This window comes from Hahella sp. CR1, from assembly GCF_029813005.1.
Taxonomy (GTDB): Bacteria; Pseudomonadota; Gammaproteobacteria; order Pseudomonadales; family Oleiphilaceae; genus Hahella.
This window is the reverse complement of the sequence record NZ_JAPELK010000003.1, coordinates 461,373-518,112: the sequence shown is the minus strand read 5'-3', so window position 1 is coordinate 518,112 and position 56,740 is coordinate 461,373. Positions and strand designations below refer to the sequence as shown.

The following is a 56,740-nucleotide window of genomic DNA, read 5'->3' as shown; positions in this document are numbered from 1 at the left end:
CACTCACGTTGAAGTGGCTGACGCCATCCGCCAGATGGTGGTGCGCGGCGCGCCGGCGATCGGAATCGCAGCGGCCTATGGCGTGGCGTTGGCGGCGGCGGAGTTCAGTTCCGACCGGGATCGCATGCATCGCGCCCTGGAAACGCTGGCGGATTCACGACCGACGGCGGTAAATTTGTTCTGGGCCCTGCGTCGCATGCGGGATCTGATCGACGCCTCTTCCGCCACGGATCTGTTCCCGCTGCTGGTGGAAGAAGCGACGCGCATCCACGAAGAAGACCTGCAAGCCAACCTGACCATGGGTGAGCTGGGCGCTGATCTGATCGCAGAAAGCGGTCGCGGCGCGTTGTTGACCCATTGCAACACTGGCAGTCTGGCCACCGGCGGCTATGGCACAGCACTGGGCGTGATTCGATCAGCCTACCGTCGCGATCTGGTGACGGAAGTGTTTGCGGATGAAACCCGCCCCTGGCTGCAAGGCGCAAGATTGACCGCCTGGGAGTTATGCCAGGATGATATCCCCGTCAAACTGATCGCGGATTCCGCTGCGGCGCATGTCATGAAAACCTGCGCGGTGAAATGGGTGATTGTCGGCGCCGACCGCATTACCGCTCACGGCGACGTCGCCAATAAGATTGGCACATACGGTCTGGCGGTGCTGGCGCGTCATCATGGCGTCAAATTCATGGTGGCGGCGCCGTCCAGCACCATTGACTTCGAACTGTTCAGCGGCGCGGATATTCCTATTGAAGAACGCACTTCCGATGAACTGAAGTTCGTGCAGGGGACCCCGTTGGCCCCGGAAAAAGCCAACGCCTTCAACCCTGTCTTCGACGTAACGCCGGCGGAGCTGATCGACGCCATCGTCACCGAGCGCGGCGTGGTATTACGTCCGAATGCGGAGAAAATGCGTAAATTGCAATAATTGTCGTCCGTGCGAGGGATTTTCTGAGCGCAGGCGAATACGGGAAGGATGATATTCCTTCCCGGGCTGCTATCTTTATCAGGGGAGGGCGGTTTTCAGCGGGACGCGGAACCGCGAGAGCAGAACTTATCTTCGCCAATGGCGCGTATAATTTATGCAGGAACCCATCATCCCGGAGAATGAATCGCAGCGGCTTGTCTGTCTGCACTCGCTGTGCATTCTGGACACAGAGCCGGAACAGCGTTTTGACCGCATCACCAAGCTGGCGGCCTCGCTGTTTAATGTGCCCATTGCGCTGGTGTCTCTGGTCGACGCCGAACGCCAGTGGTTCAAATCGAAGGTGGGGCTCAACGCGTCGGAAACCGGTCGCAATATCTCATTTTGCGGGCACGCTATTTTGCAGCGGGAAGTGCTCTATGTGCCCAATGCCCTGAAAGACCCCCGATTTTCCGATAACCCCCTGGTTACTGGTCCTCCTCACATTCGTTTTTACGCCGGCGCTCCGCTGAGTCTGGATGAGACCCACCGTATTGGCACGCTCTGTCTGATTGACGTTCGCCCCCGTCGTTTTAACCAGGAACAACTGCAGCGCTTGCGGGACTTGGCTGGTTGGGTCGAAAGAGAGCTGCATATGCTGCGTCTGGCGGATCTTTCGCACATGAACGCCCATCAGGAAGCCTATCTCACTTCCATACTGCAAGCGGTTGTCGAAGGGATTGTGACGGTAAATGCCGACGGCGTGATTGAAGCCGCCAATCAGGCGATGAAGGAGATGTTGCGGGTCTCCGGCGAGCAGCTGAATGGCGCTCATTTTTCTCAATGGCTGAAAAACGATGCGCCTCTGCTGGAGTTATTGCAGCGTGGGCAAGAAGGCGACGCCGACGTCCGGGACGGCATTCATCGCCTGGAGGTGGAATTGATCCGCAGCAGCGGTGAGACATTTCCTGCGCAGCTCAGCTTCCGCCAGATGGAAATGGGCGATGCAATGAGATGGGTTGGCAGTGTGGCGGATATTTCCGATCGCAAACGCGCCGAGGCCATGAAGAAAGAGTTCGTGTCGGTGGTCAGCCACGAATTGCGCACTCCGTTGACCTCCATAAAAGGCGCCTTGGGACTGCTTTCGGCGACCTTGGGTCCGGAGCTGAACGAACAGTCAGCGAAGTTGCTGTCGATTGCCTCAAACAACAGCGAACGTTTGCTGGCGCTGGTGAACGATATACTCGATATCGAGAAGCTGGAAGCGGGCCACGTGGACATGGCGTTGGAGGAAGCCGAACTGCTGGCCGAGCTGGAGCAGGCGCTGAGCATGAATGGACCCTACGCCAAGGCCCGTAATGTGACGATGCAGCTTGAGCATGGCGCCGGGGATGTTATTGTTGGAGTGGATAAACGCCGCTTCCAGCAGGTGATGAGCAATCTGATTTCCAATGCGGTCAAATTCTCTCCTGCGCAGGGAAGGGTGACGATTCGCAGTCGATTGTCCGGCGGCGGCGAGGTGTTTATTGACGTCGTGGATGAAGGCGTGGGGATCAGTGAAATAGATCAGGCGCGCATTTTCGATAAGTTTTTCCAGGCGCCGCCTTCCGGTCGTCAGGCCGTGGCGGGAACGGGACTGGGGCTCAGTATTGTGCGGGCGTTGATCGAGCAGATGGGCGGCGGGGTCAGCGTCAAGTCACAGCTGCACAAAGGCAGCTGTTTTACACTGCGTTTACCCGCCCGTTGCCGGGAAATCCGCGCTTGATCTAAAAGCTCAGGAGCGAGGCAGCCCAATAGCGAAGCGCACGCCGCGCGCGGTGTTCTCCACTTTGATCCGCGCCTGATGGAATTCGGCGATCAGTTTGACGATAACCAAGCCCAGGCCCAGGTGTAATTCCTGTCCGCCGTCCTGGCGCACGCTCATAAACGGCGTAAACAGCTTCTCCTTAATGTCTTCCGGAATGGGGGCGCCTTCGTTTTCAACGTAGATCCAGCGCTCCTGTTTAGTTTCTTCGACGCCGATGTAAATGGCCCCGTCCGGTGCGGTAAAGTCCCTGGCGTTCTCCAGTAATTTGTCCACCGCCTGGGCTATCAGCTCGGCGGAGATGTCCGCCACAATTGGCGCTTCCGGCAATTCAAGCTCCAGTCGGCGCGGCTCCACGAGGGGGCGATAAGACTGCTGCAACTCGCTGATCAGCTCGCTCAAATCAAAGGTTTCAAGGCTTTGCGACTGAATCGTGGCTTCCAGACGCGACGCCTGCCGCATGGCGGTAAGCAGGGCGCTGATGCGTTCGGCCCCGGCGCGGGCCCGACCCAGATACTCCTGCTTTTCCTGTTCATTGTCGGCGCTTTCCAGTAACTGCAGGGAGGAACTGACGATAGCCAGCGGCGTGCGACATTCGTGGGTCAGCTTGCTGGCGAAGGACTCCATATACTCTGAATAACTGCGTAATTGGGTCAGCATTTCGCTAAAGCTGCGCGACAGGTCGCCCAGCTCGTCCGGCATCCGCGAGGCCTGAAAGCGGCCGCTGAACTTGGTCTCCGTATCCAGTGCGGAAACGATACCTTTGCTCAAATGCGTGATGCGCCAGGAGAGCCAGGAGGCGTAGCCGAACAAGATAAGCATGATGACGATCAACAGCGCCACAGAGCCGCCGACGGCTGCGAACAGGGCGTCATTGGCTACGGCGGCGATTTGCGGCGTACGCTGCTCCAACTGCACCCAGCCCAGTAATTTCCCGGTTTCGCTCTTAACGGGATAGCGGGTGATCAGGTTGGCGAGTTCCGAGGTGGCGCTGGCGTCCCAGGTGGAGCGCGGCGCGTCGGCGGCGTGGGGCTGCGACTCCGACGCCTGTGAAACGCCGTCCACCGCCCAGCGCAGCAGGCGGCGCATGGCCATGCGCCAGACGTCATCCTGCATGCCAATGTAGCGCATCAGGTCGTTATCGTATTCCAGCAGGGTTGCGCCCTGAGCGTCGGTCAGGCGTAAACGGGTGTATTCAGGGGTTAATTCCTGAGCCTTATGGATCAGAGCTGGCGGCGCGAAGTTCAGCAACATGGGCTCAGCGTCGCTGCCCAGAACATCCAGCGTATTACGGTTGAACACCCAGGCGGCGGACTTGTCTATATCGATCCAGCGCAGGCTGAAGCCGTCCTGCAAGGAGGCGAGGGGGATGCGTAATTCCAGGATGAAGCCCGGGCCGTCTTCTTGCCACATGCCATGCACGCTGCTCCATGATCCCGCCAAACGGGCTTTGATTTGGCCGGGCCCCTCCGTTTCCAGCATCGTCACCGCCTTGCCGCCGGCGAGATAGCCGGTGATCAGTTCGAAATGGTCCGCTGGCTGGCTGCGGGCGCTGGGCTGTCGGTATTGAATGGATGCGTCATTGGCGGCGACCAACAGATACAGGTCCTGCCCGTCGGTGGCCGCCTTGACTGCACGGATGGAATCCGGTTTCGGGCCTGATAAGGCGGGAATTTCCGCCCAGTCGTCCTGATAACCGTCCAGATAGATAGGCGTATCATACTGGCGCACGTTGAGAATGCGGCCGCCTATCGAAGCCGGCGTTGGCCATTCCGGGCGCAGCAGGGAGGCGATAAAACCCGCCAGCTGGATATGATTCTGCTGTTGGGATTCCCGCAGGCTCTGTTCGATCTGTTTGGCGAACTGAATGACCGCCCACGGCAGCAACAGCATGACGCAGGCGATCAGGATAAGCTGGCGACGTAGTTTCATGCGTCAGCCTAAGGTTGTGTCGAATCCCAGCGATATCCCATGCCGTAGGCGGTGTTAATCGCCCGGAAGTCCGGGTCCACCGCCTGGAATTTTTTGCGGATGCGTTTGATATGCGAGGTGATGGTGCTGTCGTCGAGAACGGCGTTGGCGGCGTCCATCAATTGGGTGCGGTTTTTGACGTGCCCGGGGTGTCGCGACAGTGCGTGCACGATCCAGAACTCAGTGACCGTCAGCATGATGGGCTCATCGTTCCAGAACGCCTGCATACGGTCGATGTTGAGTTTAAGTTGCCCACGGGTGATCAGTTCGTCCTGCTTCTGATTGGCGGCCTGCAAGGCGTCGAGACGACGGAACAGGGCGACGATGCGGGTGAGCAGGTAGGGAATGCTGATGTCTTTGGTCAGATAATCATCGGCGCCCAGGCGCAGTCCGGATATCTGATCGAACTCGCTGTCCCGGGCAGTCAGAAAAATAATGGGGACCTGGGAGGACAGCCCGCGCACTTCGCGGCACAGCTCAAAACCGCCTTCCACATCGGAACCCAGACCCACATCAATGATCACCAGGTCCGGCAGTTGCACGCGAAAGCGTTCCATGGCGGAGGGACGGGAATCATAGGTTTCCACCTGATAGCCGTGTTTCTTCAACGCTTCACTGTAATTGGCGCGGATCAGAGGCTCGTCTTCAACTAAGGCAATTCTGCGGGTCATTTCACACCTATCGACAAAGAATGGCGCTATTAGAGCACGCCTGAATTTCTCTGCTCAAGAGAAGCGGGGCGCATTGCCACAATTCGTCATTTTTTGATCGACGCTTTGACGGTTTTTTAGCAGATAAACCGCTTAATTCTTGAGTGAAATGTAAAACGACTGCAACAAAACGGTTACTAAACTGACAGAAACAGTCTGAGTGTCCCGCAGTCGCTTAACCGGAACATCACTGCTGTACCCAAGAGGAGATACGCTATGAGCGAGAAACTTCAAAACGCCTCTAACGCGCCATCACAATCGAAAGCCATGCGTTATGGCTTGGCGCTGCTGACCTTCGCCGCGATTATCTGCGCACAAAACCTTTGTTTCATGATCGACAACCAAATTATCTGATTATCATTGCGACAAGATGCACGAACGCTTTCCTGGAACTCAACCGCGCCCAGGTCAATGCGGTTGAGTTACCTCCTTCCCTGATTCATACTCTCCAAGGCCGCAAGAGCCGCGCCTATTCACTCGGCGACAAAATCATAAAATGAGCAAATCAAACCCCGGTTGTTGAATCTATTCATCAGATAAAGGGGATCATCATGCGCGCGCTGCTGTGCAAAGAGCATGGACCGGCGGATACGCTGGTCATTGAAGACACTGCCGAGCCCAAAGTAAGTGGGGCTAACGTTCTGGTGGACGTTAGAGCCGCCGGCCTTAATTTTCCCGATACCCTGATCATTCAGGGGAAATACCAGTTTCAGCCTCCCATGCCCTTTAGTCCTGGCGGAGAAGTGGTCGGCGTAGTGAGTGCAGTGGGAGATAAAGTGAAGCGGCTAAAACCCGGCGACCGCGTCATGGGGCTGACCGGCTGGGGCGGCTTTGCGGAAAAAGTAGCGGTTCCCGAGTCCAACCTGATTCCAGTTCCTGCGGGCGTAGACGATATCGTCGCCGCCGGGTTTGTCATGACTTACGGCACCTCCATGCATGCATTGACTCAGCGCGGCCGACTACAGGCCGGTGAGACGCTGTTGGTGCTGGGCGCGGGCGGCGGCGTTGGGCTGGCTGCGGTGGAAATCGGCAAGGCCATGGGCGCTAAGGTGATTGCTGCGGCCAGCTCAGCGGAAAAGCTGGCGGCGGCTCAGGAGGCAGGGGCGGACGCGACTATTAATTACGCCGAAACGGATTTGAAGGAAGCCATAAAAGCGATGACGGAGGGGCGCGGCGTGGATGTGGTCTATGACCCGGTCGGCGGCGCTCTGACGGATAAGGCGCTGCGCTCCATGGCCTGGGGCGGACGACATCTGGTGGTTGGTTTCGCCAGTGGTGAGATTCCCAAGCTGCCGGCGAACCTGACCCTGCTGAAAGGATGCGAGGTTGTGGGTGTCTTCTGGGGCGCTTTCACACAACGTCAGCCGCAGGACAATCTGCAGAATTTCCAACGCATGTTCCAGTGGATGCAAGAGGGTCGCTTGCAGCCGCGGGTCAGCAAAGTGTATCCGTTCGAGCAGGCGGCGCAGGCCATCTCTGATATGGCGGAGCGCAGGCTGGTGGGTAAAGCGGTGGTGCGAATCGCGGAATAGGCGACGTTACAGCCACTCATAGTCCGCTTCGTTCACCTTGCGGGTGCGGCGACGATATTCCACCGTAAAGCCGGGCCAGAGTGTGGTGATTTTACCGCTTTTGGTTTGATACCAGCTCTGGCAGCCGGATTTCCACACGGAACGCTGCAGGCGTTGTTGCAACGATTCGTTGAACAGTCTTTGCGCGCGGGAGCGCAAGTGAATCTGTTTAACTCCCAGTTCACGGGCTTTGTTCATAGCGTCGAGAATGTAATTAACCTGCGACTCGATCATAAAGATCATGGAGCTGTGACCGAGGCCGGAATTGGGGCCGACCACCATAAAGAAGTTGGGGAACCCGCTGATGGTGACGCCCAACATCGCTTCCGCGCCGTCTTCCCAGGCTTGATTTAGGCTGACGCCGCCGAGCCCGATGAGATCAAAAGGAATGACGGCCTCCGCCGCCTGGAAACCAGTGGCGAGGATAATGGCGTCGAAATCATGATTAACCCCGTCTTGGGTTCTGACGCCAGTCGCGGTGATGGCGTCGATGGGCGTGGTCTCCAGCGTGACGTCCTGTCGCCCCAGCGCCTGATAATAGTCATTGGAGATCAACACCCGCTTACAGCCCAGGGTGTATTGCGGCGTTAATTTGGCCCGCAACGCCAGGTCTGGCGTTTGGCGCGCCAAGTGCGACAGGGCCTTTTTCTCCACCAGTTTCATGATGCCGGGATGCAGCACAAACCCCATGACGCGCCATTCCAACACCCAGTAAATCACCTGACGACTGAACCACAGTAAGAAGGGATAGCGGCGGTATAACGACCGTTCCATTGGACTGATCATGCGATCCGGCTTGGGCAGTATCCAGGGCGGCGTGCGTTGAAAAACGGTGGTATGGGCGGCCTGCGGCGCAATATTCGGCAGCAGCTGAATGGTGCTGGCGCCTGTGCCGATGACGCCGACCTTTTTAGCCGTCAGGTCGTAGCTGTGGTTCCAGCGGGCGGAATGAAAAAGCTTGCCAGTAAAGGATGATAGCCCTGGTATCTCCGGTTGCGCCGGGCGACTGAGCGCGCCGACGCCTGAGACCAGGAAGCGCGCTTGCAACCAGCCTTCGCCGTTTACTTGTACGCGCCATTGATCCTCGGTCTCATCAAACTCCGCGCGGGTGACTTGTTGATTCAGGCGAATAAAGGGCCGCAGGCCAAATTTGTCTGCGCACAGTTGCATGTAGGCCCAGATTTCCGGTTGCGAGGCGAACATGCGGCTCCAGTCCGGATTGGGCGCGAAGGAAAAGGAATACAGATGGGAGGGAACATCGCAGCCGGCGCCGGGGTAGGTATTGTCGCGCCAGGTCCCGCCAATGTCGTCGGCTTGTTCCAGAATCACAAAGTCTTCAATGCCGGCCTGCCTTAGCCGTATTCCCATGCAGAGTCCCGCAAAGCCAGATCCGATGATGATGACTTGGTGACGCGCCGCTTCGCTCATGAGCTACCCCCTGCGAAATATCTTTGTTATTTTGTTTGCGCTGGGCTCCGTTGAGGTTTCGCTGTGAATGACGAAACCTCAACAGACCTTGGTAAACTCAAGGATAGGTAAGTCTCCCGCTAATTGGCAGCCCCTTTGGGGTGATCGGCGCGGCGGCGATTTGAAAGAGATCACACAATATGTCAAAACAAACTCTAAATATGAACGACAGCCTCTATCAGTACCTGCAAGTCACCGGCGTCAGGGAAAGCAAAGTGCTGCATGCATTGCGGGACGAAACCAACAGACATGAAATGGCGCGTATGCAGATTGCGCCAGAGCAGGGGCAGTTCCTGACCTTGCTGACGAAGCTGACGGGCGCCCGCAAAGCCATCGAAGTAGGCACCTTTACCGGATACAGCTCCATCTGCATCGCTGAAGGCTTGCCCAAAGACGGCAAACTCATCTGCTGCGACGTCAGTGAAGAATGGACCAGTATCGCCAGACGCTATTGGTGTCTGGCGGGGCTGACTGACCGCATTGACCTGCGTCTGGCTCCTGCGATGGAAACCCTCAACAAGCTGTTGGGTGAGGGCCATGCGCGCACTTTCGACTTCGCTTTTATCGATGCGGATAAAACCAATTACGACAACTATTACGAAGCCTGCCTGCGCTTGTTGCGCCCGGGAGGGTTGATCGCCGTCGACAATGTGCTGTGGGATGGCAAAGTCGCCGACCCCAGAGAGCGGGATGACGATACCTGTGCGATTCGCGCTTTGAATGAGAAGCTGATGCGCGACAAGCGTATTGATTACTCCATGGTGCCCATCGCGGACGGCGTCAGTCTGGCGCGGAAAAAATAATCTCGAATTGAGATGTCCAAGCGGGGCTCGATCCGCAGCCGTATTGGCGGATCGAGCCCCGCGTTCGTTAAAACAGCTTAGGGTGCGAGCGCGGGATTATTCCTGCCTGGCCTGCGTCAGCACGACAGCCACTTCTTTGCCTTGAACCCGATCATCGTAACGGGCCACCAGCTGTACGTCCGAATAAGGATCGAAGGCGTGCAACATCACATGATAAACCCCGGTCTGCGGCGTGTTGTAGGAACAGGTTTCTTCCTGTGTGGTTTTGAAAGGGCGGCAGTCATATTCGTTTAACGTCGGAGGCGTTCTGAAGCGAACATGCATGTCCGCATCGCCCTGACCGCCAGACATTTCAATACGCAAGTTGCGGGCGCTTTCCGGGATGTCGACGTAGAAATAGTCCATCTCATCCTTACTGCCGGAAAGTTTCGTCACCGCCTCGCCATTCATCAGTTCTTGGCTGCTGTCGGAGTTAGCTTTATAGCCAGCTTCGAAAGTGATGCCGGAATAGCTGGAGAATGCATGCAGCATGACGTAGTAATTGCCCGCCTGGGGCGAATTGAAGGTGCAGATTTCTTCCTGGGTGGTTTTGTAAGGTCGACAGTCATAGGAAGCGAGGGTGGGACGCTCGCCAAACTTGACGAACATATCCATATCGCCGCTGCCGCCAGAGATGCGGAACACTAGATCACTCGCGCCAGGCTCGACTTTCAGAACGTAGTAGTCTTTATCCTCTTTGTCCGCGCTCAGATTACTGAGAACCTGACCGTTTTCCAGTTCCTTATCCGGCGTATCAGGATCGGTAGGCCCGGATGTGCCAGGGTTATAGAGTTTATTGTTGGTGCAGTACTTCGAGCCGTTTTTACTCATCCAGAAATAATTGCAGTCGCCGTCATAACTGTAACGGCCGGTTTTCACCTTGTAGCCGGATAGGTAAACGCCGTCCAGGTGATAGAAGCCGCCGTCATATTTCAGGCTGAAGTGCTGATGGGGGCCGGTGGAGCTGCCGCCGTTGCATAGCGCCTGAGAGCGGTTGTTGGCGTAGTTCGCCAGTTTCTGGTTTTGCGATACGGTGGTGCGGTCCTGGAACTGCACATTGTCCAAGTGGTAGTAAGTGGTTGACCAGCCGCCGTCGTGCAGCACTTCCACGAAGCAGGATGAATGTCGCACTGCTGTGCCCGCTGCGGACGCCACCGCCCATTTAGTGGATGTATCCGATCCCCAGCCACCGCCATTGTTCATGTCCAGGGAAGACAACGGATAGTTGCCGCTGCCGGTGTTGGTATGCGCGCCGCCGAACCACCAGCTTTGATCAATCGGGAAGGGGAGCTGCAGCAAGTTTTCCGGAGGGACCAGCTTTTTGGAGTAAGCGGAGAAGCGGCTGACGCCGGGAGGTTCCGCGCTTTCCTGCTCTTGCGGAAACAAGCGCTGGTAGACCGTTGCGAACTCATCAGCGTCGCCTGCGGCGTTGTTCATCAAGGCGCGGGAGAGCGCGCGTGTGGCGATGTCTTCGCCGCTGACAGACAGGCTTTTCTGCTCTTGATTTACCGTGCTGTAATAAGCTTTGGCCAGTCGCATGGCGATATCTTCAACTTGAGCGCTGAAGCCATCCCGTTCGGACAAATCTCCGAGGGGGCGTTGCAGGGATGCGGTGCGTGCGCCGCTTACCAGGCCAGTCTGCATTTCTATCAGGGTTAACAACACTTTAGGGCTCACGGTGCTATAACCGGCCCAGTGCGTAATGACTTCGGTCTGATCCAGTAAATGAGGAGCATTCCGTTTCAGGTAGGCGGCGACATCGAAGGTCAGCATCTCTTGGTAAGAATAGATAAACTGCTCGTCCGAAATGATATCTCTGCTATCGTCGGAATGCGCCAGGAGGGGGAGTGCTGAAAGCGCGCAGACGAAGATAGTTCCGATACTCTTTTTCATATAAATTCCCTTTAAAGTTAATGAGTTGAACGCGGCTCGGAATGGCTGGCCGGTTTAAATGCTGCGCGGTAGGAAGCGCAGTCGAGCGGTCTGTTTCTCAAATGAGAACAACTCTCAGACAGTTATAAATGAAGACTAAAAAATGATCAGTTGCAAGTGTGGGACGCGGGTTGGGAATGGTTTCAAACTCTTAGCCGTTCATTTTATCGTTAGGCTGAAGCGTCCTTTTTTGCACTGGAGTAAAGACTAGGATTTATAAAAAAATCCGGCAATCCGGTTGAAATACCTGAACAAAAAATACGGGGCGCATTATTGCGTTAAGCGGCGTAATGTCAGATAAAAAAGTCGGATAAAGAAATATGAGCGGCGAAGCTGAACAGATGAAATTTTTATGTCTGAAGCATACGGATGCGGATATCGCCAAGGAGTTGTTTGATCTGTTTCAATCCGCTTACCGGGTGGAAGCGGACTTAATTGGCGTGGAGCTGTTTTCGCCATTGTTTAGAACACCCGATGATTTGATGGCGAGTTCCACCCAGTTCCTGGGATATCGACGGGAGGCCAGGCTGGTAGCGGCGATGGAGTTGGACCGCCAGGGCGAGTGGCTGAGTATCGACAGTCTGGTAGTCGCCCCCGGTATGTTTCGGCGGGGATACGCCAGCGGTTTGCTGGAGCATGTTTTTACTCATCGCGATCAGTTTGGACGTCCCAAAGGAGCGCGAGTGTCCACCGCCGCAGTAAACGCGCCCGCCATCGCCCTGTATGAACGGTTCGGGTTTCAGAAGGTGGCGAGTCGCCGCACGGAGGAGGGGATATCTGTGGTATCCTTTGACCTCCTGTTTTGAGGCCGGCTCCAAACATATCTCATCAATTAATCATCGCGCGATGGATGCGCACTTGAAATCAATCCGTCCGCTATCTGTACCATCGGGTTTTCTGTAGGCAGTTTTATCTCATGAAGTATCGGTTCCACACGCCGCTGGATGCGCTCAAGGCGTTTCCTGGAAAGTATGAAATCCATATTACCGTCGTCACTCGCGATCAAGTCGCGCTGCAGCGCTTTGTCGACTTTTGCGCGGTGAAAGAGGCGAAAGCTATCGTTATTCAGTTGTCCTCCGGTGAGCATTGTACGCAACCCATGTTGTGCAAGCGTTTGAGCGGCGCGCCGGAGAAGGTTTGGGAGCAAATTCAGGAGCTGTGCGACGGGATGGCGAGTGAGGGATTTTCCGTCGAACGCTTGAAAATCGAGGCGGCGATAAGCAACGCCAACATCCCCCAGCATGACGAAGCGGCGACGCAACTGCCCGAATATTGTTACTTCGAACATCATCTGAAGCTCAGGTTGCCGGCGGATTATGACTTAACCGTCTTGCGTGCAAAGGTGCGCGAGTATCGCGGGCGTCTTTCCTCCAATGCATTTTGGCGCGATGAGGAGCATCGGGAGCAGTTCGTCACTCAACGCATTCGCGGAGGGTTGGGGAAGGCGGGCAAGTTGCTGGAGGTTTTGCGTACATTTTTAGCGGACAATGGCGTAGAGATTGTGAAGGACATTCGCGAGTTCAATATCTATGACAGCAACATTGGGCTTGACGCCGGTTGGGATGGGGTCGACACAGGAACGCGCCCATGACGGAGACGCCGAAGGTTTTGACGGAAGAAACGCGAACGCTGATCGCTATTGAAACGTTGTTGGCGCGTTTACACAGTCTGGCGCAGGCTGATCGCTTCGTCGTGCGAGGCAGCTATGTCTCGCGCTGTTGGAGCGGGCCGCAGCCGCGAGCCTGTAAGGACCTGGATTTATTGTATCTGGGTGATTACGCCCCGGACTATTTCACTGCTTTGATGCGTCAGCTCATGACGCAGACGGACGCCTCTCCTTGCCGCTTTAACTCGGATGCTATGCAGGTCAACCCAATCTGGCAGGACAGTATTTCTCCCGGTATTCGCTTCACCTGTGGCTATGTGGTTTTCGATGTCGAAGGGACGCTGCAGGTGGATATCGCTGTCGGCGATCCGTTGACGATTCCACCCCGAATGGTTGAGCTACCCTCCGTGCTGGAGGACGGCGCAATGATCGCCGTACCCGCTGTCGCTGTTGAGATTGCCGCCGCCTGGAAGTTGCATGGGCTGTTTGAGCATATGAACGGCGGTTGGATGTCGAAGACGTTGTGGGATCTGTATCTGTTCTGCAAACACAATGCGCTGGACCCCATGCGGCTGCGAGAAGCGATTCTGGTCGCCTTTGAAAGCCGCATGGACCCGCTGGCGATCCTTCGTCGTCTGCTATACGGCGATTTCGGGCGCAGCAAAAAATCCCGCAGAAACTGGCGCAACTTGATGTCGGAGTATCCGCATCAGCAAATTGAACCTATGGAGTCGGTGTTGGACTGGCTGCGAGCATATCTCAACCCCATATTGCCGTTGCAGAATGATGGAACCCTGCTGACCCAGTCTGAGGTGATCACCTATCGCGTGAAGCTGTTGAAGGAAGACGGTTCGGAAGCCGCGCGCCAAAAGCTGCGCACCCTGCAGCAGAAACGCAAGCTGTTGCCGTACAAGGCCTATACCTCCATTCCCCATCTGCCGGGGTCGCGCACTGGCCCTGCGGACAAACACATAGACGCCAATAAGGCGGACATGTTGACCTCTCGACAACGCTATCCTGACGATGTGGTTATCGTGCAAGAAAAGCTGGATGGCTCCTGCGTGGCGGCATTGCGAACGGATGACCGGGTTCTGGCGCTGGGTCGCGATGGCGATCTGGCGGATGAGTCTCCCAATCCGGCGCGAAGACTGTGGGCGGAATGGGTGGAAGAGCATCAGTCTCGTTTTCTTGATGTGCTGGAGCCTGGTGAGAGGTTGGTCGGCGAATGGTTGGCCCTCGTGCATGGAACCCATTACCGGCTGGCGCATGAACCCTTTGCGCCCTTTGATATTTTTACCGCGGACAATCGACGTTTGCCCTATGCGGTTTTCAGGCGACGAGTGACGCAGGCTGGGTTTACTCCCGCCAAGGTCCTCCATATCGGCGAACCCTGTTCCATTGATGAGACCCTGCGTTTATTGGGGCATGGCGCGCACGGAAGCGTGGAAGCACCGGAAGGCGCTGTGTGGCGTCTGGAGCGGGGAGAGCAGGTGCTGTTTTTGGGTAAATTCGTGCGTCATGGTAAAACCGATGGGGCCTATCTTCCAGAAAACAGCGGACGTCCTGCGCTATGGAATTGGCATCCTTATCTGCCGGTGTTTTTCGAAGAAACAATGGAGAAAGGGCGGGAGAATGAAGAGAGCGCTCAGGAGACGAGTAAAACTGAAAATGGCGAGACGGATTAACCGCAGTTTGGAAACGGCGTAATGAAATCATTGGATCAATTGGTGAAAGGCAATCGTCGTATTCGCGTCGCCGGATTTGACGATGCGCCTTTTGCGCGGCGGAGAGGATCGCCCGTCAACGTGGCGGGAATCATCTGCGCAGATGGTGAATTTGAAGGCATGCTCTGGGGAACGGCGACCAAAGACGGCGATGACGCGACGGACTGCCTGATCGCTATGCTGATGAATAGCAAGTTTTATGATCAGGTCGGCGTCGTGCTGACGGATGGCGTGGCCATCGGCGGATTTAATGTCATTGATCTGCCGAGGTTATGCGAAAGTGTGCAGCGTCCCTGCATCGCAGTCATGCGCAAGCACCCAGATCTACCGGCTATAGACAAGGCGCTGCGCAACTTTGACGACTATGAACGGCGACGCGACCTGATTCGTGCAGCGGGAACCATTTTTAGTAACGACTTCTGTCACTATCAGGTGGCGGGTTGCGACCCAGAAACCGCTAGCCAAGCCCTGGCGCGACTGACCACCAAAGGCCGAGTGCCGGAGGCTTTGAGGTTGGCGCATATTATCGTCTCGGCGGTCATGACTGGCGAAAGCGGTAGGAGGGCTTGAAGCCAATGGGAAATGCTGTGACACAATGGTTCGGTGACGCATTCTCGCTCCTACACCCACTGCTGCAACAACTGCACCGCGAGGGAGGAACGCTGACAGGACGAGTGCAGGTTGAATACGGGCCGGGGATAGCGGGTTGGATTGGACGTCGTATCGCGGCGAAGACCGGCGCCCCGCAGACGACAGGAATGGTCGGTTTTTGTGTTGAAATTCGTCATACGGGCGATGCGTTAGTGTGGAGTCGCACCTTTGAATCCGGCGCACAGATGCGCTCGCTGTTTCGCCCCCATGGCGCGTTTCCTGACGGTTACTGGAGTGAATCCACCGGCGGCGTAGAGCTGCATTTGGGCGTGGATATTCGCGAAGGCGGCTGGCGCTGGGTCCCACAACGCTGCAAAGTGCGTGGAATCCCTTTGCCTTTATGGCTGGTTCCACGGACGGACGCCTATAAAACCGTAGTGGGCGACCAGTACCGGTTTGCCGTGACCCTGAGCCTTCCCGTGTTGGGAAAACTAATGAGCTATTCTGGAGACCTGCGTCTGGGCGGGATGTAAACGACCCGCATAAGCCTCTGTCTCACGCGGCGCTGGTGCGTCACTATCTGCTGTCTTAATACGCTCTTAATCCCGCCTTTTTTAAGCTCTCCCGCAATGAGGTTGGTCGCAGCATGGGTTGTGGCGGTGAATATCGTTGTGGGAGGCGAGAATGGAGAATTTGCAGGCGCGTTTCGATGCGGTGGGTGTCTGGCTGGAATTGATTGACTTGAGTTTGCTTGCCGCGCTGTGCGTCGTGGCGGCGGGCGTGTGCTGGGATATGGCGCGAAAGCGATGGGGGCCTTTACGTGAGAAGCTCGCCAATATCGCTGTCGCCATCGGTAATACTCTGTTGGAGAGAACGTTGTATGGCGCGGTCTTTCTGATTGCGCTTTGGCTGGTGGAGCCTCTGGCTTTGTGGCGTATTCCGATAAATGGCTGGACCTGGGCGCTGGCGCTTCTGGCGGCGGACTTGAGCTATTATTGGATGCACCGAATCGAACATAAGGTCAGGATTTTCTGGACCATCCATAGCGTGCATCATTCTTCGGAGCGTTTTGACTTCAGTACGTCCTTGCGGCTTTCCTGGCTGGAGGGCCCGGTAGAGTGGATCTTTCTGGTTCCCATGATGTTGCTCGGGTTTGACTTGGCGCAGACGATGGTGGCGTTTTTGGTTGTTGTTGCTTACCAATCCTGGATTCATACGGAAAAAGTGGAGACGCTGGGTTGGCTGGATCGCGTTTTCAATACGCCGTCTGCGCACCGGGTCCATCATGGTTCTCATCATCCCTATCTGGATAAAAACTTCGGCGGCGTGCTGATGCTTTGGGATCGCCTGTTTGGGACTTATCAGGCTGAGATCTCGCCGGTGCGTTATGGTTTGACTGAGCCATTGGCGTCCCGCAACCCCTTTGTAGTGGTGTTTCATGAGGCGGCGGCGTTATATTCGGATTGCCGAGCCGCGCTGTCATGGCGGGATCGGCTACAGTTTTTGATCAACCCCCCTGGCTGGAAACCGGACTCCCATGCGCATACTGATCATTGAAGACGACCGTCACCTGGCGGCGGCCATCGCCGACTATCTTGAGCTGCAGCAGGCGGAGTGCGACTTCGCCTTCAATGGGGCTGTCGGTTTGCAGCGCGCGGCGCAGGACCGGTTCGACGCCATCATTCTGGATTTGATGCTGCCGAAAATGAACGGCTTTGATCTGTGCCTGGAACTGCGGCGTCAGGGGATATATACGCCAGTGTTGATGCTGACCGCTTGCGATACGGATGAAGAACAACTGCAGGGGTTTCGCAGTGGCGTTGACGACTATGTCGCCAAGCCCTGTGCGATGCCGTTGCTGTGGGCGCGTTTGCAGGCGCTGGCGAGACGCGCGTCGAAGCAGGGTGAGGCATTGCGAGTGGGGCCGCTAAAGTTGCGTCTGGGGGAACATCGCGCCACCCGAGAAGGGCGGGAGCTAAAACTGACGCCAACCGGCTGGAGGCTGTTGGTGACGCTGATGCGACGCAGTCCTGACGTCGTTTCCCGAGAGCAGCTGGAAGCCGCCGCCTGGCCCGGTGAAGACGTCGATCCGGGCAATTTCAACGTCCAGCTTCATCAGCTACGTAAAGCCGTGGATAAGCCCTTTGCGCAGGCGTTGATACATACCGTTGTCGGCGTCGGCGTATGCATTCGGGAAGACGGCGCCTGAGCATCCCTGCTCGGCGCATCATAGTCGGGAACTGATCAAGGGTTGTTGCGGGCGTCCCAACTGCCGCTTGGTCCGATCATTCTTGAACGGCAGAATACGCAGTGAATCTTGTTGTAGCGATAACCGTTGCTGGCGAGCATGTCGAGAGCGTGCTTGAGATTGACGCCGCCCATCAGTTTCCGATTGCGTACGGTCAGTACGTCAAACTTGGGGAACGGGTTGGGACAGAGGCGCTGCACTTCCGCCATCATTCGCGCGTCGCCGCTGTTCAGGGCGTCCTGGCGCAAAGTGATGAATGTGCGGTTGCTGTCTATATCCCGACTGATGCTGTCGTAGGTCTCTCCGGTATCATCCCCCTGGTATTTGCTCAGGCTGTAATTTCTGACTTTTGTATTGGGGTGCAGATGTTGCAAAAACTTGGTTTTACCGCTGATAACGGAACTCAGGCCCGGGTCCAGCAATGCTTGAGTGTGTGGGCCGTAGAAATAAAGCTGGGTCCATTCCGGCACGCCGATCCAGCCGCCCAGACCGGGAATGTTGCGCGCCCAGCCAGTCTGCTTGCCGAAATCCGGGCGTGAAATATAGCCCCCATGAGAGGTGATAAGCAGGTTTTCCGCTATCATGCCGGTGGCGTCAGTGAATAAATACAGTTTGTCGCCTAATGGGATTTTCTTCGCCATATATAGTCCTGAAGTGTCGTTGAGAAAGCATTATAAAGATGAATGTTAAAAACCGTCTGTTGTTGGCATGTAACAATAAAATCTGCAGTGTCCTTGGCATAATTAGTATGCTTAATGGATTTGATAATCAGATCCTAAAAAAGTTCCATAAAGGGGATTTCCTTTGAACGACGCTTTAAACAAAAAAAGCCGGCGGCGACCATGCTCATATTGGAGGTTCAGTGCAGGATTTGAGTGAACTTATTGTCGGTATCGGGGCTGCGGAAATAATATGCCTTCCTTGGGCGTTACTGACCAGGTTTTAGCCAGTCATAAAGTTGCGCCGACGCCAATAAGAATAGATATGAATGCACAAATGGATTGCTGTAATGTCTATTATTCTTTAGTAGATGAATCTTATTATTTTGTGCTTGCCTTGAAGCAGGAGGCTGAGCAATGGCGAGTTAATTGGACATATATTGAGCCTCATGTCAGGGTAAGATTAGTCATTCAATCCTCCTTGATAACACCTGACAAAATATCCTCTTTTATTGGGCTAAACCCAACGCAAAGTTATTTGCAAGGGGAGAAACGAAATAAATCTGTAAATTCCGTCTATCGTCAACATGGATGGGCGTTTGAATTGGATAAAGACACTCCGGCTTCCCTGGAGCAAAAGCTGGATAAATTAATATCCGTCATCGATGAAAAAAGAGAAAGTCTACGCACTCTCGGAGAGTCAGCGAATATTAGGGTCATGGTGTGGTATGACGGCTACAAAGACTGGATGGGAGGGGTGGCGTTGTCAGCGGAGCAGATGGCTTTGCTGGGGGAAATAGGAGCCGGTCTGGAGATTGATATACATGCGTCGGGCCCGGATTGGCCGGACCCTTAGCGTCTAGGCGTCAGCCGTCTTTCTGCAAGGTTCGGGGCTGACGCGTTGGGGCTGATGCGGTGATAGGAGCGAAACCTATCGATGAGGGCGGGGAGCTACTTCTAAATGATTGTAATAGAAAACATTAGGTTCATTTTTCCAAGTGGCTTCCTCCGTACCTCTCAATACTGCGCCGGATGTATAAACTTTACAAAGTTTATTTAGTCCATCAAACTTCTTTGTATTAAGCCTGTCCACATAGCCGCCTACGGCATTTACTTTTACACATTGATTTGTTTGCGTTCCGATAATAACGGCCCCAGTAATATTCTGTCTTTTGATTTCAGCTGCGATATCCAGATTTGTTTCGGGGTTGAACATACTAATGTGCGGCTTCTTAACCACTGTGGCGCCGCGCACGCAATAGTCTCTCCATGTTCTTACTCCCACCGGCGGAGCTCCGCCAATGACGATAGGTTGCGCTCCTTGTCCGAGCGCCGCGTGATCAATTTCTATTAAGTAAATGGGCATGCGCAAAGTTTGCGCTTTAGTTATAGTCGCCAATAGTGAAGCATGATTCCTGGGCGCCTGCCCTCCTTGTTCATCTATGACAAATAATGCGAGTTTCTTTCTGCCTTTTTTAACTTCATTGTTCATGGCTTCATGTAAAGAAATGGTGTTGATAATGGTCATTATAGTATCCTTGTTCCTTTGTGGATTATGATTCTGATTGGTCGAAACGGGATGATGTTCAGTTTAAATAATTATTAGAGTTGTCGGTGTTCAGTTGGGTTTGACGTCGACTTATTTGCAAAGGCGTCAAATAATTGGATAACACCTCAAAAAATAGGTATAAATACCTGATCTCTTTGGCTTATTAATAATGAGAATGATTAACAGGTATTGTTTGAAGCAATATAGTCTCCAGAGAATGACATGATGTTTAACTCAAACAGGGAAAGACCTCGCGCTCGCGCCAGGACATTGGCTCGAAGTCTCAGGGATCAATTGCGTTGGATGGGAGCGGGATTGCTATTAGGGTGCCTCACTCTGGCTTTTATCTCATCCTGGAACAATATGGACTGGGCAGGCGATACGCTGATGAAACTGGAGGCGCAGGCTCTGTTGCGGCAGTCCCTGCGAGAGGGAGGCGCTCAGCAAACGAGTGATGGGTATTTGAGTCTCTATCAAAGCTGGGCGGCGGTGCCAGAACAAGTGCGGTCGCAATTTGGTTCTGAACCGGCCCGCGATGGCGAAGTACTGGAAGCGGTGGTTAGAAACGCAGGAGAAGAGGCGTTTTTATATTTGCTGCCCTTTCAGACTGAAACAGGAGAGCGCCGGTATTTATTAAGTCGCCATAACCGCGCGGATATTGAAACGCTGGGAGAGGAGTTTTTCAGCGCTGCATTGATGCATTCATTGCTCACCACCCTGGCGGTGTTCGGTTTACTGTTTGCACTGTTTTTCTGGTTGATTCGGCGGGCTACGCAGCCTATCGCCCAGCTTAGCGCCTGGGCGCAAACCCTGGGAACCCGGGCGCGGGTGGATGCGCCGCATTTTGAAATCGAAGAACTTAATCAACTGGCGCAGCGTATGCAGGAAGGCGTTTCCCGCATAGAGGCGTTTAATGAGCGCGAAAAACAGTTTCTGAAGCACGCCAGCCACGAGATGAGAACCCCTCTGGCGATTATCCAGGCCAGCCTGGACACCCTGGAATTGCAAACCGGCGAGGCGGGTAAGGCGTCGCTGCGGCGAGCGCAATTGGCGGGGGCGAACATGGCGCTGCTGTCCAGCGCGCTGCTATGGCTGGCGCGGGAGTCCCCGCAAGCGTTAAAGAGAGAGCGGGTGACTCTGGATACGTTTTTCCAGGCGATCATTGAAGATCACCGATATTTGCTGACGGGCAGGGATGTTGCGGTGCGACTGGAGCTGAGCTCAGACATCATCAAAATTAAAAAAAGCCTGTTGCACATCGTTTCGGCGAATCTTGTTCGCAATGCCTTCCAGCATTCCTCCGAGGGTGAGATTGTCGTGATCACAGACTCTGAGGGGCTGCGTTTGACGAACCCGATTAATCCTGAAGACGCTGACGCCAATGTAGAAGGGTTTGGTCTGGGGCTGGAGCTGGTGCGGCGCATCTGCGACAAGCTGCAATGGCGTTTTTCTGTCGACCTGACAGGGGATGGGGCGCAAGTAAACGTGATTTGGTCGCCGACATCGCACTCTTAAGACGATCTTAAGGTCGCGCCGGATTTAATGTAGCGGACTTCACAATAGGTTAGGGAGAGAAGATGAAAGTTGTGGCGGGTCTGCTGGTTGCGTTTGTTTTGGTCGTTGTGGCGGTATTGGGGATATTGGACCAACATAGCCTGAAATATGCGCAAAGAAGCGATTTTACTTTTTCCTATGGCGGCGAGCAGCTGGGCGCGACCCTGCTGACGCCGGAAGGCGACGGCCCCTTTCCTGTGCTCGCGTTTGTGCATGGCGATGGCCCGGTGGACCGTTTCGCTAATGGCGGCTACGTGGCTATCATGAACCGCCTGCTGGAGCGCGGCGTGGCTTGTCTGAGTTGGGATAAACAGGGCGTTGGCGAGTCCAGCGGCGATTGGCTGTCGCAAAGCATGCCGGAGCGAGCGGATGAGGTGAAAGCGGGCATAGCTGCACTGCGAGGGCAGGCAGGTGTTGATATCAGCGCGGTCGGCGTCATTGCGTTCTCGCAAGGGGGTTGGGTGCTGTCGGAATTAGCGACAGGCGCAGAAGGCGTGGACGTCGATTTTATGGTGGCGGTTGGCGTCGCCGTCAATTGGCGCAGCCAGTCGCTTTACTTGCAGCGCCAACGCATGCTTGGCGAGGGATATAGCGAAGAACAAATCGCGATGGCGCTGGCGTTCAGCGAAAAATCGGACCGCTATCTCTCGCAGAATCATCTCACCTATGACCAGTATCTGACGTGGCTGCGCAATAGCGCCCCGCCAGCCGGCGTATTAACTGAGCCCATGTCCCCTGAACGCTACCGCTTTGTCATGCGTAACATGCAGGCTGACATGAGTGCGGGGCTGGTCCGCGTCAAGGTTCCTTTTCTGGGGCTATTCGGCGAGAAAGATCGTAATGTGGATGTTCAGGAGAGCATCCAGACAATAGACAGCGCTTTTCAATCCTCAAACTGGCGGGATTACCAATTGAAGCTGTTTCCTGGCGCGACGCATAGTCTGTTAAAGGCGAAATACTTTGACTTCCAAACGCCTGCGGAGTGGACGTTATCTGCTGAAGCGATGTTTCTAATACTGGGGCCAGACGCCTTTGTAGAAGGCTTTCTTGACGCATTGGGCGATTGGGTGATCGCCTTGTCGAAGGACGTGGAGAAAAAAACGGTTCCTTAGAAATTCGGGGAGACTGGATATGGCTGACATTAAGGGCTCTTGTTTATGCGGAGCGGTGAAATTCCAGATCGAAGGTGAAATCAAGGCGCTGACCTACTGCCATAGCAGCCTGTGTCGCAAGGCGCATGGTTCGGCCTTTGGCGCCTATATTGTGACCGGCAAGGACAGTTTTGTAGTGTTGGAAGGCGTTGAGAGCCTGCGTAGTTATCGCTCCTCCTCCCATGTCAGCCGGACCTTCTGTGGCGACTGTGGATCGAATATTCAATTTATCCGCGATGGGTGGGATGACATTGGCGTCGCCGCCGGCGTTTTGGACGACGATCCCGGCGTAAAGCCTTCCAGGCAGATCTATTGTGATTCGAAAGCGCCCTGGCATCCGTTGCAGGAAGAGATCCCGCATTTCGCGCAAAGTTCCTGAAACGCGAAATTGACGCCAAAGGGTTAACACGAGGCTGACCCGAACGCGGATATGGGGTAGGGTATCGGGCTTGGTCGGCGTGTCCCGTTTGCAATGAACGACGCGCTGAAGTCCGCTTTGCAATTCAGTCAGGTATCCAATGAGCCATTCGAGCAGTTCTATAGACGTCCATTCCATTGTTTATTTCTATCAAGGTGCGCCTGTCGATGCCGACGATATCCCGGCCGGGGCCGAATACACCTGCTTTCTGCTCAATGACGAAGAAGTTACTGAGTACATGATGTTCTGTGAGCACAACACAGTATTTCGTATTCTCGGACCTGCTGATGATGGTGATTACGCCGCCAGAGCGGTGGCGATATGGGAGCATGCGTCCACGCTGGAGAACGGGCCGGAAATTAGCCCTGACGTAGTCGTCACAGTAGAAATTCCCGATGAAACCTTCCCACACAATATCCCCATCGGCGAATTGGAAGCGTATAAGGTTCATGCGGAATACCGTGTCGACGTGAATCTGGAAACTGGCGAAGCGGCGCTCAAACCGAACCCTGATAATGCTTTCCGTATGGAGGTCACTGATCGTGGCCCCCATCCTATCCCGGTGAAACATGTTTTCTTCAATCAAGATAAGGACATACTGGGTATAGAGTATCCCTTGTTGGGATTTGATGAGAAATATGGCTTTAGCGGCCCGTTTTCCTTTGTGGAGCTTTCCGAGCAAGGTATTCAGGCCATGCGCTCACTTGAAGATGAGGACGATGATTGGGATGAGGAAGGACAGGTCATTTTCCCGGTGGACTGTCAGGCGCAACTGGAGGAAGTCCTGCGTTTCGTCACCCCGGAGCTGGTGGCCTTTGTTGATCTCGAAGGCGTTCCCATTGAGCATGATCAAATCATGGAGCATTCCGACTATCGACGTCACTGGTTCCATAACGATCAAACTTTGTCGATGAGCGAGCTGATCGCGGCGCGGGGCATCGCCCACACAGAAATCATCAATGTGCCGCAGAAACTGCATCAACAAACGTTGCATGCTTATCTGCGCCGGATTCACGCCAGTAAGGAAGCCATTTCTCTGGATGGCCTGAGAGCGACCCATTACGTCGTGCTTTACGAGCCGTTGTCACAGGAATCAACTGCTGCGGTCCCACTGGAGGCCGGGCAGTCCAAGTTGCACAGCTCTGTCTATACGTTGAAAGGCGTGCAGGTGGTGTCTGAATGTATGGTGTTTGACGCCGAAGGACGCCCTATCAAAAAGATGAGTTTTGGCCGACCTGGCGAGAAGACGCTGATGTATGAAGAAATCTTCAAATTCGATGAAAACGGCCAGCCGGTGGATTCGGAAGTCATTCACCACGATTTCAGTTAAGGCGAGGCGGTTTTTTCGATTTCTTCCTCAGTAACGGCTTGCGGCAGTCGATAGGCGCCGCGCCGTGAGTCTTCCAGATAGCGGTCGAGCAGACCGCTTTCTTTCAGTTGTCGCAGACCTTCATTGAATTGTTTGACGCGCTCCTTGTTCACCGGCAGGGCGCGGGTCAGTATCAGATGATAGGTGGTGCTGTTGTAAACATGGGGAGAAATAGTCAGCTGCGCTACGTCTTCCGGCGAGAACAGCTCATATAGCAAGGCATAGCCTGCGTCTTTGTCGGACGGAAAGACGTCAATTCTTTTACGCAGTAGTTTGGTGAAATTAATCTCATCGCTGGACACTCGTTCAATTTGCACCCCTTCCGTGCCTTCAAACTGGTAGGAGTAACCCAGGGTGCCGCCAACCCGGTAGTGCTTCAGGTCGGCGAAACTGCTCCAGGTGAAATCCGAATCCACGCGGTGAAAAAACACCGACTCGCCCATAACCACCGGCTGGCTGAAGTAAAACTGCGCTTCCCGGTCGACGGAGGGACTCCAAAGCAGGCTGCCGTCCAGATTTCCCGACAACGCTTCCGCATAGGCGCGTTTCCAGGAGTCAAAGAAGACGTATTGCACGTTCACGCCTACGATGCCGAAAGCTTCCGTAACAATATGGCTGGCCACGCCATAATGCTTGAGCGTTTTCGATTGATAGGGAGGCCACTCGCCATTGGCCAGACGCACGGTGACGCCGGCGGCGAAGGTGAGGGTGGCGGACGACGATAGCGTGAGCGCGATGACGCTAACGGCGGCCCAGTGGCGACAACATCGACCCGCTTTTTTCCATTTTTCGCTCCAGCATCCGACGAGGAGGCGTATCGCCATGTCAGGGGTCGCTCCTGACCTGCTCGGTCGGGCTGATATAGCTGTCCAGAATCTCTTGTAAGCGTCCATCTTTCTGCATTTTGGTGATGCCTGAGTCCATCAGCGCCTTGAGATATTCTCCCTCTGGAGTGCGGGGAAACATCATGTGATAGCCCTGCGGAGGAGAGTTGGGTATGGGGGTGTACTGCATCCCCGGCGTGGCGATCAAATCCAGCCCTTTATGGGCGAAGCCCTGCATGATTTCGTAGTCGGCGGTAATCAGGTCCACTTTACCGCTACGCAACTTCAGGAACAGGTGGTCATAGGTTACGGAGTCAGTATCCATCGAGTCGCCAGGGTGTTCCAGATAGGTGTAATTGTAGCCGGAGAGTCCGCCGATGACGTAAGTGTCCAGCAGGCTTTTTTCCATTTCGCCCAAGCCCTCGGGAAACCGCTGTTGCAGGTAAAAGAAGTAAAGGTGCGTCCAATAATAGGGAAGGGAGTACAGGTACTGTTTGCTGCGCTCCTCGGTATAGGACGCATTGAGCAGCATGTCGAATTGCCGCGCTTTTCTGACTTCCAGCAAACAGCGCTTCCAGGAAGGAAGTTCAATGGAATACTTGATATGGTTGCTTTCCAAAATCTCCCGCGCCACATCCACTGCGTAACCGGCAATCTCCTTTTTACCGTTCTCCACTCGATAAAATGTATAGGGCGGCCATTCTCCTGCGTCGTCGCAAATCCTCACGAAGGACAGCTCCGTCTCCGCCGCATAGACGTCCTGAACGATAAGCAGCCATAACAGCGCAAGTACAAACCGGGTAAATCGGCGCCGCATGTATAGTTGAAGTCTCTATCGATGAGAGTAACTGTATTAAAGATAGTGCATGCGGAAACAGTCTACAAAGTGGCGGGACGACAGGCATAGCGATGTCAGGGAGAATTATTGATTGACAAATAGTGGCTCAGAGCCTTTAATTGTTTTGGTGGCTTTGAGCCACTATTTAACATTAAGGAAGAGGTCACAGATGTTCAGATATATAAAAACCGAACCCACCACCTACATCATGCAATTCAACAAAGGGAAGCTTAAGCGGGAGGGCGCGGGGCTGGGCTTCTTTTACTTTGCGCCGACGACGTCATTGGTTTCGATTCCCATTGGCTCGGCGGACTTGCCTTTCATATTCAAAGAAAGCACCAGCGACTTCCAGGAAGTCACGGTGCAGGGGCAGGTGGTTTACCGTGTAAAGAGCCCCAAAATTCTGGCGGCGACCATGAACTTCACCCTGGCTGATAACGGCAAATCCTATGTTTCGGACGCGCCGAAGAAGCTGCCGGCGCGCGTTCTCAATTTGCTGCAATCCATTACTCGCAACAGTATCCAGAATCTGTCCTTGAAAGACAGCCTGCTGGCTTCGGAAACACTGGCCGCGACCCTCGCCAGCGCGCTTGATTCCGCCCCTGTGCTGGAGAAACTGGGGGTGGAAATCCTGGATGTCTCCATTCTGGCGATCAAGCCTAATCCAGAAACCGCCCGCGCGCTTGAAGCCACGGTGCGTGAGCAGATGATGAAGGATGCGGACGAGGCGGCCTATACGCGCCGTAACGCAGCCATTGAGCAGGAGCGTAAGATCAAGGAAAACGAGCTGGAGACGGAAATCTCCGTCGAACAGAAGAAGCAGCAGGTCAAGGAAGCGGAAATGGACGCCCGCATGGCGGTGCAACGCAAAACTCAAGAACTGCAGCGGGAAGTGCTGGAGAACGAAATAGAGCAGGAGAACAAACGTCAGGAACTGGTGGCGGTCAGCGCGGAGAACAGCCGTAAGGAAGCGGATGTGAAAGCCTATGCAATAGCCGCCAGCATGAAAGCCATGGCGGAAGTGGATAACCGTATTCTGGAGGCGATCACCAACAGCTCGATGAATCCTGAGCAGCTAATCGCCCAAGCCTTCCGCCAGTTGGCGACTGGCGCTGATAAAATTGGTCAGTTGAACATCAGTCCGGATCTGATGCGTGAGCTGCTGGGTAAAAAACGATGAGTGATCGCGCTACGGAAACCAAACTGATTCTGGTGAAACGCCGAACGCGGCTGGAGGAGCTGGCCTGGCGGCATAACACCGAAGAACAGGCGCGCTTTTACATTGAGAGCCGGGGCGAGGACTTTGACGTCTATATTCACGAGGACCAAAGCTATCGCGCATCATTGGCCGCTGTAGAAACAACGCTGTCACGTATAGGACGCGTACAGACCCTTGATCGCGATTTCCTTAGCAATTTTATCTTCGGCGCCCAGGATGTGGTGGTCGTGCTCGGACAAGACGGACTGGTGGCGAATACACTGAAGTATTTGCATGGTCAACCCGTTGTGGCGGTCAACCCCGATCCCGCCCGCATCGACGGCGTATTGCTGCCATTCCAGGTGGCGGACCTGGATGCGGTGCTTAGGGAGCTGCTAAAAGCGAAGCGGCCGATCAAACGGGTGTCCATGGCGGAAGCCAGCCTCAACGATGGCCAGACCATGGTGGCGGTGAACGATTTCTTTATCGGGCCGAAAAACCATACTTCTTTACGTTATGAAATCGATTTTCGCGAAGCTTCGGAAATGCACAGCTCAAGCGGCGTGATCGTCTCTACGGGACTGGGTTCCACCGGATGGATGCGCAGCGTCATCGCCGGCTCCCTGGGTTTGGCGCGAGCCCGCGGCGCGCAAGGCGACAGCGCGGACGCCTATCAACCACTCTCATGGGATGCGCAAAAGCTGCTGTTCTCCGTTCGTGAACCTTTCCCCAGCAATACGACCCAAACCGAACTGGTGTTTGGAGAAATCACTGGCGGGGAAGCGCTGACTATCAAATCCCGCGTTCCGGAAAACGGCGTTATTTTCAGTGACGGCATGATCAGCGACGCCATCGAGTTCAACAGCGGCGCAGTAGTTAACATTAGTTTGTCGCAACGATATGGTTCAATTGTTCATTGATAAAATGGTTTGAGCCGTAACGGATACCTGTAAATACAAGGAAAAGAGCTATGGAGCCCTATGAAAGCTGGCCGAAAGAACAATACAGTCGCAAAGTTTCGGCGTCTCACGCCTTTGGCGAGCACCTGTTCAACAAAGTTCGAAAAGAAGCGTTGTATAGCATGCGATCGTATGAGAGCGACAGAGACCGCGAGTTAGTGGAGGAGACGGTGGATGCGACGCTTTACGCCATGATGCAGTTGCTGGACGGGATTTTCCTTAACGCAATTGATGAGAAACATCAGGCTGAATATGCGCTGATTCAGCGTGTGCGTGACAATGAGGGCGTGTTGCTGGAAGAAAGTGAACTGGCGCCAGACGGCGAGGGGCTTTGTATGGGATTCCAGGGTTGGCGTGAAGGGGATTTTGGTTGAATGAAAAATTCCTGAGCCGGACTGCCTGCGGAAGCCTGAATCTTGACTACACTTTTAAAGTCTAAGCCCCGTTGAATTGATTTGCGACGCAAGCATCCGCGAAAAGGGAGTATTTCATGAGGGAAGCGCATCCTGCCACCGCTATTGACCGTTTCTTCGCCCAGTTGACTCTGAGACAAAAATTCCTGGGACTCAGTGTGGTCATCATGATCATGTTTATCGCGTCCAGTTGGTATAACGCCAGCCTGACCCGTGAATCGCAACGTGACGCTCTGCGCGAGAGCGCAATGAATATGGTGGAGGCGGCCCTTCATAACCTGAAGCAGTATAAAGCGCAGCACCCGGACGAATTGAATCAGTATATTGGCGAGATGCTTGGCGGCCTGCGCTGGGGAGAGTCCCTGGACGGCTATGTTTACGCCTTCTCCGTCGACCAGAAGTTTGTCGCGTTCCCCCCTAAACCGGAATGGGTGGGGGAGCCAGTTCCTAACATTGACCTTAATGAAGGCGGGCGCTTTGGCGATGTGGCGTCGCAATGGTTTCGCGCTGGCAAGTCCGGATTTGTAACCTACCAATGGCGTAAACCGGGAAAAGACGAGCTGGTCGATAAGACCACTTACATCGAACCCTGGCCCGAGCAGGGCTGGATTATCGCTTCGGGGATATACCTTGACGATGCGGATGAGCTGTATCAGGAGACATTGACCCGCCTGGTTTGGGTCAGCATTGGCGTGCTGGTCGTCATGTTCGCCGCGTCGCATTTTGTTGTTAACGCGATGCAGCGCAGTTTTTCAAGAGTGGTGGCGGCGATGGAGAATCTGGCGCGGGGCAACCTGACTTTTCATCTGGACTGTATCGGGCGCGATGAGGTGTCCCACATCAGTCGCGCCATTGAATCCACCCGGCGCTCCTTGGCGGATCTGATTGGCAAACAGATGGAGATCAGTCGCTCTCTATCGGATGAGTCAAAAGAGCTTTCCTCCCGTATGGCGACGGCTAAACGGGCGATAGACGATGAATCTTCTCAGCTTGAGCAATTGTCGTCCGCCATGGAAGAGATGGCGGCGACGGTGAGGGAAGTAGCGGAGCACGCCAGCACGACCTCGGCCGCAACCCAGGCCACCAATGAACGCGCGGCTACCGGTAATGAGTTGGTGGGGGATGCGGTTAACGTCATCAATAATCTGTCACGCAACCTTGATAATTGTTCTAAAGCGGTGACGGACATCGCCAATCAGGTGGATACGATTTCTTCCGTCACCGATAGCATTGAGAGTATTGCGGAACAAACCAATCTGCTGGCGCTTAACGCCGCGATTGAGGCGGCGAGAGCGGGAGAAAGCGGGCGCGGCTTTGCGGTTGTGGCGGATGAAGTGCGGCAACTGGCGATGCGCTCCCGGGACGCCACGGGTGAAATAAACGGCACTATTGAGGCGTTGAAGAAGCAGGTGCGGGATGCAGTTGAACTGATGAGCGCCAGCGTTGAAGTGGCGGAAACCGGCTCTTCCAAAGTGGGCGAGTCAGGAGAAATGTTTGACGGCATCGTGACGGAAATGGGAGAAATCACCAACCGTAGCCTGCAAATCGCCACTGCGGCGGAACAACAGGGCAGCGTGGCCGGTGAGATGACCGCTAACCTCGCTCATGTGCGGGACGCGGTCAGAGATACCGAGCAGGTAGTGAGCAAATTGTTTGATTCTTCCAAAAATCTCAGCAACCGGGCGGCGCAATTGAAAGAGATGGTTTCTAATTTTAAGGTGGCTTGAGAAACAATTTTAAACAATCGGCGGATAACCTCTTGTTGCTATTCGTGATATACAATCCTGTAAAGGTCCCGGCAAGCATACAGGGAGTAACGACCGATGAGAGGCCGTCATAGTTTGTCGGATCAATAATTAGAATAAAGAAAAGTTGGGTTAAGCTCACATGGAGGGCAGTGCATGGGCTTACACTTGCACAGTTTAAAATATGCGGCTGGCGTCTCCCATTCATCCTTATTATTGTCGCCACTGGCATTGGCGTTAAGCGTTGGGTTGGGAAACGGCCTGTTCTGTTTTTTGATCGATGACGTGATCGGACGGGACTTCACTTACTATCACCTGTTTCGCCTGGGGCCCAGCCTGATGCTGAGTCTGGCGATCATCGCCTGGATCGCGCGTTTTGATACGGTGAGCGGTAAGGGCGCGCTGGAAATCAGCGGCAAAATATTTCTTGGATGGGCCACCGCTTTGTTCATGGGCGAAACGTCCATGGAAGTCTCTGCCACGCTGAAGTGGGCCGGCATCGCGGTTGGCGCGCTGATTGGCGGTGGATGCGTCTATTGGGCGTTTCATCCTTATCTGAAGAATACGCCTCCCTTGCACGATGCGCTGGTCAAACTGACCTCCATCACCCTACTGGGCGTCGCCTGCGTCATGCTGCTGTTTGAAGTCATGGAAAATGACGCGATCCAAAACTGGCCCCCTCTGCTGAGACGCCTGCTCGGCAACACTATCCTGTTCACCCCCTGGACTTATATCGTGCTGATATGCGCTGGCAGTTGGCTGGTCAAGGAGGGTGGGAATAGTCAAAGGGGTTGAGGGGGTAGTCTCTTTGGTATATTCATAGGGGGGAGGGTATGGCATATAGTTGGTGCCTGTATATCTAACTCACCTCTGTTTTAAGGAAGAATTATGCCTGCTTCTACCACTTTACCTGAACATATACAATCTTATATTAGGCGAAGCTTGATTGATCGTGAATATATTGTGGGGGGCGGGGCAGATAAAAATGATGCACTTAGCCATGTTGTAGGTTCTACAAACTTGGTTAAAGTTGATATTATAGACAGGTTTAACTTGTATAATTCTAGTGATAGGGAAGTATATTATCGAGGGCATGAAGAAGAAAAGGAGTTGTTGGAGGAAATAGTTAGGGACTGGAAGTCATATAAGTTTAATAATCTTCGCCTAACGGGACATAGCTGGGGTGGCCAGGCTGTAATGAATATTACCCAAAAATTGTTTGTCAAAGGAGTACCTGTAAAGGAGCTAATTACACTTGACCCTGTTTCAATGCTCCCATTAGCAAGGCCACAGGCTGAGAAATGGGTTAATGTCTACATTCGTCAATCTATTTTGGATAATACTATAGGGAAGCTTCCTTTGGTAAATCAAGTTGTCAGCAGTGTTGCTTCGCTTCCCACTTTATTAACAGCAAATGGGCGAGCAGGTGGCTATATAGCCAACATAGGTAGTCAGTTGGGGCATGAAAATGGCGCGTATAATTATGAAATGGATGTCTCACATGCAAATGCAGGAGAAATGTATAAAAAAGCATTATCTTTGTTGGAGAAAGCACCAACAAGTCCCAAAGCTATGGGGGTTCGATAGTGAAGAAAATAGTGTTTCTTGTTGTATGCTTTTCATTATTTGGTTGTGCTGGGTCAGTCAATATCAGTCAGCAGGAAATTCGGCATGTAAACATTTCTACCAGTGATGGAATGGATCTTCCTCATAGCTTGGTGGTGCTGTTTGAGTCTGACCAGAAGCAGGTTCTTGAAAGCGCCCCTGTTTTAAGGTCGGATTTTACCCTGTATAGCGCTCAAAACGAGAAAGTTCTCAGTGGTACGAGCTTGGTGAGCTATTACTTAGGTCACGTAAAGGCTATCGTAAACACCCAACCGGGCAGTGAGTACAAGTATGCTACGGTTCTGGTAAAAAATTACAGGGTAAGAGGGCGTTTGTCTGGTAGTCATGAGGAACAGTCTGTAGACATTCGCAAACAGCCTTTTTCCTATATGACATTGTCCATTGCTGCACCGAGTGTCGGACTGCCCAAATCCTTGGTGTCCAACACTATACGGCTATCAAAAGAGGAAATTCTCGCCGCACTTGAACACGATGGAGAGAAACTTTCTTATACGCCATAGAGGCCTCAAAACAGCGAGAGCTGCTCCCCAATATTGTTATTTTTAGGATCTTTCAGTCTGACTCCCATGCCCAACAGGCGCACGGGCTTTTTCTGGCGCGCCCAGGCTGCGCTCATGAGGCGCAGGTAGTCGGGAAGGCTTCGCCATTGGCCGCTGTAACCCGGTAGAAGTTCTTCAAGGGTGGTCTGAGTGAAGTCAGCGAATTTGACTTTGACGAAGCGCTTACTGACCAGGTAGGCGTCACTGATGCGATTGAAGCGCTCCAGTAGCTCTTCGAACAAAGGCTCGCAATGATCGAGAATAGCGTCGAGATTCTGCAGATCGCGATTATAGGTATGCTCGACGGACAGGGATTTACGCACCCATTCTGTCTGCACGGGACGATTGTCTACGCCGCGTGACAGGTTGTAGAGGCGTTCGCCGGAGCTGCCGAAGTGACGCTGCAGATCTTCCTTGGATAGTTGCTGCAAATCGCTGCAAGTGGTGATGCCCAAGGCCTCCATTTTCGCTGCAGTCACTTTGCCGACGCCATTTATTTTGCGAACAGGAAGCTGGGGGATAAAGTCTTTAACGTCTTGTGGCCGAATGACGAAGATGCCGTCGGGCTTATTCCAGTCACTAGCTATTTTGGCCAGAAACTTGTTCGGGGCGACTCCCGCCGATACGGTCAATTGCAAGTCTTGCTTCACGCGTGCGCGAATTTCTTCGGCTATAAGCGTGGCGCTGCCTTTACAGGCTTTGCATTCGGATACATCCAGATAGGCTTCATCCAGTGACAGTGGTTCGATCAGGTCGGTGTAGTCGCGAAAAATCTTGTGAATGTCTTTGGATACGCTGCGGTAGACCTCGAAGCGGGGACGAATGAACACTAAATCCGGACAGAGCAGGACGGCTTTCGCTGAGGACATGGCCGAACGCACGCCAAATGCGCGGGCGTTGTAGTTGCAGGTGGCGATGACGCCGCGCTTGTCAGGGCTTCCGCCCACCGCCACTGGCAGATGCTGCAGTGACGGATTATCGCGGATTTCTACGGAAGCGTAGAATGAGTCGGCGTCAATGTGGATGATTTTTCGCATAAAGCCTGTCTGCAGGCGGCCTCAACGGCGTTAACATGGCCCAAGGATAACGCCTCAGGACTGCGTGAACCAGCCTGTGTGCGCTATGAAACCGAGCTGTAAATCTACTTGCTCAAAGGTGTCAATGCAGGAAGCAGCCTGATTGTTTCCAGCCGCTCCATATCTTCCTGCAGACCTGCAATCAGCCAGCGCTTGAATGTAAGAATGCTGGGGTCGGAGGCGCGCAGTTTCTGATGCACAAAATAATAGCCCCAGCCGCTGTCGTGACTGTGATTGCGAGGCGTGGTCAAAATTCCATTTTTCAGCTCATCCATAATAAACAGCGGGTCCGCCAAGGCGACGCCATGCCCCTGGATGGCGACGGTCACTGGCATATCCAAGGTATCGAATATCAGCCCAGAAGACGGGTCTACACCAGGAACAGGGTTTTTCGCCAACCAATTGCGCCAATCTTCATGAGTGACGGAAGGGTGTAATAGCGGCAAGTTGCGAATAAGGCGGCTCCAGTCATTCCCGTGCTGCTTCAGCAAAGAGGGATGGCATACCGGTACAAGCTGCTCTTCCCGCAGCAGGTTGGCTGAGCCGTTATCCCGGCGGCGTCCGCAATGCAGGACGATGTCGTAGTGATCCAGATCCAGGTCCGCTTCTTTCTCCGCAGACAGCCACATTGTCGTAATTTTCAGCTGGACATCTTTGAGTTCTCGTTGCAGCTGAGGCAGGCGAGGGAACAACCAACGGACGGCGAGGGACGGCGTTACTTGTAAGCGCAAAATGTTTTTCTGATGGGAAGACGCGGCGTCACAGGCTTTGACCAACTGATCAAAAATATCTCCCAGGCTGTGAAAGAGTTTTTCTCCCGCTTCCGTTAATTTGATATGACGCGCCCGTCGCAGAAAAAGAGGCTGCTCAAAATATTCCTCAAGTAATTTTACCTGTTTGCTGACCGCGCCTTGGGTCACATTCAGTTCGTGCGCGGCGATGGAGAAGCTGAGTAGTCTGGCGCTGGCCTCAAAGGCTCTTAGCGCATTTAGCGGCGGTAACTTTCTAGGACGAATTGGCATGAAAAAAACTCATGTATAAAGGCGAATGTTTCGCTTGTGAATATTGCCGCTCCAACCTAATTTAGGCAACAGCTTTGTTAAGGCTCCACTATCGGCAGCCTTTAACTGGCTTCGTTTGGAATGAACATGGACCTGCGGGAAACAGATTCCAGACGACAGCTTTAATTTATTAAGTGAAACTAACTAACAGGTGTGTGGCGAAGGCTCGTCGTGAGACGTTGCCGAAGAGTGAGCAAGGAAAAATGAGCAGGTTAAGAGAAGTTCTGAAATTATCCCTTCCGTTATCAGCGGCCCAGGTTGCGCAGTCAGCTATGATTTTCTGCGACTCCGTTATGTTTGGGATTTTGGGAGTGGAAGAGTTGGCGGGCGCCGGGTTGGGCGCGGCTATCTTCAACTTCATATTGGTGGTGATCAGCGGTTTGCTCGCAGCGGTCGCTAATGAGGTCGCGTTTCATACCGGCCGCGGCGCGCGGCAGGATATCATTCGTATCGTCAAAGCGGGCCTGATCCTCGTTGTGGTTATCGCCGCCACGGTGGCGCTGGCGATGAAAGTGACGCCTGCGCTTTTGTTAAGCATGGGACAGGAACCACAGGCGGTGGCGTATGCCTCACAATATCTGGGACAGGCCGCCTGGATCAGTTTGCCGGCGTTTACCTTCATGGTGCTGCGGGGACTGGCCGCTGGCATGTCGCGCACGACCTCCATCATGCGCATCAGTCTGGCGGCGGTCGCGCTTAACGTCCCGCTAAGTTATGCGCTGATGACCGGCTGGCGCTTTTTCCCTGAACTGGGCATCGCCGGCGTAGCGATTGGCACGGCGTTGGTGTGCGTCTTCATGTGCGTCATGCTTGTATTGGACTTGAACCGTTATGCGGAAGTCCGCGAAGTGCTGGGCGGCCTGACTAAAATCAAAACCCGTTTGGTGGACTTCAAACCTTTCTATACTTTGGGGCTGCCAATCATGCTGGCCTGGACCATGGAGGCGGGATTGTTCACCGCGGCGACTTTATTGGCGGGCGCTATGGGCGCGGTAGCGCTGGCGGCGCACCAGATTGCCCTACAAGCGGCTTCCATGTCCTTCAATATCTATATCGGATTCGCGCAGGGGGCATCGATCCGGGTAGGGCAGTGTTACGGTGAAGGCCGTATGGGAGAGTTGAAGAGCTACGCCTGGACCGGTCTCTCATTGGGCGGGATATTTTGTCTGGTGTCCGCATTGGTATTTTTATTACTTCCTGAGCAGATCGTGGGTCTTTTTACCCTGGGCGGTGAAGGGGCGTTGGATCAGGATGTCATGACGCTAGGCGTCAGTCTGCTTGCGGTGGCTGCTATTTTCCAGGTGGTGGATGGCGCTCAGGTCATCATGATGACCGCCTTGAGAGCCTTGCGCATGGGAGCGGCTCCGACCTTGATTACAGTGGTTGGATATTGGTTGGTAGGCTTCCCTGTGGCGTGGCTGCTGAAAGGCCAGTGGGGAATAGTCGGCGTCTGGATGGGATTGGGCGTTGGACTTGGATTTACAGCAATATGTCTTACCACACTGTTCAACTGGCGGGTGAACCGAGCGTTAAAAGGAGAATTACGGAAAGAAAACAGTACTTTTGTAACGGCGCCAACTGAGTCCCAATTAACTCACAACTAAGCCAAATGGCCGGCGCGTCAATCGTTCTTTTCCATTAAACTGCCTATAAATTCAATAGGTTGTCGCACCTCTTTAAGCATGAGTCGATATTAGACAGTGCATGACATGCTTGAGGTGCAGCGACCTGTTGTGATTAGAGGCGGTCTTCCTTCTCATTCTTACAAAAACTATATAGTAGTCCGCCCCGAATCCGTTTATATATTGAGGATTAACTTGGTTGTGTTCGTTTTTTGATCGCAACTAGCCGCAGTTTCTCTCGGGGGTATAGTGCAGTTACGCAAGTCCATAAAGTCAGCGCAGCAGTTTGCTTTGATTGGAGGAATCGTTTTGATGTCCCAGACCGCAAGTGCTGAGACGTCATTCTGGTCGCCGATTGTGGAGACGCAGAAAACGCAAGAATTTCCGTATTTCGCTGTCGCGTTGAAAGGCGAAGAGCTTCGCGCCTACCTCAGAGCCGCCCCCCAAGAAGGTGCCGCTGAGGGCTTGCAATTAACATTGCCCATGCCGGACCGGCGCTTCATTGCTGTCGAGGCGTTTGACTCGCCGGTGATGGTCCCTGAGCTTGCTGAAAAGTTTCCCAATATCCGAACTTACAAAGTTCATGGCGTGGATATTCCCACCTTGTCTGGCCGCATCGATTATACCGACGCAGGCTTCAAGGCTTTTCTCACCATGGATGGCCGTAGTGTATTGATAGAACCTGAAAGCCGGTTTTCCGACAGGAAGACGGAGGATCGCTACCGGGTTTTCTTCAAACAGGATCTGCCATATATCCCCAAACCCATTGAGCCGGAAGGCGCGCTCGTACCGGAACAAGCCGGGAATGACGCTGAGCCCCATGAAGAAACGGCGAAATCGGGGTTCTTCTCTCGGATGTGGCGATCTATTAAAAGCTGGTTTTAACCGCCGGTGAACTAGCCAAAGTCCCCGCCTTCAGGGGACAGGCGTCAGAGATTTTTATCAGGTATTTGAGTTGATGAGCATGAATAAAGCAGCATTTTTTGTGGCGTCGCAGTTGGCGCTGGCTATCGCCAGTGTTACCCATGCCCAGTCTCCCGATGGATTGTGGCTGGACATGGCGGGTAAGGCGCAGGCGCAGACTGAGTCGGCGTTCCATTATCGCGGAATAGCGGCGGATATTGAGCGCCTTAGAGTCTATCTGCAAGACGCCCCCCTTGAGGGCGCGTTAGAAGGTTTGCCGTTTTACTATCCTAAACCTGATGGCGGCTTTATTTTGCTGGAGGCGTTTTACTCTCCTGTCATGGCTCCAGAGTTAGAGGCCAAGTATCCAGAGCTGCGCACCTACAAGGTATTTGGCGTTGAGGACAAAGGCGTCAGCGGGCGTATTGATACAACGCCCCGTGGATTCCACGGTTATGTGAACACCCCTGAAGCCACCATGGTCATCGAGCCGGAGTCCAGCTTCAGTGAGACAGACAGCGCGAGCCAATATCGCGGCTTTTTCAAAGAGGACATGCCAAGTAAAGAGCCTTTGCAGTGTGAAACGGCGGAGCATGATCACTCCGTAGAGAGTGGTAATGAATATGGTTATCTGAAGTCTCTTGAAATGCCTGTAATGGCCGAGCGAGCAAGTTTTGGCGATAGTTATAAGGTATATCGTCTGGCTATGGCTGCTACCGGTGAATTTTCAGCTTCTGTTAGCAGTGATTCAAGCAATCCTTCTGTTGCGGAAACTCAGGCATTTATTGTTTCTGTGGTTAACCGTCTGAATCAGATTTACGAAAAGGAAGTCGCGGTTCGCTTACAACTGATTGGGAACAACGACAAAATAATTTATACCAACTCAACAACTGACCCTTACACAGGCGGTAGGGCGGCTAATGGATCAGATATCCTGCTTAATGAGAATCAAGCGACGTTAGACAGTGTCATTGGTTCCGAAAATTACGATGTTGGCCATTTGCTCAATCAGGTTGGAGGTGGTCTGGCGTTTGTTGGCGTCTTTTGCAACAGCAGTGGTTACAAAGCTAAAGGGCGGACTGGGCTAGGCAATCCTGATGGTAGATTTGAGTATTTTGTCACTGACTTATTAGCCCACGAATTAGGTCATCAGTTAGGGGCTGGGCATACATTCAATGCGGTAAGCGGCGGTTGTAAAGATAACCGGTCGTCCAGTAGCGCATGGGAAGTTGGGTCTGGTTCGACGATAATGTCATACTCGGGATTGTGTTCTCCTCAAAATATACAAAATAGCGCCGACGACTACTTTAACGGGGGCAGTCTGGAGCAAATCCACAATCATCTTACGGGTAGTGGAGCTAGCTGCGGAACGCCGGTAAATACAGGGAATGCAGTTCCTACTGTGAATGCAGGTCCGAGTTACACGATTCCCGCCCGGACGCCTTTCATGCTCACGGCGACGGCTAATGATACTGATCCAGGCGATTTATCTGGACTAACCTATACGTGGGAGCAGCAGGACAGAAGTGATAGCGGTGGAACCTCTGATGCGGTTGAAATGGCCACTGATGATGGAAAGCGTCCTTTGTTCCGTTCTTTTCAAGGAACGACTTCATCTACGCGTTATTTCCCCAAATTGGATGCAATTCTTTCCGGTGATCTAAGCAGTTCTCTAGGGGAAACTCTGCCTACGACCGACCGTGATCTTAATTTCAGGGTTACCGTTCGCTCTGGCGATTTTGGCGTGAACCAGGACGACGTCAAGTTAACGGTTGATGGCGACTCAGGGCCATTTAAAGTAACGGCACCAGGCGCCGGCACATATACCGGTGGACAGCAGATGGATGTGTCCTGGAATGTAGCGAACACCGATCTAGCGCCAGTAAACTGTAGTCAGGTAGACATCGAGCTATCGAAAGACGGCGGAACTTCATTTACTACAGTTATTAAAACCGGCGTGGAGAATGATGGGTTTGAAAGAGTTGCGGCCCCGAATACGGACACATTAAGTGGCCGTATTCGGGTAAAATGTAGCGACAATGTGTTCTTCAGTATTTCGCCCACAAATTTCGCTATAGAGTCAATTAACACTTCAGGGGCCATTTCTGTAAGCGCGGTCAGTGCGAACCAAGTTGAAGGGAATAGCGGTCAGACTGCTTTTACTTTCCAAGTTTCCCGTCAGTACGCGATTGTCGATATGACAGTGGATTACAGCGTAGCAGGGTCGGGCGCTAATCAAGCCAATGCGACCGACTTTGGCGGCGCATTGCCTTCTGGATCAGTGAGTTTGTCCGCGGGTGAGTTCAGCAAGACATTTACGATTAATGTTTTTGGCGATATGACATTTGAGACGGATGAATCTTTCACGCTGACAATAAGCAATCCATCTTCTGGAATTCTCGGCCAGGCGACGGCTTCAGGTGTTATCGCAAACGATGATGAAGAGCCGACTGGTGGCGACGACTCAGGTGGTAGCGACTCAGGTGGTAGCGACTCAGGTAGTGGCGACTCAGGTAGTGGCGACTCAGGTGGTGGTGACTCAGGTGGTGGCGGCGCAGTTTGGCTGATGCTGGCGGCGCTGGGTTGGTTGCGGTTTAAATTTCCTCGTAAATAACGCCGGTCATAAATTAAGAAGGTGAGCGTTACGCTCACCTTCTTTTAAAATATCTGTCGATGACTCAGGTCGATAAATCTGGGTTCAACTTTCCTCCTTCCTTTGTTCGCCTGTCGCTTTCTCCTCAAATCGAGTGAGGGGAATCCAAAACCGGTAAAGCATGTCTTCATAGCTGGGGAGCTTCTTGAATGCTTCGTAGTTTTCTTTCATCAGGCGCAGCCGCAATTCCGAGGCTTTCGCATTTCTGATGAAGAACAGCAAACACAATGCAGTCATAATCAATATGGCTCCGGTCAGGCTTAATAACAGCATGGGCCTCCCTTTGCTATTCCTCTATATTCCCTTGGTAACTTTGTCCGCATCGCCGGTTTTGTCGCTTTTGGCTTTTTGTCCAACCTTTACATTTTTCTTTAGAGTTTGAGTGGATGATTTACCTTGTCTGCTTCGTTTCGATGAAACCTTTAGAACGCCGTCGGTCAGAACCTGCAATTGCCATTGTCGCGGCTCAGGCACCGAGTCTCCCCACTCATAAACAGCCTGGGTGGTGATTCCTAACGTTTTGGCGACGTTCGCCACCGAACCGAAGTAAGCAAGTACTTCCGCTTTCGTCATAGCTGCCTCCTTACATCGCGCGTTATACAAGCATAATTGCTTTAATAAAGCAAGCATATTTGTAGCAAGGCGGGTTACAATGCGGCAAACTACAAAGCTGGCTTGCATATGTCTGTAACCGAAAGAATCGAACAACTACTACTCGAAAGGGGCGTTCATCGCCGTCAGGTAAAGCGGAAGATCTCTAACGCTTGCGGAGTCCGTTATGAAACTGTACGTCAGTGGTTTAACGGTACGATTGCTGAAGTAGGCGCCAATTACCTTTTGATTATCGCTGACAAATGGGACGCCAACTTTGATTGGCTCTACACTGGCAAGGGCTCAATGGAAAAGCCCAAGATCAGTGAAGAGGCCGCTTCTTATCTGCCCGAGGAAAAAAGGGCATGGCTGGAATTGTTCGATAACACCTCTGACGTTGAGCGCGCATACATGCTCAACGAGTTGAAACGGTTCCGTAAGTCTATTCAAAATCCATATGAAGGGTTGGAGCCGGCCTCTTTCTCAAAAAAGGAAGAAAAAGTTAAAAGCTGATAACTTGTTGGCTTTTAACTGAAAGTTGTACTTCCGTCCAAGTCTCTGACTGACTTTCACATCGGAGAGTCAGTTTCTCACCTCGAATCGATCGTTCTTCTTACCTGTTCTTAATATTTTGTCTTCTTTTTCGTTTGTTGAGCGATTGCGTTTGCGTTTTTAGCGAAAGTGCGTCGCGCCCAGTGCCCAAGGCCTGTCTGAGGGAGTGAAAAAGAGTGGGATAACGGCGAAATCCAGTTGTACTTTTATTAATCATTGTCAATGTAATAAAAAATCTTGGAATTAGGCATGCAAGCTTGTATTAATGCGAGATACAATTTACAAATCTTAACAAAGCTGGCTTGCATATGAGTGTTACAAAAAGAATCGAAAGACTACTACTGGATCGGGGAGTGCATCCCCGGAAAATTAAACGGGAAATCTCCGTCGCCTGTAACGTGCGTTACGAAACCGTGCGCCAATGGTTTAACGGAGATATTTATCAGGTGGGAGCGGATTACCTGATTACCATCGCTGACAAATGGGATGGCAACTTCGAGTGGCTGCGTACGGGCGATGGCCCTATGTATCGCGTGCGTATGGAAGAAGACGGTCCTGTCTATCAACTGCCGCCTGAGAAACAGGCCTGGTTGGATCTCTACGATCGCACAACCGAGTTTGAGCGCACGTTGTTGGTGTCGGAGCTGGATCGTATTCGTCACGCTTTCCGCAAGCCCTCCGGGCCAAGCGTCAAAAGAGGACATAACGGCGCTGCTGTAAGGATTCAGGAAAGCCCCGTCGCATCCTGACGGGCCTTTTTGTCGTCTAAGTCGCATATGCGCGGTTTGCAGCTGTAGCGAAGTGGTGCGGCTTTGAATTATTCTGCTGAGTCTCAGGAAATGCTGGAGACAAGGCGGCGGCGGGATTGAGCCGCGTCAGAGTGGAATTGACGACAAAGAGGGAAGCGCATGGCGACTATTGTTATTTTAGGCGCGGGCCTGGGCGGAATGCCCATGGCGTTTGAGTTAAGGGAAACGTTGAGTAAAGACCACCGCATTGTGGTGGTGAGTGATAAAGATTATTTTCATTTCGTGCCGTCCAATCCATGGGTGGCCATCGGATGGCGGGAGCCGGAAGCGATCAAAATTCCGCTGCAGTCCCCCTTATCCGGCAAAGGCGTAGAGTTGGTGGTTGGCGCTGCGCAAAAAGTCGATCCAGCCGCCAGCCGCATAGAGCTTAAAAATGGAGACAGCATCTCCTACGATCATCTGATCATTGCGACAGGTCCTCGTCTGGCGTTTGACGAAATTCCTGGACTGGGTCCAGAAGGCTACACCCAATCTATTTGCCATATTGATCATGCGATAAAAGCCAATCAGAAGTGGCGCGAGTTCGTCGAAGATCCTGGTCCTATCGTCGTTGGCGCGGTGCAGGGCGCTTCCTGTTTTGGGCCGGCCTATGAATTCGCATTCATTATGGATCGTGACCTGCGTAAACGGCGTATTCGCGACAAAGTGCCCATGACCTTCGTCACCTCCGAACCTTATATCGGTCATCTCGGTTTAGGCGGAGTTGGTGACAGCAAAGGTATGTTGGAGTCGCAATTACGACAAAGACACATCGATTGGGTTTGTAACGCCAAGGTTGAGTCTGTCGACGATAAACTTGTGACCGTCATGGAAGTGGATGAGAAAGGTGAGAACAAACAACGCCGTGAACTGCCCTTCAAATATTCAATGATGCTGCCGGCTTTTACAGGTATTGATGCCTTGAAAGGCGTCGAAGGTCTGGTGAATCCCCGGGGCTTTGTTGTGATCGATAAACATCAGCGAAACCCCACTTATCCCAATGTATGGGGGATTGGCGTGGCGGTTGCGATTGCGCCAAAGGAAAAAACACCTGTTCCGACTGGAGTTCCCAAAACCGGTTATATGATTGAAAGTATGGCGACGGCGGTGGCGAAAAATATTCAGGCGACGCTTAACGGCGCGCCCCCCAAAGCGGAGGCGACCTGGAATGCGGTGTGTCTGGCGGATATGGGGGACACCGGTATCGCCTTCGTGGCGATTCCGCAGCTGCCGCCACGTAACGTGAACTGGATGCGTGAAGGCAAGTGGGTGCATGTCGCCAAGGTGGCGTTCGAGAAGTACTTTCTTCTTAAGCTACGTAAAGGCTCTACAGAACCGCTCTTTGAGCGCTACATATTAAAAGCTTTCGGCATTGAAAGGCTGAAGGTCCCTTCTTAACTACTTTCTCAACCTCCGCTAATCATACCTTTCTAACGCGTCAGCCTAAGCGGGTGGACGCGTTTCTTCCTGTCATTGTGACGGAAAACCACGTCAGAAAGCGCTTATATTTCCTGCAATTACGTCCACACATAGGGGAGTTCCATGCTTAGAAGGTTTGCCGCTGCTTTGATTGGCGTTTTGAGCGCCGCCAGTGTTTATGCCGACAACCCGGATCATCCGTTATTAAGTCGTTATCCTGGCGCCACAGTAAGAACTTATCTGCAGATCGATTATGCGCCATTCACGATTCCCGCCAGCAAACTCAGCGGCGAAGATAAGCCTTACGAATATGAAAAGTTAAGCCTGACCGGCGACTTGACCCAACATTTCTATAACCTCGAAAACGTCTCCACACTAAAAGTTTATAAAAACTATCGGGCTGCGCTGGAAAAAGGCGGGTTTAAATCTGTCTATCAGTGCGAGTTGGAGCAGTGCGGCTCGGAATATCAGGTTGCTGAGTTGGGCGCTTTGGTGTCGTCGAATGACAGCGTCTACAACTACTACCGCAAACCTTACTACATGGTTTACGAGAAGGGGGCGGAAAAAGGTAAAGTCACGGTGGCGCTGTTCATTGGCGGCTATGAAGACGAGGTCGCCGTTCAGCAGGTTATCGTTGAAGAAGAGCCGTTGCAGAACGATCTTGTCGTCATGGATGTCGATTATCTCGGGGCGCAGCCGCCTGCGACGGTAACGAAGGCGAATGACCCAGACGCGACGAAGGAAGATCATCCGCTGCTGCCACGCTATCCCGGTGCGAATTTGCGGCAACGCAAAGTGGTGGATTATGAGCGCATCAGCATTCCGGTTTCCGCACTGAGCGGAGACGACAAGCCCTATCAGTATGAATCCTTGGATTTGGTGGGGGATTTGTCCAGGCACTATTACGAACTGGAAAATGTCTCCACGTTAAAGCTGTACGAAAACTATAGAGCGGCGCTGGCGAAAGGCGGCTTTACCACTATCTATTCCTGTGAGCTGCAGCAGTGTGGCGATGAATATAAGTCGGCTCACCTTGGTGGGCTGATATCGCTTACAGAATCCGTCTACAACTATTACCGTAATCCATACTTTATGGTGGCTTCTAAAGACGCGGCAAAAGGCAAGGTGTATGTCGCCTTGTTTATTGGCGGTTATGAGGATGAAACGGCAGTGCAGCAGATCATTCTGGAGTCAGAGGCGCTGGAGGATGATCTGATCACGGTGGATGTGGACAGTCTGAGTCGCGATATCGACGAGACCGGAAAAGCGCTTTTATACGGGGTGTTATTTGATACGGGCAAAGCGGTTGTTAAAGACGAATCCAAGCCTACTTTGGACGCGATCGCAGGTTTGCTGAAAAAACGCCCGGATCTGTTGCTCTATGTGACAGGTCATACGGATGACACGGGGGCGTTTCAGCACAATATTGAGCTGTCCTCGGCGCGTGCGAAGGCGGTTGTTGAACGTCTGATAAAAGACTACGGTATTGCGCAAGCGCGCTTGATCCCTTATGGAGTGGGTCCGGTGGCGCCGGAAGCGGACAATCTTTCTGACGCTGGAAAGAAACGCAATCGTCGCGTTGAGCTGATTAGGCGGCTCCAGTAGCGAACGTATAGCGTTGCGTTATCTAAAAGATAAAAAGAGGCCTTGAGTGTGGCCTCTTTTTGTTTGTGTTGTTTATTGCATTAAGCCGTTGATGCTGACGCTGCTGCGGTTTGGTCAGTGCGTCAGGTTTTGGCGGACGTAGCTTTCGAACTCATTACAGCCGCCGATGTGTTCTTTATCGATAAATATTTGCGGCACGGTCTGGACCGGCTTACCGACTGTTTTCTCCAGGTCGGCCTTGCTGATGCCTTCCTCATGAATGTCGATGTAGCGGAAATCGAAATCTTGTCGCTGATCTTTTAGTTGCTCTGCAATTTGCTTGGCTCTAACGCAATAAGGGCACCCTGACCGACCGAAAATCACCGTATACATGACTGATACCTCCGTAGGAGCGTTTAAAACAATGCGACCTAGATTATACGTGGCGATGAGAGGAGGAAAATTGATAGTTAATAACGTTTTGATTGATTTTTGTTATTGGCGTGCGTCGAAACTGTGTCTATAGAGCACAAGAATCCCGGGCGTCAGCCGCCCGGGAGATTGCTGGCGTTACTGACGCCAGATGCGGATGCGGCCATTGTCCTCGTTGACCGCCAGGCTCCATGAACCGCCCGCCACTTGGTTGGGGGAGCTGAAGTTAGAGTCAATGGCGAACAACAATTTTCCATTACTGCCGCTTGTGGTTCCCACCAATCCGCTGAATCCATCATGGAATTGCACACCGGAGTAAGCTTTCACGCCAGCGGATTTGCGTAGTTGAATCAGATTGCGGATGAAGTCGCGCATTCCCCAGTCATACATATGCGGCCAATACACAACCGGCGTGCCGGGGCTGGAAAGAATGTAGGCGTAAGCCATTTTGCGTTTCCAATCCGGCAGCGCCCAGTGATGCTGGCCGCCGAGAGGGCCGGGTGAATAGCCGGTGTCGTGGTTGTCGACGAATGTCACCGCGACCTCGCGCCATTGGGCGCTGGGGTTGCCGTTGAGCCCGTATCTCCAATCGGAAATGGAGCCGTTCTGCATACGTTCTTTTAGGGCGAAGTCGAAGACGGAACAATCGGAGTTGTCAGTGAAATCTTTCAGGATTTCCTGCCAGCTGGCGCTGTGTCGCCAATCCCAGGAAGGAAATTCGCTGGGACCTTTCCATAACTCGCCAACGCAATAGCCGCTGTCCAGAGAGGCGCTCATCCAGGAATTGATGCGCTCCGGCGCGTAGCCCCGAACGAAGTCGAAGCGGAACCCGCCGGCGCTGTAGTTAGTCTTCAGGTTGACCAGTTCATTCTTAAACAGGTTGTATACATCCGGGTGGGCGGTGCTGAAATCTGAGCCGCCGTCCATGAACGGGTCGCCATCGTCACAGGAACTGCAGTCGGAACGATAGTAACCTTGCCCGGAGGGAAAATTGAGTGAGTCATTGCTGTGGCCGCGGTCATGGTGATTGGGCACGATGTCGTAAATGACCTTTACGCCTTTGTTTTTCAGGGCGGACGCGGCCTGCTTCAATTGGCCGTCGTTCCCGTAGCGGCTGTTTTTATTCATATCGGCCCAAAAGTAGCCTTCGCCACCGAAGCGTGTATCGCTGGACGCTTGCCAGGAAGAGTTGTCTCTCCAGGGAACTGGCATCCAGATGGCGGTGAAGCCGTCGTCGCTGATTTGCTGGGCCTTACTTTGCAGGATGTTGTACCAGTTGTTTTCCGCAGTGCGTACGACGTTCCAGTGGAAGCCCTGCAGGATGATTTCGTCGCCGCCGTGAAAGCGGACGCCAGCGCCGCTTTTGCCGGAGGTGTCAGCGCTTGCGGCGGTTGCGGATACGCCTAATACGGCGGCGGCCGCACAAGCGGCTGCGTGTCGGATGACGAGAGAAATTCGGGTTGGACGATGAACTTTCAACATAATGAATGAGCTCCGGTATTGTATTTTTTCTGAAGTCCATATTGGTGCATCCGTGCGCCAAGCTCGTGGAATTGGCGGCGGCCGTCATGGCCGCTTCGGATGTACGTTACCCTTTGATCATAACCAAGGCGAGCCTGGGACGCTTCCATGCAAATGGGGGATTTACGGGGGGATTTTCAGCGTTTAGGTCCGCCGGCCTACCCCTGTTCGCCAAGGCCGGCGACCCGGCCCTGCGATAAGTCGAGGGAAACCCGTCGAGCTTCCACCCGGCTGGAAATTCCCAGTTTCTGGTACACGTGTTTGATGTGGCTGCGAACAGTGCTTGGCGCTACATACAGACGCTCGGCGATGCGTTCATTGCTGCTGCCTTCGCCAATCAGGCGCAGCACTTCCCACTCTTTTGGGGTAAGCGCCAACGCTCTGGCTTGTTCTGGCATATTGCGCGTTTTCTTCTGCGGCCTATGCTGGCGTTTGGAAAGCTCTAACACCCGTTGCAGGTGTCGGCGTTCGGCGCTGGACAAGCGTGAGTCCTCCATCATTGCGCCATAGAACTCCAGCAGCCACTCTGGCGCTTGTAACAAGCTGGCGATCGCGCGCATGGGTTCCGCCAGCTGCAATGCGCGCAGCAGGGCGTTGCCGGCCTCGTTCTCATTTCCCAGGCGCAGACAGGCCCAGGTTGCGAGAATCTGGTTTTCCATCTCACAGAGGCGCAGACCAAATTGGCGAGCCTGAGCGGTCAGTGGTTGCAGTATCTGCGCCGCTTCCCGGGATTTGTCCAGACTGAGCAGCGCAAAGGCGAGGTTGCGCGCGCGGCGTTGCTGAAAATGACTTGGCGCTGGACTGGGAGCCGGTTCGGCGCCTAACCACTCGTTAATCGCGGATAGATTGCGCTGCTGTCGCCAGTAGCGAAGTTGAATGGATGCGGACAGGGCGCGCCAGTCCGAGTGGCAACGGTGTTCGCGCATTAGCAGTGTATTTTTGCGTAGATAAATTTCCGCCGCGCCAGCTTCGCCCTGCTGCAACGCGATACTGGCTTTCAATGCGTTGAGAGGGATGGCGCAGTGGGGCTCAAGGTGCTCCACGATGCGCAATCCGGCGTCACAATGCTGGGCGGCCTCATGGTATTGCAGCCATTCGATGAGCAGATCGGCTCGTTGTCGATGAATAAACTCCATGACCGGTGTTTGCGCAAGATGGTGCTCCCGCGCCAGTTGCAAGACGATGGTCTGCTGTTGATGACATCCCAGCAGGTCTCCCTGATGGCGTAGAACATCCGCCTGCTGACCAAGCGTCCAAAGCAGTCCGTGCATGGAGTCTGCGGCGCGTGCGGAAGCTTCCGCCTGAATAAATGCGTCCCGCGCCTGATTCAGTTCTCCTCGACACACATGAGTTTCACCTAGAACAGACAGGGCGATAGCGGCTGCGTTGGAGGCGCTGGAGCTGATCGCCAAGGCCTGTTGCGCATGATTGTGCGCCGCTTCTATGTCTTCAACCGTGGCGTATAACTGGGCCTTGAGTGCGCTGATTTCGGCGCTAACCCGTCGCCACTGCGTCTCCTCTTGACGGTCCGGCAAACGTTGCTCGGCTTGATTTAGCGCTTCCTCCAGCGATCCGGGATCGGCCTGGGTCAGGCATACCCAGGCTCGCAACAGCGCGAGTCTGTTATCGTTCGCGATGGCGGCTTCGGGAAGGGCGTCCAGACACTGTTCAATGAGGCTGAGTCGTCCCTGCTCAAACAGCGCCCAGCCATGGACAGATAACGTCTCTGCGATCAGCGCCGGATCGCCCACCTGTAATAGATGCGTTAGCGCTTCCGCTATCTGGGCTTTCTGCAACCACCATTCGTATGCTCTTTTATGCAAGTCAACGATAGCCTGTGGAGACGCCTGAAGCTGTAGCTGATGACGCAGAAACTCCGCGAAAAAGGGATGGTAGCTGTACCAGGTGCGATATTCGTCCAGCGGGGCGATGAACATGCCGCCTTTCTCCAGATCCTGCAGCATGCCGAAACTTTCTTTCTGTTCAGTCAGCGTTTGCGCCAGCTCGGAATTGAAACGCTCCAGCACGCTGGTTTTTAGCAAAAACGCCTGACGTTCCGGCGATTGTTTGCTGAGCACTTCCTCTGCGAGAAAGTCCAATACATGTGCGTGGGCGCCGTTAAAACGTCTCAGGTAATCGTTAAATGAATCCTTTGGGGGCGCTGACAACGCAATGATCTGCAGTCCCGCCGCCCAGCCTTTCAAGCGCTGCAACGTTTCCTGCAATGCTTGTGGGTCGTCGATTCGAAGATCATTTTTTTCATGAAGAAATTGCCGGGCTTCCTCTAATGTAAAGCCAAGCTCATCTGCCCCGATTTCGTGCAGCATGCCGCGTACCCGCCAATTCGCTAAACCTAGCGGCGGCTCAGATCGCGTCAGAATAAACAGACGTAGCGCGGGAGGCTGATGCTGAATAAGAAACCGCAGCGCCTCATGGATTTGCTCGTTATGCACGCGATGGTAGTCATCCAGCACCAGAATCAGTTGGTGATCCAGGGCGCTTAATTCGTTGCACAGCTTTCCGGTGAGCCAGATCAGATCATAGTCGGATAGCGCCTCTTCTGCGCGTGACAATGGACCCTGAAGCTCCGCCGCATGATGAGACAGCGCCGCTGTCAGATAGCGCCCAAACAGAGTGGCGTCGTTATCCAGCTCATCCAGGCTGAGCCAGGCGACCCGTCCTGGCTGGCGGCGGCGCCAATAAGACATCAAAGTGGTTTTTCCGAATCCCGCCGGCGCGCGCACGATACATAAGGGCTTACTGGCGGCGTCAAGCAGAGCGGCTTCCAGGCGTGGGCGGCTCAGAACATGAGGGCTGGTTTGCGGCGGTGAAATCTTGCTGGGAATCAGCGGTCTTGCTTCAGGTGCGTCGCTCGTAGTCATAAAGGTGCTCCGCCGGCGGCCTCTCGCTGACCGTCACGGCTGTTTATTTTTGTTATGGGCCGCTTTGTTTGTTATGTGCAATGGGCATGTTGGCGGCGTTATTACAATGAATGTTATGGGGGTAGAAAATACGGGTAAACAGCCGCTCAAGGGGGGAGGTGGGGATGAGTGGGGGAGTAGTGGATATTTTCTTTGGGCGTAGAAAGGGGCGTACTCCGCTGAGGCGAGTCTGGCGTGCCCTGGAGCCAACGCGAGGACGCGCCGGGGCCATATTAAATTACTAACAATATTGCCTGTTTCGTTTTACACTTGAATGAATAACAGATTATTAAAAGGATCGAGTGGTATGGGAGTTGAATTTCCTTCCGTATACCCGAGGGGACAAGTCGCTTCGGGCTATGAATCTGATCCGCGATTTATTGACCTGCGTGCATTTTTGTGTGATGCCGAACGCTGTGAGGACTTGCTTAATTACAATCAATGTCACGGTTTTTTGTTCGGATTAGCCTGTTGCCCTGTTGAAATAGACGAGCAGGACTGGCTACCCGTCGCATTGGGAGAATGCTATCAGGAGGAGCTGTGCCAAAGTGACTCGACGGTGATCGAGGACATGAAGGCGCTGTATCAGGAAATTCGCGGACAAATAGAAATCGGCGCGCCGACGCTGCCTTCAGACTGCCTGTTCAGCTGGGATACCGAGGAACGCCGCAGTTTCGAAAACTGGTGCGAGGGCGTTATTCTGGCGGATGAGTGGCTGGCGCCAAATTGGGTGCGCGCTCTGGAGATGCTGGCGCAGCGTGATCCCGGCGGCTATGAGAAAATGTCACGGGATCTGGATGACACCATTTCGATTCTGAAAGTCTTTCAGGATGTGGATGCCGCACTGGAGATTCTGGAGCGTGAAGGCGCGTCTCAACAGGATGATTTTCGCGAGGAGTTACGCGGCGCTCATGAGGATCTCAATGGGTATCTGATGCGATACGCAAAAGCGGGGCGGGGCCTGTCCGTTTACTTCCAGCATCATGATCCGCTGGTGCGGGAAGAACCCAAAGTCGGCCGTAATGATCCTTGTCCTTGCGGGAGCGGTAAAAAGTTCAAGAAGTGTTGTCTGTAAGTTTACGTTTGGCCGCCGGTGATCCCGGCGGTAGGCGAACGGACTCAGGGCAAATACATTTCAAAGACGCCGCCATTCAGCGCGCCGCCGTTACGCAGTGAAATCTTGCCAGTTTTTCCTTTTTGCATGTGCAGCTGCGCTATCCGATGGGCGAAATACAGTCCCAGATTGGTGCTACCTGACTCGAAATCCACTTCTGTCGATAGCTGTTCTGGAATCTCCACCATCTTGGCGGGAAATCCCTGACCATCGTCTTCGATCGTGATGTAAAGACCGTCTTCCTCTGTTCTGGCGGACACTCTGATCTGGCTGCGGCTGTAACGAATCGCGTTGGCGAGAATGTTGTTCACCACGCCAGACACCAAGTCGTTATCAAAATACCCTGTTAATCTCTCATTGCAGTCTACCTCGCAACGCATGTTGCGAGCGGCGAAAAGAGGATGGTAGCGCGCCACTTGTTCTTCCAGAAAATCCAGTAGGAAGTGTTCATCGATGTCTGCGGTCAGCATGTTTGCATCCAGCTTGTAAAGGCTTAGCAACTGCACCAGATCGTTGTTGACCCTTGCGGCCTCGTACTGCAACGTCGCCATGCGTTGAGCAATGGGCAGGTCCAGTTCCGCGATTTCGTGATTCACTTCGTCCAGCGAGTGCAGCAACATGCTCAGAGAGTTCTTCATATCGTGAACGCTGGCCGCCATGATAAAGCTGAAGTCCAGTTTGTTTTTCTGTGTCACGGTGCATTAACCTCGTTGAATTTGCTGGTATCGCTGCAACAAGTGTTGATAGCGCTTGTACTGTCTGTGCTGCGGCGTCAGTCGTTGCAGCCGACTCAGACACTGCTGCGCGAGTCCCTGATATTCTGCGTTCAGTTTGGACTGAGAGGCGGATTTGATCAGTGTTTGCAGCAGGTTTAGATTCAGGCCGACGTGAGCCGGTGTAATCGCCATCGCTTCCTTGAATACGGCCACCCCATCCGACAAGGCGCCCTCCTCGTATAGCTGGATGCCTTTTCTGTTGAGTTCCCGAGCTTTGATTCGTTGTTTCAGGCTGACGGGCTCGTCGCGCAACTCTTCGATTCTGTCTTGCAGTTTCTCGTTATCCGGATACTTCGCGGCAAGCTCGGTCAGCAGTTGTTCGGCTTCTTTCTCCTGGTTTAGCGCGTACAACGTTTGCGCCATTTCCAGTGTCAGGTCCGGATTGTCCTTGGCGGCTTCGTCAAAGTAGGTTTGCGCCTGCTTCAGCGCTTTAGCGCCTTCTTGTGCTTTGCCTTGGCCGGACCAGACCCTGGCCTCAACCATATGACTTTTCAGCTGTGTCGCTGGATCGTCTTTATATTTTCTGCGGATGCGTTCTAGCGCTGCGTTGGCTTCCGAGGCCAGCTTTTGGCCTTGTGATGAGGTGTCGCCTTCCGACAGGTCAGACAGGCAGCGGGTGAAATCCAAATACAAATCTGGTGATTCGTGGCAGGAATACTCGCTCAACTTGTTGGTTTGTCGGTACGCTTTGGAGGCGGTTTCCAAGTCATGCAATGAGCGACTGATCTCCGCCAGCTCTTTTTGGCGCAGCAGGGCGCGAGGGGAAATTTCCACCGCTTGCTGCAGCGTCCCTTGAGCTTTTTTGCCGTGGCCGATATGACGCTGCGCTTTGGCCAGCCAGTCATAGGCTTCCACCAAAAGAGGTTGCTCTTCAATCAACTCCTCGAACTTAACCGCCGCCTCTTGCGCATTGCCTTCCGCCAGCAGCACTTTGCCAAGTCCCAGGCGGGCCCAGTCCAAGCGGCGTTTTTGCAGGATGTCTTCATAAATCTGTTTGGAGTGCACCAGATCGCCACTGAGATAGTACAGGTTCGCCAGGGTTTTTACGGTCCAGGAGCGGTATTTAGTGTTGGCCTTGAGATGTTGATTGCATAGGGTAATCGCCTTGGAGTAATCCTCCAGATCAATCGCGCGATTGATATCTGCGGTGGCCTCCTTTTGCTCCATTAGCTTATCAAGGCGGTTTTGCAGTATGGACTGAGTAATGGGCTTGGTGATGTAACCATCAGGCTGGCACTCCAGTGCGCCAAACACCATATCTTTGGCGGCTTCAGCGCTGACCAGCAGGAAGATATCCGTATTTTTCAGCAGTTTACGGAAGCGCAACTCTTCCAGCACTTGTTGTCCGTTCTTGTGCTCCCCCATGTTGTAGTCACAGAACACCACATCATAATGCTTGCGTAAAAACAGCTGCACCGCATCTTCGCCGTTGCGGGCGCTGTCGATATCCTCCGCGCCAAGTCGGCGCAGCATTTGTTTGAGTGAGAAGATGAAATTGTCAAAATCATCGACCAGCAGAAACTTTTTCTTTTGATAAGTCTTGAACAGCATTGCGCTATTTCCCGGCTATTGGCTCACTGAGATGAACTTGGGTTTTCCGTATTTAAGCAGGCGCACTGCGCAGCAGACATCTTTGATGAAAGCCCAGAAAAACAATCGGTGTAATGCTCTCTTTCTAAAGAATTACTTTAAGTAAGTGTAACGGATATTTATTTTCTTGCCTGAAACGAGGGCGGAGGCTTGCGCAATAGGCTCTTGAATGTTGGTGCGCTTGGCAAGGTCTGCAATGGTGGGTGAGACCAGGGAAGGGTGGGGATAACAAGAGAGCGCTTAAGCGCCCTCTAATACATGGTTGCTACCGATTCTGTTAATGACTCTTTTCGTTGATCAGGTTTCTTCCATGATGGCGATCAGTTCATTCAGAACCTGTCTGGCGGAATTCACCTCTTTTTGCATGGCTTCAAAGGCGGAATCCAGCGAGTTCAACTTCAGCCCTGTTAGAATGAATACGACGATCATCGCCCATAGCGCAATGCGCAGGCGGCCATTCTGCTTTTTCAGTTCTTCCAGTGGCTTCCAGTAACGCTCGTTTTGCTGGGTTTCCAGCTCGCTGCGTAGAGAAGCGATGCGCTGCTCCACGTGATCTTCCATTTTCTGCTGACCCGGGCGCAACGGGACGACTTTACGTGGCGCGGCGGGTTGCTCGGTAGACATAGGAGTCTGGCCGATCGCCTCCGCCACAGTGTTAACGCTAGCTTCGGTGCGGGCCAGCTCCTGCTGCATATAAACATGTTCGACGAGCAGATATAAACGTTCGCGCTCAACCTGCTTGGTGATAACTCCCGCCGCGCCAAGGGCCTTGGCCTCTTCCTGGTATTTCATGGCGTTTTGGGAGGTATACATTATGACGGGAATCTGGTTGGTTTCCGGATTTTGCTTTAACGCTTTAAGTGTCTGGAAACCATCCATGCCCGGCATAAGATGATCGAGAAAGATCAGGTCCGGGCGTTCTGCGGGAACCAGTTTCAGGGCTTCTTCACCTGAGCTGGCCTGACGGGTTTTAACGTCCATGCTGTTAAGGACCTTGGCCAGCATAATTCGAGCTGTCGCTGAGTCGTCAACGATGAGAGCGGTTTTCTGAGCCATTTAATGTTCCTTAATCGCCTGTCTTTTCAGCAGGAGCAGGCCTGCTATACGTCGGAAGAGAAAGCGTCTCCGACATTCGACGCCGTCCAATAATCTTAATAACTTTTAATATAGCAACAGCCGAATAATGAAGCTGTTATGCCAAATAATGACGCTTCTAACATAGATTGCAGATTATTCATTTGGCGTTAATTTTAGCAACCCTATTTTAGGCCTATGAAATATAGGCGTACCGGTCGATAAGTATAGGCTTTATGGTCTATTTTTATTGTTTTGGGTTTTATTCTGTTGCTGTCTAACCCTAAAGGATTATCCTAGGGGCAGTCGGCGGTCCATTGCAGTGTCGTCGTATATAGTCAGGGACGCAAACCCGGAAAGCCATTGTGAGTATATGCATCGCTTTAACTGGTAAGCATAATTAGTTAATCTAACTGGATATTTCCTTCGGACTTGAAAATCACCATGCAGGTAAAGCTTAGAGTCGTTCAATGTCCGCCTGAGAGCGAGATGGCGGGCAAAGTCGTAACTGTTGAAGAAGAAGGGGCGACGATAGGTCGCGCGAATTCGAATACTTGGGTGTTGCCGGACCCCAACCGTTACGTATCATCCGTTCACGCGAAGATTCAATTTAACGGATCAGGCTTTGAAATTGTTGATCAAAGCACCAACGGCACCTTTCTTAACAACCTGAGCCAGGCTTTGGTAAAAGGGCAGCCAACCCCTATCAGCCAGGGCGACCAGATTTTGCTCGGACCGTTCGTATTATTGGTGGAAGGGGATAAGCCGCAGGATGACGGCGAATCAACGTCTATCACATCTGATATTGACGATATTCCAGGCGGCGCAGGCGCTGCTGCCTCCCCAGGCTTGGACGATTTGGACAAGTGGCTGACCGGCGTAGGGTCGGAGCCGGAACCCAAGCCTTCGATGGGCAGGCTTAAGGGCGAACTTATTGGCGGCGACACCGGATTAACAGGCGGGGACTCTTCTGTAGATCCCCTGGTCGCAATCGGCGGATCGCAAAAGTCTTCTTTATATGATGAAGGTCTGGGGTTGGGCGTCTCGGGAGACGAGCCTCCCGCGGACAATCTGCTGGGGGATTCTTTTGGGCTTGGCGGCGGCTCTGCTGAGAGTGGTCGTATGGACATCCCCAATGTAATTCCTGAGGACTGGGACAAGTCCCTCATTCAGCCGCGCAAGCCGGAAGCTCCGTCTACGCCCAAGGCGCCGCCGCCCGTTGAATCCAAACCGAAGCCGCGCCGCGAACCGCCGCCAAAGTCCAACCCGGATTCGTTGTTGGATATCGTGAACACTCCCTCCGAACAATTGGCGGGAACGGATCAGCCGCACCAGCTTCCTAAAGAGATTGAGCCAATACAGGATTTGACTGGAGCGGGAATGAGCAAGTCCGATCCTTTGGAGTCCACCTCTCCATCGGAGTCCTCTTTATGGGGGCAGCAGCCTTCCCCTGCTGAGCCTTCCATCAAGGAACCTTCTGGTGATAGCGGCTCGCTCGCAGATATATTAAATGACGTGGCCCCGGCTGCTGAGCCTAAGTCCATTGAAAAGCCGGTCGAACCGAAACCCGAGCCCGATTTGCCGATTGCAAACACGGGCGCGCAAGCGCCGGGTAAAGTCGTGCCGCCCAGACGGCAGGTCGAGCAGCGCCCGGTCAAACGAGAGGCCCCTCCTGTAAAACAACCTGCTATGGAGGCGCCTCGGGAGCCTGAGCGCCCAGCCGTTTCCACGCCGCCGATTCAAGTTTCTCCAGAGCAGGCCGCTGGATTGGCGCAAGCCCTTGGGCTGGCGCGCTTAACCGCAGAACAGCAAGCTAATCTGACGCCTGTTATCGCGGATATGGTTCGGGAAACGGTTGACGGTCTGATGAAGGCGCTGAGAGCCCGTCAAACTATCAAAAACGAGTTCCGTATGAATCTCACCATGATTCAGGCGGCTGAGAACAACCCGCTGAAATTCTCGGTGTCGGCGGAAGACGCATTGGACAATCTGTTTACCAAGTCCGGACGCGCCTACATGTCGCCCATGGAGGCGACAAAAGAAGCCTTCGCCGATATTTCTGACCACCAGTTAGCGCTCTTTAATGGCATTCGTGCGGCTTACGACTATCTTATGAGTCAGTTTAACCCCGAAAAGCTGGAGCGTCGTTTTGAAAAACAGCGTGGCAAGTCGTTGTTTGGCGGCGCAGGTAAAAACTGGGAAGGGTACAAGGACTTCTTCGAAGAGATGAACGAAGACGCGGAAAAGACATTCAAGCGTCTATTCGGCGAGACCTTTGCGGAAAGTTATGAGCGCAGTTTCAATGAGTTGAAGGCAAACCGTCAGAAATGACGCTTGCACTTTAAAATTGATTACTGTACCTAGAAACCCCCTTGATAAGAGTGCGGCGTTTGGCTGCATTTTTTCTCATACTCAAGGGAAGCAGTTGCGGGACGACAGAAATTGTCCTGTAAAGCATTATAATTTATAAGATTTGCTTGAGCGTATCTGATAGTGCGCTCAGGCTGATTGCATAGTTTAGATGGCGCGAATCTATAAATATGGAGGACTTTTGTTCATGAGATGCCAGGCTTCTTTCAGAAATTGGGCTATGTTGTTGCTCTTGGCCTTGACGGTGGCCGGGTGTACGACTGTAGGCAAATGGACCGGACGGGAAACCACCGTCACTTTGAGGATTCACGGCGCCAACGACGTCAATCCGAACGAAGACGGTCGAGCTTCTCCCGTCATTCTGAATATATTCGAGCTGGAAAATGATCGTCAGTTCGATCAGGAAGAATTTATCGCCTTGTTCCAGAGCGCAAAAGAAGTATTGGGCCGCGATCTGGTGAAGACTTATAAATTGAAAGAGTTG

Annotated in this window: 52 protein-coding genes (2 of these 52 only partly in view); 34 read left to right on the top strand and 18 right to left on the bottom strand. The window is 53.3% G+C overall.

Translation table 11 applies throughout. From position 1 onward, the window contains the following. Together mtnA and ONV78_RS10260 are read left to right on the top strand one after the other, a co-directional pair. Positions 1 to 925, top strand: the 3' portion of a protein-coding gene (gene mtnA / locus ONV78_RS10265; protein ID WP_279503057.1) for an S-methyl-5-thioribose-1-phosphate isomerase. 101 nt of this gene lie to the left of the window's left edge; 925 of the gene's 1,026 nt are visible here — the last part of the coding sequence; its start codon lies beyond the left edge, outside the window; its stop codon occupies positions 923 to 925. 154 nt (positions 926 to 1,079) lie between these two features. Beyond that, a complete protein-coding gene (locus ONV78_RS10260; protein ID WP_279503056.1) occupies positions 1,080 to 2,666 on the top strand; it encodes an ATP-binding protein in 1,587 nt (528 codons plus the stop codon). Between the two features lie 9 nt (positions 2,667 to 2,675). On the opposite strand, the gene pdsS is transcribed toward ONV78_RS10260, so the two are convergent. Then, a complete protein-coding gene (pdsS, locus tag ONV78_RS10255; RefSeq protein WP_279503055.1) occupies positions 2,676 to 4,637 on the bottom strand; it encodes a proteobacterial dedicated sortase system histidine kinase in 1,962 nt (653 codons plus the stop codon). Positions 4,638 to 4,645: 8 nt separating this feature from the next. After that, the gene (pdsR, locus tag ONV78_RS10250; RefSeq protein WP_127971942.1) at positions 4,646 to 5,347 is read right to left on the bottom strand and encodes a proteobacterial dedicated sortase system response regulator; all 702 of its coding nucleotides are present in this window, start codon (positions 5,345 to 5,347) and stop codon (positions 4,646 to 4,648) included. A 255-nt stretch (positions 5,348 to 5,602) separates the two neighbouring features. On the opposite strand from pdsR, the gene ONV78_RS10245 reads away from it, so the two are divergent. Next, positions 5,603 to 5,740, top strand: coding sequence for a hypothetical protein (locus ONV78_RS10245; protein WP_279503054.1), 138 nt, complete (start codon positions 5,603 to 5,605; stop codon positions 5,738 to 5,740). Between the two features lie 197 nt (positions 5,741 to 5,937). After that, the gene (locus ONV78_RS10240; RefSeq protein ID WP_279503053.1) at positions 5,938 to 6,918 is read left to right on the top strand and encodes an NADPH:quinone oxidoreductase family protein; all 981 of its coding nucleotides are present in this window, start codon (positions 5,938 to 5,940) and stop codon (positions 6,916 to 6,918) included. A gap of 6 nt (positions 6,919 to 6,924) precedes the next feature. Here the strand turns inward: ONV78_RS10240 and ONV78_RS10235 are convergent, their stop codons facing one another. Beyond that, positions 6,925 to 8,385 carry an NAD(P)/FAD-dependent oxidoreductase gene (locus tag ONV78_RS10235; RefSeq protein WP_279503052.1) on the bottom strand — a complete coding sequence of 487 codons (1,461 nt, stop codon included), beginning with the start codon at positions 8,383 to 8,385 and terminating at the stop codon, positions 6,925 to 6,927. A 179-nt stretch (positions 8,386 to 8,564) separates the two neighbouring features. Here ONV78_RS10235 and ONV78_RS10230 point away from each other — a divergent pair, with 179 nt between their 5' ends. After that, positions 8,565 to 9,227: an O-methyltransferase gene (locus tag ONV78_RS10230; protein WP_279503051.1), complete on the top strand. Its 663-nt coding sequence runs from the start codon at positions 8,565 to 8,567 to the stop codon at positions 9,225 to 9,227. Between the two features lie 96 nt (positions 9,228 to 9,323). Here ONV78_RS10230 and ONV78_RS10225 read toward each other — a convergent pair whose 3' ends face one another. Further along, positions 9,324 to 11,159, bottom strand: a complete 1,836-nt coding sequence (locus ONV78_RS10225) for a pre-peptidase C-terminal domain-containing protein (RefSeq protein ID WP_279503050.1) — start codon at positions 11,157 to 11,159, stop codon at positions 9,324 to 9,326. Between the two features lie 359 nt (positions 11,160 to 11,518). Here ONV78_RS10225 and ONV78_RS10220 point away from each other — a divergent pair, with 359 nt between their 5' ends. The 7 genes from ONV78_RS10220 (at position 11,519) to ONV78_RS10190 (ending at position 17,328) form a co-directional block, all read left to right on the top strand. After that, positions 11,519 to 12,004 (top strand): GNAT family N-acetyltransferase, encoded by a 486-nt coding sequence (locus ONV78_RS10220; protein ID WP_279503049.1) that lies wholly within the window; start codon positions 11,519 to 11,521, stop codon positions 12,002 to 12,004. Between the two features lie 110 nt (positions 12,005 to 12,114). Beyond that, a complete protein-coding gene (locus ONV78_RS10215; RefSeq protein WP_279503048.1) occupies positions 12,115 to 12,789 on the top strand; it encodes a hypothetical protein in 675 nt (224 codons plus the stop codon). Continuing rightward, entirely contained in the window at positions 12,786 to 14,489 is a 1,704-nt protein-coding gene (locus tag ONV78_RS10210) for a nucleotidyl transferase AbiEii/AbiGii toxin family protein (RefSeq protein ID WP_279503047.1), read from the top strand. The genes ONV78_RS10215 and ONV78_RS10210 overlap by 4 nt, the downstream gene beginning before the upstream one ends. A gap of 21 nt (positions 14,490 to 14,510) precedes the next feature. Then, positions 14,511 to 15,098, top strand: coding sequence for a DUF99 family protein (locus tag ONV78_RS10205; RefSeq protein WP_279503046.1), 588 nt, complete (start codon positions 14,511 to 14,513; stop codon positions 15,096 to 15,098). 17 nt (positions 15,099 to 15,115) lie between these two features. Then, positions 15,116 to 15,652 (top strand): DUF4166 domain-containing protein, encoded by a 537-nt coding sequence (locus tag ONV78_RS10200; protein WP_279503045.1) that lies wholly within the window; start codon positions 15,116 to 15,118, stop codon positions 15,650 to 15,652. Between the two features lie 151 nt (positions 15,653 to 15,803). Further along, on the top strand, positions 15,804 to 16,676 hold the full coding sequence (locus ONV78_RS10195) for a sterol desaturase family protein (protein WP_279503044.1): 873 nt from the start codon (positions 15,804 to 15,806) through the stop codon (positions 16,674 to 16,676). Continuing rightward, positions 16,657 to 17,328 carry a response regulator transcription factor gene (locus ONV78_RS10190; protein ID WP_279503043.1) on the top strand — a complete coding sequence of 224 codons (672 nt, stop codon included), beginning with the start codon at positions 16,657 to 16,659 and terminating at the stop codon, positions 17,326 to 17,328. The genes ONV78_RS10195 and ONV78_RS10190 overlap by 20 nt, the downstream gene beginning before the upstream one ends. Positions 17,329 to 17,363: 35 nt before the next feature. Here ONV78_RS10190 and ONV78_RS10185 read toward each other — a convergent pair whose 3' ends face one another. Beyond that, positions 17,364 to 18,008: a putative adhesin gene (locus ONV78_RS10185; protein ID WP_279503042.1), complete on the bottom strand. Its 645-nt coding sequence runs from the start codon at positions 18,006 to 18,008 to the stop codon at positions 17,364 to 17,366. Positions 18,009 to 18,279: 271 nt separating this feature from the next. Here ONV78_RS10185 and ONV78_RS10180 point away from each other — a divergent pair, with 271 nt between their 5' ends. Further along, on the top strand, positions 18,280 to 18,882 hold the full coding sequence (locus tag ONV78_RS10180; protein ID WP_279503041.1) for a DUF4279 domain-containing protein: 603 nt from the start codon (positions 18,280 to 18,282) through the stop codon (positions 18,880 to 18,882). Between the two features lie 75 nt (positions 18,883 to 18,957). On the opposite strand, the gene ONV78_RS10175 is transcribed toward ONV78_RS10180, so the two are convergent. Further along, positions 18,958 to 19,554: an isochorismatase family protein gene (locus ONV78_RS10175; RefSeq protein ID WP_216739646.1), complete on the bottom strand. Its 597-nt coding sequence runs from the start codon at positions 19,552 to 19,554 to the stop codon at positions 18,958 to 18,960. A gap of 384 nt (positions 19,555 to 19,938) precedes the next feature. On the opposite strand from ONV78_RS10175, the gene ONV78_RS10170 reads away from it, so the two are divergent. The 4 genes from ONV78_RS10170 (at position 19,939) to ONV78_RS10155 (ending at position 24,028) form a co-directional block, all read left to right on the top strand. Beyond that, on the top strand, positions 19,939 to 21,090 hold the full coding sequence (locus ONV78_RS10170; protein WP_279503040.1) for a HAMP domain-containing sensor histidine kinase: 1,152 nt from the start codon (positions 19,939 to 19,941) through the stop codon (positions 21,088 to 21,090). A gap of 62 nt (positions 21,091 to 21,152) precedes the next feature. Further along, entirely contained in the window at positions 21,153 to 22,241 is a 1,089-nt protein-coding gene (locus ONV78_RS10165) for an alpha/beta fold hydrolase (RefSeq protein ID WP_279503039.1), read from the top strand. Positions 22,242 to 22,260: 19 nt separating this feature from the next. Further along, positions 22,261 to 22,659 carry a GFA family protein gene (locus tag ONV78_RS10160; RefSeq protein WP_279503038.1) on the top strand — a complete coding sequence of 133 codons (399 nt, stop codon included), beginning with the start codon at positions 22,261 to 22,263 and terminating at the stop codon, positions 22,657 to 22,659. 139 nt (positions 22,660 to 22,798) lie between these two features. Then, positions 22,799 to 24,028, top strand: a complete 1,230-nt coding sequence (locus tag ONV78_RS10155) for a hypothetical protein (protein WP_279503037.1) — start codon at positions 22,799 to 22,801, stop codon at positions 24,026 to 24,028. Here ONV78_RS10155 and ONV78_RS10150 read toward each other — a convergent pair. Both ONV78_RS10150 and ONV78_RS10145 read right to left on the bottom strand, forming a co-directional pair. Then, positions 24,025 to 24,891 carry an ABC transporter substrate-binding protein gene (locus tag ONV78_RS10150; protein WP_279503036.1) on the bottom strand — a complete coding sequence of 289 codons (867 nt, stop codon included), beginning with the start codon at positions 24,889 to 24,891 and terminating at the stop codon, positions 24,025 to 24,027. The genes ONV78_RS10155 and ONV78_RS10150 overlap by 4 nt on opposite strands. Position 24,892: 1 nt before the next feature. Continuing rightward, positions 24,893 to 25,708 carry a transporter substrate-binding domain-containing protein gene (locus ONV78_RS10145; RefSeq protein WP_279503035.1) on the bottom strand — a complete coding sequence of 272 codons (816 nt, stop codon included), beginning with the start codon at positions 25,706 to 25,708 and terminating at the stop codon, positions 24,893 to 24,895. A gap of 190 nt (positions 25,709 to 25,898) precedes the next feature. Between ONV78_RS10145 and ONV78_RS10140 the strand changes: the two genes are divergently transcribed. The 7 genes from ONV78_RS10140 (at position 25,899) to ONV78_RS10110 (ending at position 32,170) form a co-directional block, all read left to right on the top strand. Then, complete coding sequence (locus ONV78_RS10140) at positions 25,899 to 26,909, top strand: SPFH domain-containing protein (protein ID WP_279503032.1); 1,011 nt, start codon at positions 25,899 to 25,901, stop codon at positions 26,907 to 26,909. Continuing rightward, positions 26,906 to 27,847, top strand: a complete 942-nt coding sequence (locus ONV78_RS10135) for a sugar kinase (protein ID WP_279503030.1) — start codon at positions 26,906 to 26,908, stop codon at positions 27,845 to 27,847. The genes ONV78_RS10140 and ONV78_RS10135 overlap by 4 nt, the downstream gene beginning before the upstream one ends. Before the next feature lie 50 nt (positions 27,848 to 27,897). Further along, positions 27,898 to 28,260, top strand: a complete 363-nt coding sequence (locus tag ONV78_RS10130) for a hypothetical protein (RefSeq protein WP_216739637.1) — start codon at positions 27,898 to 27,900, stop codon at positions 28,258 to 28,260. Positions 28,261 to 28,376: 116 nt separating this feature from the next. After that, positions 28,377 to 30,026: a methyl-accepting chemotaxis protein gene (locus ONV78_RS10125; RefSeq protein WP_216739636.1), complete on the top strand. Its 1,650-nt coding sequence runs from the start codon at positions 28,377 to 28,379 to the stop codon at positions 30,024 to 30,026. 174 nt (positions 30,027 to 30,200) lie between these two features. Then, positions 30,201 to 30,839 (top strand): hypothetical protein, encoded by a 639-nt coding sequence (locus ONV78_RS10120; RefSeq protein ID WP_279503027.1) that lies wholly within the window; start codon positions 30,201 to 30,203, stop codon positions 30,837 to 30,839. Between the two features lie 93 nt (positions 30,840 to 30,932). Continuing rightward, positions 30,933 to 31,631, top strand: coding sequence for a hypothetical protein (locus tag ONV78_RS10115; protein WP_279503026.1), 699 nt, complete (start codon positions 30,933 to 30,935; stop codon positions 31,629 to 31,631). Then, the gene (locus ONV78_RS10110) at positions 31,631 to 32,170 is read left to right on the top strand and encodes a hypothetical protein (RefSeq protein WP_279503024.1); all 540 of its coding nucleotides are present in this window, start codon (positions 31,631 to 31,633) and stop codon (positions 32,168 to 32,170) included. The genes ONV78_RS10115 and ONV78_RS10110 overlap by 1 nt, the downstream gene beginning before the upstream one ends. Positions 32,171 to 32,175: 5 nt before the next feature. On the opposite strand, the gene dinB is transcribed toward ONV78_RS10110, so the two are convergent. Further along, positions 32,176 to 33,246 (bottom strand): DNA polymerase IV, encoded by a 1,071-nt coding sequence (gene dinB, locus ONV78_RS10105; protein WP_279503022.1) that lies wholly within the window; start codon positions 33,244 to 33,246, stop codon positions 32,176 to 32,178. 104 nt (positions 33,247 to 33,350) lie between these two features. Then, a complete protein-coding gene (locus ONV78_RS10100; RefSeq protein ID WP_279503020.1) occupies positions 33,351 to 34,307 on the bottom strand; it encodes a LysR substrate-binding domain-containing protein in 957 nt (318 codons plus the stop codon). A 242-nt stretch (positions 34,308 to 34,549) separates the two neighbouring features. Between ONV78_RS10100 and ONV78_RS10095 the strand changes: the two genes are divergently transcribed. From ONV78_RS10095 to ONV78_RS10085, 3 genes are all read left to right on the top strand, one after another. Next, positions 34,550 to 35,950 (top strand): MATE family efflux transporter, encoded by a 1,401-nt coding sequence (locus tag ONV78_RS10095; RefSeq protein ID WP_279503019.1) that lies wholly within the window; start codon positions 34,550 to 34,552, stop codon positions 35,948 to 35,950. Positions 35,951 to 36,280: 330 nt separating this feature from the next. Beyond that, positions 36,281 to 36,853: a hypothetical protein gene (locus tag ONV78_RS10090; RefSeq protein ID WP_279503017.1), complete on the top strand. Its 573-nt coding sequence runs from the start codon at positions 36,281 to 36,283 to the stop codon at positions 36,851 to 36,853. A gap of 79 nt (positions 36,854 to 36,932) precedes the next feature. Continuing rightward, on the top strand, positions 36,933 to 39,485 hold the full coding sequence (locus tag ONV78_RS10085) for a reprolysin-like metallopeptidase (protein ID WP_279503015.1): 2,553 nt from the start codon (positions 36,933 to 36,935) through the stop codon (positions 39,483 to 39,485). 84 nt (positions 39,486 to 39,569) lie between these two features. Here the strand turns inward: ONV78_RS10085 and ONV78_RS10080 are convergent, their stop codons facing one another. Continuing rightward, positions 39,570 to 39,797 (bottom strand): hypothetical protein, encoded by a 228-nt coding sequence (locus ONV78_RS10080; protein WP_011398090.1) that lies wholly within the window; start codon positions 39,795 to 39,797, stop codon positions 39,570 to 39,572. 21 nt (positions 39,798 to 39,818) lie between these two features. Next, positions 39,819 to 40,097 (bottom strand): Cro/CI family transcriptional regulator, encoded by a 279-nt coding sequence (locus ONV78_RS10075; protein ID WP_216739629.1) that lies wholly within the window; start codon positions 40,095 to 40,097, stop codon positions 39,819 to 39,821. Between the two features lie 108 nt (positions 40,098 to 40,205). Between ONV78_RS10075 and ONV78_RS10070 the strand changes: the two genes are divergently transcribed. The 4 genes from ONV78_RS10070 (at position 40,206) to ONV78_RS10055 (ending at position 44,479) form a co-directional block, all read left to right on the top strand. Next, entirely contained in the window at positions 40,206 to 40,628 is a 423-nt protein-coding gene (locus tag ONV78_RS10070; protein ID WP_127971876.1) for a transcriptional regulator, read from the top strand. A 347-nt stretch (positions 40,629 to 40,975) separates the two neighbouring features. Then, on the top strand, positions 40,976 to 41,416 hold the full coding sequence (locus ONV78_RS10065) for a hypothetical protein (RefSeq protein ID WP_011398087.1): 441 nt from the start codon (positions 40,976 to 40,978) through the stop codon (positions 41,414 to 41,416). A gap of 159 nt (positions 41,417 to 41,575) precedes the next feature. Continuing rightward, on the top strand, positions 41,576 to 42,853 hold the full coding sequence (locus ONV78_RS10060) for an FAD-dependent oxidoreductase (protein ID WP_279503010.1): 1,278 nt from the start codon (positions 41,576 to 41,578) through the stop codon (positions 42,851 to 42,853). 144 nt (positions 42,854 to 42,997) lie between these two features. Further along, complete coding sequence (locus tag ONV78_RS10055; RefSeq protein WP_279503008.1) at positions 42,998 to 44,479, top strand: OmpA family protein; 1,482 nt, start codon at positions 42,998 to 43,000, stop codon at positions 44,477 to 44,479. Positions 44,480 to 44,593: 114 nt separating this feature from the next. Here ONV78_RS10055 and ONV78_RS10050 read toward each other — a convergent pair whose 3' ends face one another. From ONV78_RS10050 to malT, 3 genes are all read right to left on the bottom strand, one after another. Then, positions 44,594 to 44,851 carry a GrxA family glutaredoxin gene (locus ONV78_RS10050; protein ID WP_279503007.1) on the bottom strand — a complete coding sequence of 86 codons (258 nt, stop codon included), beginning with the start codon at positions 44,849 to 44,851 and terminating at the stop codon, positions 44,594 to 44,596. Between the two features lie 177 nt (positions 44,852 to 45,028). Next, positions 45,029 to 46,372: a glucan 1,4-alpha-maltotetraohydrolase domain-containing protein gene (locus ONV78_RS10045; protein ID WP_279503005.1), complete on the bottom strand. Its 1,344-nt coding sequence runs from the start codon at positions 46,370 to 46,372 to the stop codon at positions 45,029 to 45,031. 197 nt (positions 46,373 to 46,569) lie between these two features. Then, entirely contained in the window at positions 46,570 to 49,293 is a 2,724-nt protein-coding gene (gene malT / locus ONV78_RS10040; RefSeq protein ID WP_279503004.1) for an HTH-type transcriptional regulator MalT, read from the bottom strand. A 346-nt stretch (positions 49,294 to 49,639) separates the two neighbouring features. Between malT and ONV78_RS10035 the strand changes: the two genes are divergently transcribed. Beyond that, the gene (locus tag ONV78_RS10035; protein ID WP_216740271.1) at positions 49,640 to 50,407 is read left to right on the top strand and encodes a YecA family protein; all 768 of its coding nucleotides are present in this window, start codon (positions 49,640 to 49,642) and stop codon (positions 50,405 to 50,407) included. Between the two features lie 44 nt (positions 50,408 to 50,451). On the opposite strand, the gene ONV78_RS10030 is transcribed toward ONV78_RS10035, so the two are convergent. From ONV78_RS10030 to ONV78_RS10020, 3 genes are all read right to left on the bottom strand, one after another. After that, entirely contained in the window at positions 50,452 to 51,141 is a 690-nt protein-coding gene (locus ONV78_RS10030; protein ID WP_279503000.1) for a HAMP domain-containing sensor histidine kinase, read from the bottom strand. Positions 51,142 to 51,147: 6 nt separating this feature from the next. Further along, a complete protein-coding gene (locus ONV78_RS10025; protein WP_279502999.1) occupies positions 51,148 to 52,773 on the bottom strand; it encodes a tetratricopeptide repeat-containing response regulator in 1,626 nt (541 codons plus the stop codon). 336 nt (positions 52,774 to 53,109) lie between these two features. Beyond that, entirely contained in the window at positions 53,110 to 53,868 is a 759-nt protein-coding gene (locus ONV78_RS10020; protein ID WP_216740268.1) for a response regulator, read from the bottom strand. Positions 53,869 to 54,330: 462 nt separating this feature from the next. On the opposite strand from ONV78_RS10020, the gene tagH reads away from it, so the two are divergent. Together tagH and tssJ are read left to right on the top strand one after the other, a co-directional pair. Continuing rightward, positions 54,331 to 56,217 carry a type VI secretion system-associated FHA domain protein TagH gene (gene tagH / locus ONV78_RS10015; protein WP_279502998.1) on the top strand — a complete coding sequence of 629 codons (1,887 nt, stop codon included), beginning with the start codon at positions 54,331 to 54,333 and terminating at the stop codon, positions 56,215 to 56,217. 259 nt (positions 56,218 to 56,476) lie between these two features. Further along, positions 56,477 to 56,740: the 5' portion of a type VI secretion system lipoprotein TssJ gene (gene tssJ, locus ONV78_RS10010; protein ID WP_241566823.1), read on the top strand. 183 nt of this gene lie beyond the right edge of the window; 264 of the gene's 447 nt are visible here — the first part of the coding sequence; it begins with the start codon at positions 56,477 to 56,479; the stop codon falls past the right edge of the window.

Bases quoted from the DNA above. Each gene is read 5' to 3' on its own strand.
- ONV78_RS10140 (WP_279503032.1), top strand. From the start codon at position 25,899: ATGTTCAGATATATAAAAACCGAACCCACCACCTACATCATGCAATTC.
- ONV78_RS10175 (WP_216739646.1), bottom strand. From the start codon at position 19,554: ATGACCATTATCAACACCATTTCTTTACATGAAGCCATGAACAATGAA.
- ONV78_RS10230 (WP_279503051.1), top strand. From the start codon at position 8,565: ATGTCAAAACAAACTCTAAATATGAACGACAGCCTCTATCAGTACCTG.
- ONV78_RS10150 (WP_279503036.1), bottom strand. From the start codon at position 24,891: ATGGCGATACGCCTCCTCGTCGGATGCTGGAGCGAAAAATGGAAAAAA.
- ONV78_RS10060 (WP_279503010.1), top strand. From the start codon at position 41,576: ATGGCGACTATTGTTATTTTAGGCGCGGGCCTGGGCGGAATGCCCATG.
- ONV78_RS10205 (WP_279503046.1), top strand. From the start codon at position 14,511: ATGAAATCATTGGATCAATTGGTGAAAGGCAATCGTCGTATTCGCGTC.
- ONV78_RS10090 (WP_279503017.1), top strand. From the start codon at position 36,281: ATGTCCCAGACCGCAAGTGCTGAGACGTCATTCTGGTCGCCGATTGTG.
- ONV78_RS10020 (WP_216740268.1), bottom strand. From the start codon at position 53,868: ATGGCTCAGAAAACCGCTCTCATCGTTGACGACTCAGCGACAGCTCGA.
- ONV78_RS10185 (WP_279503042.1), bottom strand. From the start codon at position 18,008: ATGGCGAAGAAAATCCCATTAGGCGACAAACTGTATTTATTCACTGAC.
- ONV78_RS10125 (WP_216739636.1), top strand. From the start codon at position 28,377: ATGAGGGAAGCGCATCCTGCCACCGCTATTGACCGTTTCTTCGCCCAG.
- ONV78_RS10180 (WP_279503041.1), top strand. From the start codon at position 18,280: ATGCCTTCCTTGGGCGTTACTGACCAGGTTTTAGCCAGTCATAAAGTT.
- ONV78_RS10195 (WP_279503044.1), top strand. From the start codon at position 15,804: ATGGAGAATTTGCAGGCGCGTTTCGATGCGGTGGGTGTCTGGCTGGAA.
- ONV78_RS10225 (WP_279503050.1), bottom strand. From the start codon at position 11,159: ATGAAAAAGAGTATCGGAACTATCTTCGTCTGCGCGCTTTCAGCACTC.
- ONV78_RS10245 (WP_279503054.1), top strand. From the start codon at position 5,603: ATGAGCGAGAAACTTCAAAACGCCTCTAACGCGCCATCACAATCGAAA.
- ONV78_RS10215 (WP_279503048.1), top strand. From the start codon at position 12,115: ATGAAGTATCGGTTCCACACGCCGCTGGATGCGCTCAAGGCGTTTCCT.
- dinB (WP_279503022.1), bottom strand. From the start codon at position 33,246: ATGCGAAAAATCATCCACATTGACGCCGACTCATTCTACGCTTCCGTA.
- ONV78_RS10160 (WP_279503038.1), top strand. From the start codon at position 22,261: ATGGCTGACATTAAGGGCTCTTGTTTATGCGGAGCGGTGAAATTCCAG.
- ONV78_RS10130 (WP_216739637.1), top strand. From the start codon at position 27,898: ATGGAGCCCTATGAAAGCTGGCCGAAAGAACAATACAGTCGCAAAGTT.
- ONV78_RS10190 (WP_279503043.1), top strand. From the start codon at position 16,657: ATGCGCATACTGATCATTGAAGACGACCGTCACCTGGCGGCGGCCATC.
- ONV78_RS10120 (WP_279503027.1), top strand. From the start codon at position 30,201: ATGGGCTTACACTTGCACAGTTTAAAATATGCGGCTGGCGTCTCCCAT.
- ONV78_RS10155 (WP_279503037.1), top strand. From the start codon at position 22,799: ATGAGCCATTCGAGCAGTTCTATAGACGTCCATTCCATTGTTTATTTC.
- ONV78_RS10065 (WP_011398087.1), top strand. From the start codon at position 40,976: ATGAGTGTTACAAAAAGAATCGAAAGACTACTACTGGATCGGGGAGTG.
- ONV78_RS10115 (WP_279503026.1), top strand. From the start codon at position 30,933: ATGCCTGCTTCTACCACTTTACCTGAACATATACAATCTTATATTAGG.
- ONV78_RS10170 (WP_279503040.1), top strand. From the start codon at position 19,939: ATGGACTGGGCAGGCGATACGCTGATGAAACTGGAGGCGCAGGCTCTG.
- ONV78_RS10220 (WP_279503049.1), top strand. From the start codon at position 11,519: ATGAGCGGCGAAGCTGAACAGATGAAATTTTTATGTCTGAAGCATACG.
- ONV78_RS10080 (WP_011398090.1), bottom strand. From the start codon at position 39,797: ATGCTGTTATTAAGCCTGACCGGAGCCATATTGATTATGACTGCATTG.
- ONV78_RS10165 (WP_279503039.1), top strand. From the start codon at position 21,153: ATGAAAGTTGTGGCGGGTCTGCTGGTTGCGTTTGTTTTGGTCGTTGTG.
- ONV78_RS10085 (WP_279503015.1), top strand. From the start codon at position 36,933: ATGAATAAAGCAGCATTTTTTGTGGCGTCGCAGTTGGCGCTGGCTATC.
- pdsR (WP_127971942.1), bottom strand. From the start codon at position 5,347: ATGACCCGCAGAATTGCCTTAGTTGAAGACGAGCCTCTGATCCGCGCC.
- tagH (WP_279502998.1), top strand. From the start codon at position 54,331: ATGCAGGTAAAGCTTAGAGTCGTTCAATGTCCGCCTGAGAGCGAGATG.
- ONV78_RS10240 (WP_279503053.1), top strand. From the start codon at position 5,938: ATGCGCGCGCTGCTGTGCAAAGAGCATGGACCGGCGGATACGCTGGTC.
- ONV78_RS10260 (WP_279503056.1), top strand. From the start codon at position 1,080: ATGCAGGAACCCATCATCCCGGAGAATGAATCGCAGCGGCTTGTCTGT.
- ONV78_RS10055 (WP_279503008.1), top strand. From the start codon at position 42,998: ATGCTTAGAAGGTTTGCCGCTGCTTTGATTGGCGTTTTGAGCGCCGCC.
- ONV78_RS10210 (WP_279503047.1), top strand. From the start codon at position 12,786: ATGACGGAGACGCCGAAGGTTTTGACGGAAGAAACGCGAACGCTGATC.
- ONV78_RS10100 (WP_279503020.1), bottom strand. From the start codon at position 34,307: ATGCCAATTCGTCCTAGAAAGTTACCGCCGCTAAATGCGCTAAGAGCC.
- ONV78_RS10035 (WP_216740271.1), top strand. From the start codon at position 49,640: ATGGGAGTTGAATTTCCTTCCGTATACCCGAGGGGACAAGTCGCTTCG.
- ONV78_RS10145 (WP_279503035.1), bottom strand. From the start codon at position 25,708: ATGCGGCGCCGATTTACCCGGTTTGTACTTGCGCTGTTATGGCTGCTT.
- ONV78_RS10095 (WP_279503019.1), top strand. From the start codon at position 34,550: ATGAGCAGGTTAAGAGAAGTTCTGAAATTATCCCTTCCGTTATCAGCG.
- ONV78_RS10045 (WP_279503005.1), bottom strand. From the start codon at position 46,372: ATGTTGAAAGTTCATCGTCCAACCCGAATTTCTCTCGTCATCCGACAC.
- ONV78_RS10075 (WP_216739629.1), bottom strand. From the start codon at position 40,097: ATGACGAAAGCGGAAGTACTTGCTTACTTCGGTTCGGTGGCGAACGTC.
- ONV78_RS10070 (WP_127971876.1), top strand. From the start codon at position 40,206: ATGTCTGTAACCGAAAGAATCGAACAACTACTACTCGAAAGGGGCGTT.
- ONV78_RS10025 (WP_279502999.1), bottom strand. From the start codon at position 52,773: ATGCTGTTCAAGACTTATCAAAAGAAAAAGTTTCTGCTGGTCGATGAT.
- ONV78_RS10135 (WP_279503030.1), top strand. From the start codon at position 26,906: ATGAGTGATCGCGCTACGGAAACCAAACTGATTCTGGTGAAACGCCGA.
- pdsS (WP_279503055.1), bottom strand. From the start codon at position 4,637: ATGAAACTACGTCGCCAGCTTATCCTGATCGCCTGCGTCATGCTGTTG.
- ONV78_RS10235 (WP_279503052.1), bottom strand. From the start codon at position 8,385: ATGAGCGAAGCGGCGCGTCACCAAGTCATCATCATCGGATCTGGCTTT.
- malT (WP_279503004.1), bottom strand. From the start codon at position 49,293: ATGACTACGAGCGACGCACCTGAAGCAAGACCGCTGATTCCCAGCAAG.
- ONV78_RS10050 (WP_279503007.1), bottom strand. From the start codon at position 44,851: ATGTATACGGTGATTTTCGGTCGGTCAGGGTGCCCTTATTGCGTTAGA.